Source organism: Marinobacter santoriniensis NKSG1, from assembly GCF_000347775.1.
GTDB lineage: Bacteria > Pseudomonadota > Gammaproteobacteria > Pseudomonadales > Oleiphilaceae > Marinobacter > Marinobacter santoriniensis.
This window is the reverse complement of record NZ_APAT01000013.1, coordinates 344,767-402,124: the sequence shown is the minus strand read 5'-3', so window position 1 is coordinate 402,124 and position 57,358 is coordinate 344,767. Positions and strand designations below refer to the sequence as shown.

Genomic DNA, 57,358 nt, shown 5'->3' with positions numbered 1-57,358 from the left:
CTGCCTTGATTGTCGCTGCATCACACCTCTGAATAGTACCCATGTGGTGCGACAGCAAATTTTTGACATTAGAGACCTTGCTGTGCTCTCTGAAGTACTTGGCCAGAAAAAAGACAGCGGGGCCGCATCCGCCTTGGTTTCGATGAACGACGTCCGGTTAGACCGTAATCTAACCAGTTTTGGTCGCCTACTAGCCGCAGTATGGTCGCGAGAAATCAAGGGACATTTGTTCTGGTCAGCCGACGCGCTAAGTATTGAAATTGACGAGAGTACTTTAGATAACTGGCTCGGAGCGGAGTTACGGGGGCAGTGCTCTGGGAATCTGGAATGTTATCGCGTGATGGCCGCTCTGCACTGTGGCAAAAGCAAGCTCATGTCACTCGTTTCTGCCGGAAGGCTGGAATGTGTGGACTGGGTGAGAGGTGGGAGAGACCAAATCGTTGGCGCATCCTATTTGGCATATGTTGAGAGCCTAGCCGGTCACTGATTGAGTGAAGTGTCAGGCAAGGTTCTCTGGCAATGCAATAAGATCACTCCGCGAATTCTCCAATATCCTCGTCGGCAAGATTTTCCATACGCCGAAATCCTTCATTTCCAATCTCCTTGAGTCGGGCAGCGCTGACCCGGAACTCGCCTCTGAATGTTCCCTGTGCTTCAGCCTGACCGACTTGCTTTGCACGATCCTTTTTTCTGCTTCGCTTTTCAGCCTTATCGTTCATCACGATCACCATCAGATCCAGATACCGCTATTGTAGCTCAAAACTTTGCCTCTTTTTGGGCAGATGCCTCGTTCCTGAATAGGCACCCCGTCCTTTACAGCAGACGTTGGTACTGCTATAAAATACTAGAATTTAAATAGCTAAATCAGACCATTACAGCATGCTTTTCAAGTTAGTCTCACCTAATTTTGAAAAACAGGCACAAAATCTCATGAAGAATTTGAAGCTCAAATTCCCGCTATTCAAAACCCTCTTCTAAGCCTTTGATTTCTCGAAGTCGCAAGTCTTACATTCGTTTGAAATTAACAGTGGGACGCTCCCCCAACGCCGAACAGCTCCAGCGGCTTCAGCCTGTAGTATTTCTTCTCGACGCTTTCCGATTGCTCGGCGTATGGCTGAGTCATAACTTGCTGCAGCTCTCGGAGCATGGCGTAGTTTCCTGAAGCGGCCTGCTGGTAGGCAGGCACAAGGAACCATTCCTTCAAACTGTACTTCGGATTGGCGTGCTTCATCTGGCTGGATAGCTCCTCACGAGAGCGATGTTCAGTGAGTGATTGCCATTTAGTGAGCCACGCTGACCAGCGCTGGTCCAGTCCTTCCGGGTCTGCCAAATAAGTCCGCCCGCCGTAGAAGCTTTTCTTGAGCGGCTCAATGTTGTCGGGCAACGATGAGAGTTCCCGGAAGAAGATGGTGTAATCAACGGGCGTTTGCATCATCAGCGTTGCGAGTTCTCTGAACAGATCTGGATGAAAAGCGTCGAGTCCGAGTTTGGCCGCCCACATCGTCTCCATCTGCTCCTGCATCACTCTGGGAAAATCACGTTGAATTTCGTCGAGCTGGCGCAGGCAGTCCGTGTGCTTGGTCAACAGTGGCTGCAGCGCTGAACAAAACGAGTAGAAGTTGCGCTCCGCCGCCATGGGCTGGTTCAAGAACGAAAAGTGCTGGCCGCCACCCGTCCAGGGCTGGTAATGCGGATCGAACGCGTCGCAGAATCCAAAGGGCCCATAGTCCAGCGTGAAGCCGCCGGCGGCACAGTTGTCACTGTTGAAATTACCCTGGCAGTAGCCAACGCGGATCCAGTTCGCCACAAGCGAGGTCAGTCGGCTGCGGAACTCTCGTGCCAGCCACACGGCTTTTTCAGAAGTGGGCAATGTCTGGTCGATAACGCCGTTATACTCCCGATCGATCAGGTGCAGGACGATCTTCTCGAGCTCCTCCATTGCCCCTGGGTGTTCGTTCCTGCGGGCACGACGACTGAAGAGCTCGATCTGCCCTACCCGAATGAACGACGGCGCAACCCGCGTGGAGATGGCAACGGGCTCGGAAATCAGCACATCCGGATCCATTGAGCGTGAGCCCTCCGAATACCATGGACGCCTGACTTTCTCGGTTTCCGACACGTACAGACTCAAAGACCGTGACGTTGGCACACCAAGCGCGTGCATGTGCTCCTGTGCCAGGAACTCCCGCACACTGGAACGCAGAACAGCCCGGCCGTCCGCGCCGCGGCAGTAGGGTGTACGCCCTGCCCCTTTCAGCTGCATTTCCCAGCGCTGACCGTTGATGACGGCCTCAAGCACGGAAATAGCCCGACCATCGCCGTATCCATTCCCGGTCTGAAACGGGCACTGCTGAGTGAATTCGTTGCCATAAATAGACAGTGCGTAGCCGCACGCCCAACCCACTTTGCGCATCGGCTCCGGAACATGCGACAGGTCGCCGGAGAACATACGTACGAAATCGTCTGACTGCGCCAGGCTGTCGGCGAAGCCCAGTTCGCGAAACAGGCTTTGGCTGTGCGAGACGTATTCCGGATTTTCTATTGGTGTGGGTTTGACCGGAACATAGTGGCCCGAGAAAACCTGCCTGGGCGAATGGTCGGCCCCGGTTGTTTTCGCCTCAGGGTCGCAATTAAGGGTATCCATGAATGAGTACTCTGCGAGACTCGCAAGATCCTCGAGGGCGGCGACATTGGAATGCGTTTCCCGCGGCGATCGCTTGAGCATAGGGACTCCTTCATGCATGGAGGTGTGGTTATGGACTATATCTTCTTTTTCACCCTCCGTGCGATAACGAACAGACAAGATGATTCAGGGGAGTAAGGACATTTGCATATGCCCGATATTGGTTTCTGCCTACACCCTCGTGGCCATTCCCCTCGTACACTAATACTTAGCTTGCACATAACCGGTTATTGAACCGAAGCACACTCCAGCACCAGCAACATTTGAGGTCTTATAGCCATGAACGTTCTCCCTGTGATTACTCTTTTTGGCGGCCTGGCTGCCTTCGTCACATTGGCCGTTGCACTCAGCGTCGCCGTTGGCAAAACCCAGTTGATTGAGAAGCAGAACGACGAACAGCTTACCGGCTGATTAGTTCACCACGGCTCTGCCTAACATCCGTGGAATATAGTATTTCCCCGAAGGCTCCGGACAACTAGGGTTAAAGTCAGGTCTACATTGTTGTAGCAACTGGCTATTCAGGCAGCGAGGTTTCTATCATGTCCTCGACCGAGCAACACCCCGTTCACTTTGCCCGGCGTGTGGAAGATCTGTCGGAGTCGTCGATATTTCACATCGGCCGGCGCGCCAAGGCGCTTTCCGATCAGGGACACGACATCGTCCGGATGGATGCCGGTGAACCGGATTTCGACACGCCCAGGTGGATCATCGACGCAGCCAAACAGGCGCTCGACGATGGTTACACGCGGTACACCCCCATCGCCGGTCTCTCGATACTGAAGGACGCTATCCGTAACAAGTTTGAACGGGAGAATGGCCTTCACTTCCGCGACAGCGAGGTAATGCATAGCTGCGGCGCCAAACAGGCACTCTTCAACGCCTGCCTGTCACTGCTGGGTCCTGCAGATGAAGTCGTGATCCCCTCACCTCATTGGGGAAGTTATCCGGCCATTGCAAAAATTGCAGGCGCTCGAATTGTCGAGGCGCCAACCCGACTTGAGGATGGCTTTGTCCTGACGCCCGAAACGCTTGAGCGCTGCATGAGCGAGCGTACCCGGGTGGTACTTCTGAACACGCCGAACAATCCCACCGGCCAGATATACAGCCGGGACGCCCTGGCGGCGCTGGGCGACGTGTTGCTGAATTATCCCAATGCGTTTGTTATTACCGATGACATCTACGAGCACCTGCGTTTCGGCTCTGAGCCGTTCACCAATATCCTGAACGCCTGTCCGTCCCTGAAAGATCGGACGGTGGTGATCAACGGTGTGTCGAAAGCCTATGCGATGACTGGCTGGCGCGTGGGCATTGTCGCCGGCCCGGAGCTGCTGATTGCAGAAATGCTTAAGTTACAGGGCCAGACAAACTCGCACACAGCCGCGGTTTCTCAGGTTGCAGCGGCCGCAGCCCTCAATGGCGGGCTGGATGATGTCCACAGGATGACGAACCGGTTTGCGCAGCGCGCACGCCTCGTTCAGGAAGGCATTGATCGTATTGGCAAAATCGATTGCCAGCCAGCCCAGGGCAGCTTCTACTGTTTGCCGGACTTCTCACGGGTGATTGAGAGTCTTGATGAGGTTGAAGACGACCAGGAGCTCGGCGAATGGCTGCTGGACGAACTTGGGATCGCGATGGTCCCGGGATCGGCTTTCAATGCACCGGGACACATGCGGCTGTCTTTTGCGGCTAACGAGGAATCGCTCCAGAAAGGCATGGAGCGCCTCCAGAAGGCATTTGCGTAATCAATGCCTCAGGATGTCGCCGCTGACGGATGTATTCCCAGCTGATCGTTGACCGCATCCCGGATTTCCCGGTACCGGTCGGGATTCTGGATCAGCGTTTCCAGGTCATCCTCCGGGAAAATTTCCTTTCTCTTTTTCCCGGCATCCTCTTTCGAGAAGATCGCCGGAAGCATCTGCTCCAGACAGCGCAACATCACTTCGGGCGACACCGATGCACCCGGTGAGGCGCCAAGCAAGGTGCCGTAGGTTTTATCGCTGGAAACGACGATTTCCGTGCCCATCTGTAGATTTCCATCCTTGATGATCTGCACCCGTTGGCCCGCATTCACGGGCTTCCAGTCGAATCGGCTGCTCAGGCCCGGCGCAAATGTCTCAAGCTCCTCGAGCATGCTTTTCTCGCCTTTGAAGGTTTCGGAAATCAGGTAACTCACCAGTGGAAAATGCTCCCGGGCAACGTTCAGCAGGCCCGGGATATCGTGAAGCCGCATGGACCGGAGGTAATCGAAAAAGCCGCGGCCCTTCTCTAGCACCGGTTTGAAAGACGCGAACGGACCGAACAGTAAATAGTGCTGGCCATCCGCTACCCGCAGGTCGAGGTGCGGCACGGACATGGGAGGTGCGCCAACTTTTGCCTTGCCATAGGTTTTGGCGCGGTATTGATCGGCTTGCTCTTCGCTGATGGGGGCCTGAAGGAAGCGCCCGCCCACGGGAAAACCGGTATAGCGCCGGCGGAAGGGTTGGTGGCTCCTTTTCAGTAGCGGGAACGCGCCGCCACCGGCACCCACAAAGAGAACGTCGGCCTTGTGTTGAACCCTGGCGCCTCTCTGTTCAGCCTCGATAAGCCAGGTGCCGGACGGGCTTCGGTGCACCCGTTTCACATGAGTGCCATACTCGATTTTGACACCCAGAGTCTGAACCGCGTACTCCGCCATCTTTTCCGTCAAGGCGCCAAAGTTTACATCGGTGCCGGTTTCGATCACCGTCGCAGCCATTTTCTCATGGCGAGGCCGACCTTCCATGGTGTACGGAATCCAGCTCTTGATCTCATCGAAGTCGTCCGAATAACGCATGTTTTCGAAAAAGTGATGTGCGGACATTTCCTTGAATCGAAGTTTCAGCTCGTTGATCGAGGCTTCCGATACGATGGTGCAGTGCCTGGTTTGATTGATAAAGGACGTCGGGTCCTGGATGGCGCCCTTCCCGACCAGATAGGCCCAGAACTGCTTGGCAACATTGAATTGGGCATGGATCTTCAGTGCCTTTTCAACGGAAATGACCTCTTCATCCACCGGGGTGTAATTCAGTTCGCAATTCGCTTCGTGACCGGTGCCGGCGTTGTTGAATACCCATGAGTTGCCTTCTCCCGGTCCATCAAGTCTTTCCAGGATCGTGACATCCAGGTCGGGCGCAAACTCCTTTGCCAGGGTCGCAAAGGTGGTGCCCATAATTCCCGCGCCAATGATGAATACGTTCATTTGGTCTCCTCGCCAGCTTCCGTGTCGCTGCTATCAATTAACCGGTGATGGATCGAAGGTACCACGCTTGAGCCAGACACCGGAAAACAAACCGGTATGTCCCCGGATTCACTGTACCGCCCCCACAGCAATGTCCTTTTCTGCCAGATGTTCACGCAAGCGCTCTACCCTGGCCCGGTTCACCCCGAGATCGTAGAAGCCAAGCATCGACTGAGATCGCACATTCAGGTGCCGGCCATCGTCAGCCACCAGGATCTCCAGGAAATCCGGAAAACCGAAAAAATCACTGTAGCAAGTGATATTGGCGTAGCCATACCGTGCTTCCTCCAGGGAGGCGCCGGGAAGCTCAAGCGCGGTGGACTTGATGCGGTCCCAGGATGACGGATCCAGTGGCTGAAGCAGCTCTATCGACTGGACTTGATAGAGGCCGACACTGGATTCACTGGAGACACAATTGAGAAAAGGGCTGCAGCCATCAAGCTTGAAAGCGGTACCTGAGGCGGGGACATTGCCGGTGGATGCACAGCCTGACATTGCCAACAGGCAACTTAAAACAACGAAGCGGATCGCGGTCATAAACCCTCGGAATTGTTGATAACAAAAAAATCCAATGCTCACTCACGCAATATACGCAGAACAGCCTCGATTGTGTCAGTCCAAGGCGAGCACCGTTGATTTTGAATGACAATCCCGCATCAAGGTCTACCCTAGTCATGCAGTTTACGTTAAGGTAAAGATCTCTGATGGTTATCACACCAGATGCCATCAGTTTGTCTACAATGACACTAACGACATGCCCAAAAGGCGTGTTTTGTTCCTCAGGCCAATACCCCAGGAAGAGGATTATGACAACAACAAAACCCAGAGTTGTACATAGCCCGAAGTTTACCGACGGTGCGGAATTCCGTATCCCGACCTTCAAGCTTCTGAAAGAAGACGGTTCTCTCTATAAGAGTGCCAAGGCGCCCGACCTCGACAAGGAAAAGGCCCTACGAATCTATCGGACCATGGTCACCACCCGGATCCTGGATGAGCGCATGCTCGCCGCCCAGCGCCAGGGCCGTCTGAGTTTTTACATGCAGTGTACCGGTGAAGAAGCCGCCGTTATCGGCAGCGCCGCCGCACTGGATGACAACGACATGATCATGGCCCAGTATCGCGAACAAGGCGCCCTCGCCTACCGTGGTTTCACCATCGACGAATTCATGAATCAGCTGTTCGGAAACGAACTGGACTATGGCAAAGGGCGCCAGATGCCCGTCCACTACGGCTCCAGCAAGCTCAACTACATGACGATCTCGTCGCCGCTGGCTACCCAGATTCCCCAGGCCACCGGCTATGCCTATGGCCAGAAACTCGCAGGCGAAGGCCACTGTACCATTACCTATTTCGGTGAAGGCGCCGCCTCTGAGGGGGATTTCCACGCCGCATTGAACATGGCCGCTGTTCAGCGTGTCCCCGTCATTTTCCTGTGCCGCAACAACGGCTATGCCATTTCCACGCCTGCGACCGAACAGTTCGCTGCCGATGGCGTGGCGCCTCGGGCCTATGGCTACAAGATGGATGTCATCCGTGTGGATGGTAACGACATCCTGGCGGTTCACGAAGCCACCAAAGCCGCTCGACAACTTGCGGTCGAACACAACCGGCCGGTACTGATCGAGGCCATGACCTATCGTCTGGCAGCGCACTCCTCCTCGGACGACCCATCCGGTTATCGAAGCAAGGATGAAGAAGCCGCCTGGCGCGAGAAGGACCCCATCCTGCGGATGCGCCTGTGGCTCGAAAGCAAGAAATGGTGGAGTGAAGCCGATGACAAGGAGCTGCAGGAAACCATGCGTCGTGAAGTGCTCGAAACCATGAAGCGGGCACAGAAGCGGCCCCCACCCCCATTGGAGAGCCTGGTGACTGACGTCTACGACGAGGTTCCTCCGGCCCTGGCAGAACAGTTCCAGAAACTGAAGGTGCACATCCGGAAATATCCGGAGGCCTATCCGAAGAGTGCTGAACACGCCAAGGGAGGGGCCTGATATGACGCAGATGAATATGCTCCAAGCGATCAACAGTGCCCTGGACACCGCCATGGCAGCAGACGAGCGGGTGCTGTGTTTCGGTGAGGACGTGGGTGTTTTTGGTGGGGTTTTCCGCGCCACCAGCAACCTCCAGCAAAAGTACGGTAAAGCTCGCTGCTTCAATACGCCCCTTGTCGAACAGGGCATCATTGGTTTTGCCAACGGTCTCGCCGCACAGGGCTCGGTGCCGGTCGCCGAAATTCAGTTCGCCGATTACATCTTCCCGGCCTTTGACCAGATCGTTAACGAATCGGCCAAATTCCGCTATCGGTCCGGCAACCTGTTCAACGTGGGCGGGCTGACCATTCGCGCGCCATACGGCGGCGGCATTGCCGGTGGCCTTTATCATTCCCAGTCACCGGAAGCCTACTTCGCCCATACACCGGGCCTGAAGATTGTGGTTCCGCGCAACCCGCACCAGGCGAAAGGCCTGCTGCTGGGCGCCATTCATGATCCCAACCCGACCCTGTTCTTCGAGCCCAAGCGGCTCTATCGCGCTTCTGTCGGGGAGGTGCCGGATGAGGACTACCGTCTGCCTCTCGGTGAGGCCGAAATTACGAAGGAAGGCACGGACATTACGGTTCTGGGCTGGGGCGCGCAGATGGAAGTCATAGACCAGGCCGTCGAGATGGCCGAAAAAGATGGGATTTCCTGCGAAGTGATCGATCTGAGAACGATCCTGCCCTGGGATTATGAAACCGTCGCCAATTCGGTCTTCAAGACCGGGCGCCTGGTCGTCACCCACGAAGCGCCGCTGACCGGCGGTTTTGCGGGTGAGATCGCCGCGACCATACAGGAGCGGTGTTTCCTGTATCTGGAGTCTCCGATTGCTCGGGTTACCGGGATGGACACGCCCTTCCCGCTGGTGCTGGAAAAAGAGCATCTGCCCAATCACCTGAAGGTCTACGAGGCCATCAGGTCGAGCGTCGAATTCTAGACTGGTATCAGGACAGGAGAGCAATCGTGAGTAATTTTATTCTGCCCGATATCGGCGAAGGTATCGTGGAATGCGAACTGGTCAAGTGGCTGGTCAGTGAAGGCGATGTGATCGAAGAGGATCAGCCGGTTGCCGAGGTGATGACCGACAAGGCCCTGGTCGAAATTCCGGCGCCCTACAAGGGCCGCGTGACCCGTCTTTTCTACAAGGAAGGCGATATCGCCAAGGTTCATTCCCCCTTGTTTGAGCTCGTAGAGGAAGGCCAGGACGACACTGGGGCCTCCGCGCCCCATGAGAAGGGGTCGCCTGCGACTGAGGACGCTTCTTCCGAGCGGGCTCCGGCAAAAAACGCACAGCCCGCCACGACTCCGGCAACCGCCGAACAGTCCACCGAAGACTTTATCCTTCCGGATATCGGAGAAGGCATTGTCGAGTGTGAGGTTGTGGAATGGCGCGTCGCCGAAGGCGACGAGATTGAGGAAGACCAGCCGGTGGTCGACGTCATGACCGACAAGGCAATGGTCGAAATCACCGCCCCCAAAGCGGGCCGCGTCACCAGGCTTTATCACAAGCAACAGGCCATGGCCCGGGTGCATGAGCCCCTGTTTGCGTTCATTCCGAGAGACCGCGAGGAGCACGCTGAAGCCGGGAGCGACGTTGACCAGGCTCCAGCGCGAGAGGCCGCTCCGGCGGCTGCCCAAGCGGTTGCGCCAAAACGCAGCCAGCGGGTGCCTGCCAGCCCGGCGGTCCGCCGCCTGGTCCGGGAGCATGACCTGAACCTCGGTGATATCGCCGGCTCCGGGAAAGATGGACGAGTGCTGAAAGCCGATGTTCTCGCCCATCTGGAACAGCCATCGACATCGACCCGGGTGTCGGAATCGGCGCCAGAACCGGCGGCAGGCACTCCATCAAAACCCGCTCCTGAACCAGAGGTTCGGGTGGAGCCGATCCGCGGGATGAAAGCTGCGATGGCGCGCAGGATGGTCACATCGGCGACCACGATTCCTCACTTTATCTATAGTGAGGACATCGATGTCACCGAGCTGCTGGCTCTTCGTGAGCAACTCAAGAAAGATGCTGAAGCCAGCGGTTCGCGGCTCACGCTTATGCCCTTCTTCATGAAGGCCATGGCGCTGGCCATTCAGGACTATCCCGTCCTGAACAGCCGTCTGAACGACGACGTCACCGAGATTCATTACCTGCCGCAGTGCAACATCGGGATGGCCGTCGACGGCGAAGCCGGTTTGATGGTGCCTAACGTCAAAGGCGTTGAAAAACTGACCCTGCTCGGCATTGCCAACGAAGTCTCCCGCCTGACCGAAGCGGCCCGATCCGGCCGTGTCAGCCAGGAAGACCTCAAGGGCGGCACCATCACCATCTCCAACATCGGCGCACTGGGCGGGACCTATGCATCGCCCATTATCAACGCACCTGAGGTGGCCATCGTAGCGCTGGGACGAACCCAGAAGCTGCCGCGGTTCGATGCCAATGGCCAGGTGGTTGAACGGGCGATCCTGCCGGTGAGCTGGGCGGGCGACCATCGGATCATCGATGGGGGAACGATCGCGCGCTTCTGCAATCGCTGGAAGGCCTATCTGGAATCGCCGCAGTCGATGCTGCTGCAGATGGGTTAATGGCTGTTATGGCGCAGGAAAATCATCTTCAGCAGTTTTACATACCTGAAGAGCAGTCGGTTTACCTGCTCAGCCACGACGATGCCAAAAAACTCAAGGACTGGGTGGCGCTCTGCGCCACCCAGCTCCGGCAGCTCGGGTACCGGGATATCGAGTTGATCGGTAAAGGGGCCTACGGCTTTGTGTTCGCTGGCCGCCTACGCGGCCATGGCGACAGCGGACCGGAACACGTCTTCAAATTCACCCGCATCAACCTGCCCCAGCATCTTCAGGATCGCCTTGAGGATGAGGCGTTCATCCTCGAACGTGTGCGGCATCCCAGGGTGCCAAGACTGGTTTCCTATCAGCGGGTACACAATCAGCCCATTCTGGTCATGGAACGGGCGGCCGGCCTGAACCTGGAAGAAGTCTCTCTGCAGGAAGGGCGTCTAAAGCCCCGCCTCATCATCCGGATTGCCGACCAGTTGGCGGATATCTTACGCAACCTCCGGGACGAAAACGGTCCGGTTGAGCGCCCCATCGTGCACGGGGACATCAAGCCTTCCAATCTGGTGTTTGATGCCCGCACCGAAAACATCGCGCTGATCGACTGGGGCTCCTCGGTCTTTGCCCAGTTGGACGCCAACCAGCAGTTCATCACGGCGAACGTGATGGAACTGATGTCGGACAACCTGCAGCAGACCAATGCCAGGCTCGGTGATGTCTATTTCATCGGAGACGAACAACTGAATGGTGGCCTGTCGTCGCCCCGTTTCGACGAACAGGGTGCTGCCGGGACGCTGTACGCCCTCGCCTCGGCCCAATCGTGCCGCTTCGGGCACCAGGCCATTCCGGCTACGTCGCTTGGCCTGCCGATGGAGTTCGCACGGATGCTCGATGGCATGCTGTCACCGGACCCGGAAACCCGTCTCAGAGCCGGTGATTATTACCTGCGTGAGATGCCCAGGATGGCCCGAACCGTCATGATTGACTTACCTGAAAAGCCGGCCACACCCATGGTGCCGGTGTGGGTGCGGGACACCGACCAGGAAATCGATACCGTGGTCTACAGCTCCCGTAAATCGTTTCTGCGCGAAGAAGGTGCTCCGGAGACCCTCAATGACGTCAATGACGTGCAGCTGGACCGTTACTACAAGAACTTCATGCAGGGTATGGGGGAAACCGAAAAGGCATTCCTCGCCGCTGTCAGTCGGCTGGGACGATACCCGGTTGAGGGTGGCCTGGCGGTCCGCTGGGAGACGGACGGCATCTATATTGATACCTCCCTGAATCTGCACGATCCGGCCCTGAAACCGGCGTTCGTACAAGCGGTCAACAACATGGTGTACCTGGCCCAGGCCATCTACCGTAAAGGGATTTTCAAGAGTTGCCTGTTCAACGCACGGAATACCCTGCACATCGAGCGTGACGAACCCGACCAGCCGTTTCGGGTAACCCCTGCCATGAGGCTGCATTACGAGGTCAGTGCGGTCCCGGAAGTGGAAGACGAAACGCGTGTGCATTCCTATTTTGAGGATGGACCGGACCCGGAAGAGTTTCTGGTGCTGCCCCAGTCCATCATCAACGCGCTTGAAGCCCTGAACACCATTCACCATACCGGCATGATCATCTTCGAGGCCCTGCCCCGCCACCTCAAGATCCACAGCCATTACCGGCTGCTGGATCCGGATAAGGAAGACCAATTTCGCCGTCTGCTCAACGAGATTCTCGCCTCGGTGGAACAGATCACCGGGCTCGGGGTCTCCGGCTACATGAAGATGCCCTACAAGGACACCCGGTTTTTCCCCCACATCGAGCGCTTGCCGGAGCGATACTACCCTCGCAACCCTCGGGCGGAAACCATAAGTTAATGAGACATGGGCGGTGCCTCAGCTCTCCCGAAAGCGTCGAACCACGTTATTGAGGTCTTCCGCCATGTTCGCCAGCGACCGGCTGGAGTGATTGACCTGGGTGATATCCTCCGCCAGTTTGTCGATGGCGCCGCTGCTCGCCTCAACGTTCTGCGTCATCTCCGCAGCCGTGGCGCGCTGTTGTTCCGTGGCGCTTGCAATCTGGGTTGTCATTTCAACAATCCGGTTCACCGCTGAAAGGATGTCTGTCAGCGCGGTCCCGGATTTACTGGCTTGCTCGCTGGCTTCGCCCGCCATCTGCTTGGCCTTGCTCATGTCCACGACGGCCCCGGCTGCGCCGCTCTGAAGATTGGTCACAATCCGCTCAATGTCCACGGTCGAGTCCTGAACACGCTTCGCCAGTCCACGGACCTCGTCCGCCACTACAGCAAATCCCCGACCGGCCTCACCCGCACGCGCCGCTTCGATGGCGGCATTCAATGCCAGAAGGTTGGTCTGTTCGGCGATGCCCTGAATCACTTCCAGAACACTGCCGATTTCGCCGGACTCCTGTTCAAGCTGATGAATGCGACCGGACGCTTCCTCCACCTGGTTGGCCAGTCCAGACACGGATTTTATGGCGGTTGCCACCGTCTGCTGTCCGGACTCTGCCAACGATGCCGCCTCCCGTGCCGATTCATCGGTATCGCTGGTGTTCGAGGCAATTTCCTCAGACGTGGAGACCATCTCCTGCATAGCGGCCGACACCTGGGTGATCTGGTCACGCTGCTGTTCGGAGTTGGCGGTGGTACTGTCGGTAATTCCCGACAAAGACTCGGACTCAGTCGTGAGCTGGCGGGATGCGTTCACGATTTTGGAGATCGTTTCTTCAAGGGTTTCCAGGAAGGCATTCACGGCCCCGATGAAATCGCCGATTTCATCGGGGCGGCCGGGACTCAGGCGGGTGGAAAGATCACCCTCGTTTTTGCTGATACCGTCGAGATAACCCAGAATCTCCGTTCTTGCACGCTTTACGCCGGAGGCCATCAAGCGGCTCATAAAGATAGCAACAATCAGCCCGAGCACAACAGAAGCCGTGAATGCCATAAGGGAGAGACTCAGCGCAGTGTCTATCTCGGCGTCCGCTTCGTCCGCTCCGACGCCAAGCGCTTTGAAAATGCTGTTTTCAAGATCACGGGCCATACCTGCGATTTGGGGCCCGAGCACATCCAGGGTATCTTTTTTCACCCGGGCCAGCAGCGCCTGTTGCTTCAGCATTTCACCAACCGACGCCTTGTATTTGTTCAGCTCTTCAATGGCCTTGTCCACATTGGACTTGATGTACTCCGGCACGTCCCGGCCCTCGAGCATCATCAAGCCATCAGTGATGTCCTCCAACGCCCATTCCAGTGCCTGCCTGGAGTCTTCGTCGTTGTTGGCAAGGTAACGCTGGGTTTTCATTCTCATGGTGAGCGAGTCTCGGGTGAGCTGCTCCAGCGCTCCCCGTAATTTGCTGTCCGGCTCCCGATTGGCCAGCCCATCCAGCGCATATTCAAGGGCCTCTGAAGCATTGGGCCCGTATTCGTCCAGTTCATTGGCAACAATCGACTGAACACGCTGCTTCGCAGGAACGAGTTGGGTCTTGAAAGCTTCAACGTACTGCTGTGCAGTTTTCTCTATGTTATCAACCAGCTTTTCCCGCTCAGGAGACTGAATCTCCTTCTGTGCCCTATCCATGACCTTTCCGAACTCCTTGTTGAGCTCATCAAAGCTGGCTAGAAAGGATTCGTTGCCCGAGGAATAGTAGTCAAAGGCCCTGAGTCTCATGCGGTACAGTGTGATCACTGCGTCCGTCGCTACGCCCGTATCCGGTGCCAGATCACGGGCAACCGTATCGATGCTGCCTTCGAGGACATGGAATTCGCGAATACTGAAGAAGGTAACGAATGCAAACAGCAGAAGAATGAAAACAGGTGCGATCAACAGCTTTCCTGAAACGCCCAGTTTCCGCTCCAGAGAACCAAACATTGAAACCACGGCTTTGACCTTTTTATAAGCTGGATTTTTTACCGTAACGGCAGATAGCCGCGAAACTGAAATTCGCGGTCTGCCAGGAGACTGTTCGGAAAATCAGAAGCCTTCGGATTTGAAGTAAACGATCTGGTGAGTGCTGGCGAGGAGCTCACCGTGCTCCCCCCAGAGCTCACCAACCTGGTCAAAATACCCCCGGAAATAGCGCTGTGCCCTGGCCACGCCCAGTAAGGGGCGGCTGCCCTGCTGTCTGAGCGATTCCGCGTCGCCATGGAAGTAGGTGGTCATGGAAACCGTGCCGACCAGGGCCCGCTGTTGTTGCCGTATGAATATGCGTGGGAAGAAGCAGTCACTCAGGGCCATCAGCGAGAGAAAGTCGAGCGGGCGTGGAGGTTCGTCCCGCATCCAGAGGGTGGAATGGGAATCTCGCTGGGCCGGCGCGGACCCATCGGGATGGAAGTGTCCGTCAACCACCCGGAATTCGTAATTGTTCATCCAGGGCCGGTACCCGGTAGTGTCCAGCACCTCCACCTTTGCAGGCTCCGGCACCTCTGGCATTTGGATATCCGAGCCCTCCCAGGAGTCCCGGCGGATGGCGAGAAACACAGTTCCGGTTATGGCCGGCTGGCCATGCTGGATCAGTTCAACCGTCCAGTGTTGGGTAGATCGATTGGTGCGGGCGGGCCGGGCGAGGATCTCGTAGTCGGTGTCATCAACCGGTCCGGCAAAGTTGATGGTCATACTGACCGGATCACCATGGCGTTTCGGATGGGACAGCACAGCGTTCAGCAGGGTTGAGGCGATAACACCGCCGAACGGACCGACCATATTAAAGTAGGACGGCGGGAACCGGCCCCGATATCGATCGTCGCCAAGAGACTCAAGGCTCGTCGCCTGATCCAGCGGATGGAGTGCACAATACTGCGTCATTTGAGGCTCCTGAGGAGGTTAATTCAGTCCGGATCGAGAATATCCAAAAGCCACTCCGGTGGCGAATCGATAAGGAACGTTGTTTCGCCTTCCACCAGCGTAGCGAGGGGCACAAAGGGGTCTTGTGCACTGGAATTGTCGAGGAAACGAACCTGATCGCACAAAGGTAACGCTTTTCGGACATTATCCAGAGTTCGTGGAATCCGGGTTGCCACCTTGTCGTCCGGTACCGAATGACCGCCCTCTTTAACCCTCTGGCCAATGCGAGCCCGGTTGAGCGAGACGGACGATACGTGTACGACCACCAGAATGATCTGATAGCCAAGGGCCCGGGCCTTTGCCAGAAAGTCCACTTTGGACACGTGGGAAAAAACCGTCTCGAAACAGAAACTACCGCCCTGGACGATGATGTCTTCCCGGATCGCATCGGCGTGGCGTGCGGCCTCGTAACTGTGGCCCTCCGGATCGTCGGGAAACATCTCCCGTGCGATGACATCGGCGTTGACGAACGGCATTCCCAGGGGCTCAAGGAAAAGGCGGTAAAACGTGCTCTTTCCGGCACCATTACCACCGACCACAACCCATAATTGCTTTTTGGTCAAAGAGTTGCCTCAGACTCTTCAGGAACAAACTGACCATCCAGGAAGTGTCCGATGCGAACGTTGCCCTGCCCGTCAATTTCCTCAAGCAAACCGGGGGACGAGGCAGACGCCTGGTAACGTACTCCGGAACCGGTCACCTGGCGCGCCAGTTCCCCGCTCTGCCGGCGCTGGTCCAGCGCCGCGAAGACTGCGTCCGGATTAACCGGCTCGCCTTTGATGGCTTCGATCTGAATCCTGGCAAGCCCCGAACAGATACGGGTAAGCATCTCGGGGCTGAGAACACGCGACACACGCTGCCCGATTTCCGCCCAGTACTCGATCTGTTCGGCGGTTGACCGATGCATCTGTCGGCCGGTCAGCGTGGCTTTTTCAACCAGGCCTGCTTCCAGGCGGAGCGGAGATTGTGCTTTGGCCATGGTCACCTTACCTCTCTCATCCAACACACAATACAATTGTAGCAGATCGCTACACCGCTTTCATACTGATCGACAGTGCGGGCAACGGCAACCCTATCGCTCTTGCGACTGGCGCGCCTCCACTTCCTTACGCGCATCTTCAAGGAAGGATTCAACGGTCTCGCCCGGCAGTAAAAGCTGCTTTTCGATCATGCGATCCCGCCAGGCGGAGTCCTCGAAGATACAACGGTAATGGTTGGGAAATTCCACATAGAGTCGCTTGAAATATTCCCGTGCAATCACCCGGTCTGCCCCCTCATCCCGGCGTGAATGCAGGATAGCCATGTTGTAGAGCGCTGCCGCCCTCACGGCATCGGGTTGGCCCTGATCCGAATAGATCGTTTCGAGACGACCCAGAACCTCATCAAAGCCAGTGAGACGGTACTTCTTGATGATTTCGACCGCTGAATCAATAACCCGGTCTTCCCCGTTCTCACAGGGCGAATCCGCGTGGTCCTTGATATAAGTATCTACCGCCTTTTCAACATCGTGTTGATGGGCGTAGTTCTGCTTCTGCTCGTAAACAAAACCCGTCCCGACAGCAGTTTCAATGGTTCCAGGCATGCAGCCGGAAATAAATACTGATATTACAGACACTAACAGTGCAAACCTTATATACAAGGTAAGGTTTTTAAAGCCCTTCATGGCCGATCTCCCTGAGTCATTCGTGTCAGATACGTATTATTTTTTGCGCGGTATTAGATCACGAACGACGACCGGGGAACGTGAGCCCTGTAGGAAATTCGGTGCGCGGATGTAAAAAAAGGGAAATGAAATGGTAGAGAGATCACTTTAAAGTGACGCCCGTGGTAATGCCGGGCGCCACAACCGGAATGCCCTATTGTCCGTTCGACAGTCTCGTGTAGAGTTCGTCCTTCAACTGAGCCCTCCATTGCTTCAGTCGATGCATTTTGTCATCACCAATGGGTCCTTCCCTCTTTTCCAGCCCTTCTATTTCCTGATCCAGCTCGGTGTAACGAGTCAGCTTTTCACTGAACCCGGTGTCGCTGGCCTTCAGTTCTTCAATCCTGTCCTTGAACTGGGGAAATTCCTTGTGGAGTTCATGGCTGGTAATACCCATCGTTATTAGCCTCCGTATATTGGTCAATAAGGAGCGTTCTGCTCCACCTTCATCATAGTAGAGATGGTCAAGTTCATGGGGGTCTTTGACAAATCGCTAATGCCCCCGTCGGGCCAAAGCTTATAGGATGTTGGTATTGGCTCGCCGTAGCCCGACAGAAATACCGTTCATCTGAGGAATCCAACGCATGACCTACGCCCGAATCATCGGCACTGGCTCCTATCTTCCGGAAAAAGTCCTGACCAATAAGGACATGGAGTCGATGGTCGATACCACGGACGAATGGATTCGGGAACGTACCGGTATCGAGCAGAGACACATTGCAGCGGATGGCGAAACCACCGTTGACCTTGCGGAGCAGGCGTCCCGGCGAGCGATAGAAGCGGCGGGCCTCAAACCCGACGACATCGATCTGATCGTGTTTGCAACCTCCACCCCTGACAAGATCTTCCCGAGTTCCGCCTGTATCCTGCAGGCCCGCCTGGACATTCATGGCTGCCCGGCCTTCGATATCCAGGCCGTATGCAGTGGTTTCGTCTATGCCCTCTCCGTGGCCGACAAGTTCATCAAGACCGGCAGCAGCAAACGGGCTCTGGTGATTGGCGCGGAAGTGTTTTCCCGCATCGTCAACTGGGAAGACCGTGGGACCTGCGTGCTGTTCGGCGATGGCGCCGGCGCCGTGGTGCTCGAGGCCAATGAAGAAACCGGCATTCTGTCCACACACATCCACGCAGACGGCCAGTACGAAGACCTGTTGCACGTTCCCTGCGGCATCGCAGACGGCTTTGACAGGGTAAAGGCCGGCCAGGCCTTTGTTGAAATGAAGGGTAACGAGGTGTTCAAGGTAGCGGTGAACACCCTCGGCAAAATTGTTGACGAAACCCTCGCTGCCAACAATATGGAAAAATCGGACGTTGACTGGCTGGTGCCTCATCAGGCTAACCTGCGCATCATCTCTGCCACCGCAAAAAAATTGAAGCTCGGCATGGACCGGGTGGTGGTCACCGTAAACAAGCACGGTAACACCTCCGCCGCCTCCATCCCTCTCGCGCTGGACGCTGCCGTCAGGGACGGCAGAATCCAGCGAGGAGAGACGCTCCTTCTCGAAGCGTTTGGTGGCGGTTTTTCCTGGGGCTCTGCCCTGCTTCGGTATTGATCCCCGGTTCCGCGACCGCCACCAGTTCGCCATCGTCACCCAGGCGGTACAACCACAGCCACTGATTGCGAACCAGGGCGGCAACATCGTCATGATCGTTCAGTATCTGATGAATCCGGGCTTCGGGCGCATCGATCACTACCGTCAGGCGCACCGGTTCGTGACGCCAATGGCGTCCATCGTGCACCGACTGAATGGGCAGACCGATTCGCAAATCGGCGCCATTGCCCTCAATGACACCGATATTCCCGCCAACCACGGAATGCAGGAGCTTATTGCCGGCACCGTAGACCTCCGGTGACACGACCGACGCGAAGTACTGCAAATTAATCCAGTTGGCAACAACCATCGGCGCGGTCATCAATCCCGCCAGGATCTTGCCGTCCTGATCCTTGTCCGGATCGTAGTCGTGCAGGAAGCAGCGCCCGCCAAGGTCTGTACCCCGACTGCGGGAACGCTTGGCAAAGATGATCGCCGCATTGTTCGCCAACCCCCATTCGGGACGGACTTCGGCCCAGTTCACCGTGCGCTTCTCCACGGCTTTCAAGAGATCATCGTCGGAAAGGCCATTCAGGCCAAGCGCACAGGCCCGCTCACGCCGAGCCGCGTTGCCCGCATCGGCGAAGGCCTCCTCCAGTTCCTGCAAACGGATGAGGTGCGAATCCGGCACCGTGTGTCGATCGAGGATCCTGACCCGATCTGTCACCGTGCAGTGTTCAGCGGCCACCGCGTGGCAGAAATCCGGAATCTGTATCCCCCGGGCGACAAGTCCGGCTCTCACGGCACGATCATTGATGAGCTCAGCCGCAATGCGGGCATTGACGCCCCCGCTTTTTCCTCCGCAGGCTCCACAAGCGAGACCGGCTTCGTTGGGATTATTGTCTGTATGGCTACCATGACCGACAAACAGGAGCAGACTCGCGAAATGGTCCGTCAGAGACATGCCTCTGAGCAGATTCTCTGCCAGATCCACCCGCTCCAGATCCCCGACCGGATCGCCACCATGGACGTGGTGCAGTCGCCCGTGAGCCTCGCCCTGATCCGGTTTCGAACGGGATCCATTACGATTCAGGCTGTCGCGCACCAGTTTCCAGGCCCAGGCCAGCCCCGTGGTTTCCACGAGCGTGAAGGTCGACAGGCTGCTGTATTTGGCACGACGAACCGTCTCACGATTCATTTCACGCTGATCCAGACGACGGTTGAGTTGCAGGTTCTCTTCATTCGTGCCGATCGTCTCGTTGAACCGGTAACGGGGCGCCAACAGGCCCGGGAGCCTGGGTTCCTCGTCTCCGGGTCCGGGCTTTTTATGCGTTACCGGAATACCGAAAAAGCCCGCGAATCCCAGCGTCTGAATGCCTGGCCGACCGTTTTCCAGATGACGACGGATTACCTCGGAACGAACGTCGATGCAGAATACGGCCTGGACCGCGGGGGTCATTCTTCCGGTATTCAGGTTGGCAGCGGCTTTGAGCTTCTGTTCCAGGCTCCTTGTCCAGGCCAGTTCATAGGCCCTTTGCCAGATCCAGCGATACGGGTCCGGGCCAGCAGCCTGGTCGCGGTGCCGTTTACGAGCCCTTTGCAATTCGGCTTTTCCTTCCACCGGCAGAGCTTCGGTCGCCCAGCGCTCCCAGACCAGGAAAATCGTCAGCAGCTCACAGCAGGTGGAGGAGTCTCGGCCTTCGAGCATCTCGCGCCAGTCCACACCACGACACCAGGAAGCCCAGCCAATCAGACCATAAAGGTGCCGTTGGGCGAGCGCGCGGAATTCGGACTCCGAAAAATCGAGCCCTTCCGCTGCCCACACTGCACTCTCTTCCCAGGACTGTGGCAGGTGCCCTTCAAGCTGTTCAGGACGCGGGATCCCGGTATTTCTCCAGATCATCGGATCGCGCGCAACGAGGTCCCGCCAATGGGCGTATAGCCCGTGATCCTGGCTTTGGCGGTTCCAGCGGGCCTGCCTCTGGTCAAAGTAACTCGCACAAGCCCGACCGATCTGCTCCTGGATCAACTCGATGGCCGGTGATCGACCCTTGGTAGAGGGAAGGTGTTCCGTAGCCGAAATGGCCTGGGAGGTGATCGGATCAACCTGATCCAGAGACGCGATCAGGCTACCCACCGTCGTACTGTGGTCCTGCTCGGCCAGAGCCGCCCTGAGATCACCCTCACGGATGCGTCCGCCCTCCCAGGCAGTCCGGTAGAAGTGAAACGGCATGAGAACATCAACACCGGCGTCGCGCGCCACTTTTTCGGCCGCATCCACGGCCCTCAGGTGGCGCAAACCCCACCAGGGATTTACGGCAATCCAGCGGTCCAGAGGCCAGGTGGGCGCAATGGTTTCGCAGACCTCGGACATCAACGAAATACTGTTCAACGATAGCGTCATGGGCACCTTGGCGTTCATGAATGTTCTCCTGCGGTAACCGGATAACCGGTCAGATGATGACGGCCGGATGTCGGGGCATTCAGCGCCCTGCTGGCCACTCGACGGGTCAGGTGTTCGAACGGTTGCTCAAGGAAGAGTCCCTGGCTGAAAGAAGCGTGCAGCGTACGCCCGATTCCTGAGTGACCGAAGTACACCACCAGAATGGACAGTGCGGTCAGCGATGCCAGAATGATCCAGCCACCGATCGTCGCCGCAGCGGGCAATACCATGTCCGTCCCGGACGAAAGTGCGGGGCTGACGATCATGTGCAGGGCCGCGTAGAGCGGGAGCAGTCCAAGCGCAATACCCGCCAGCAGCATACGACTCTTCATGCTGGCAACGTCCGGAATACCCAGGATGAGATTGACCACCGCCAGCACAAGCAGTCCGGCCAGTACTGATTTACCTTCCACCAGCCCCGGCCAGAGCCACAGGGCCCCGCCAGCCAGGACGCCACAGGTCATTGCCAGGGCGAAGACCGGGATGTGGAGACCACCCGGCTCGGTCACTCTGGCGGCGACCTTGACCGTACGCCCGGAAGCCAGGAAGGAATGCGCCTTGTAAAGCGAATGAGCCAGCAGGTGGAGTGCGGCCAGTGCATAGGCGCCCAGCGCGATCTCGAACAGCATGAACCCCATTTGCGAGATGGTCGACCAGGCCAGCGCGTGCTTGACCGATACCTGGGTCATCATTGTCACAACCGCGACCAGTGCCGTACCGCCGCCGATGACCAACAGGACTGCGTGGCCAGCGGTGAACCCGTCGAACACCGGAAAAAGTCGCAGCCAGAGAAAGCCACCCAGATTGATGATACCGGCATGGAGCAGTGCCGAAACCGGCGTAGGCGCTTCCATGACCCGGAGCAACCAGCCATGGAATGGCACCTGGGCGCATTTGATGGCCGCGGCCAGCGCCAGAAGCACTGAAGCTGTTTCGAGGCCGCCCGCCCCATCCGAATTCTGCACGCGGGAGGGATCAAGATCCTGAAGATGGAAACTGCCGTAGTGATTGGCGATCAGCAGAACACCGGCGATGACACAGATATCCCCCAGACGGCTGGCAATGAATTTTTGAGCCGCCGCCAACCGCGCCTGCGGACGATCCGGATACAGTGTGAGCAATTGGTGAAGGGAGAGGCTGACGCCAATCCAGGCACCTGCCAAAATCAGCAAATGGTCCGTGATGACCAGCACCTGGACACACGCCAGCGTCGCCAGGAACCAGGGCAGGAAAACATCCCGTGCCGGATCGCCCCGGAGATAATCCCGGGCATAGCGCAGAATGATCCAGCCGATGAACGCCACCATCAGGGACATCCACACCGCCAGACCGGCCGGGTATACCCCCAGATTGCGCCCGGTTTCGACCAGGGCTGCATCAAACAGCCAGCCATCGAGAACCCGCGCTCCGCCAACCACGGCTGCTCCAGCCATTGCGAAAAGGATCACGCCTTCGGCGACGCGCCAGCAGTGCTCGGTTTTCAGGGGGCTGCGAAACCACTGACACAGCAGGGCCAGCACAAAAACACCCAAGGGCGCGGCCAGCCACACGATGAGAGTGGCTAAGGACAGGTAGTTGATAGGTTGAGCCATGATTCACTCCCGGTTTGTCGTCAACGGTACTTTGCCGGGAATGACACGTTCTTAAAAATGGTTTATAAGTATCAAACCATTCACTTAAACCGAACAATGTGCCGTCGACGGGTCGGAGGCCGCCAGCCATGCGTCTGAATTACCACCACTTGTACTACTTCTGGACCGTCGCCCGGGTCGGCCACCTGACTCGTGCCGCCGAGTCCCTGCACATTTCACAATCCGCGTTGTCCGGGCAGATCCGGAAACTGGAGGAAAGCCTCGGTCACGATCTGTTCATCCGGGAGGGCCGCCGCCTCAAACTCTCCGAGGCCGGTCGCCTCGCCTTCAGCTATGCCGAAGCTATTTTCCAGCAGGGCGAAGAACTGGGCGAACTGTTTCGCTCCGGCATGCTCGCCAAACGGGATGTGTTGAAAGTCGGCGCAGTGGCGACCCTGTCCCGAAATTTCCAGGAAGGGTTTCTTCGCCCCCTGCTCGGCCGCAAGGATCTCGACCTGAAGCTTCAGAGTGGCAGCCTCGACGACCTCCTCCGTCGACTGTCTGCCCATCGACTGGACCTGATTCTGTCGAACCAGCCGGTCCAGGGCGACGAGCAGAACCCGCTGCGTTCCCGTCGACTCGCCAGGCAGCCTGTGAGCGTGATCGGGCCGCCGGGGGATTCGGAAATGTCGGAGGTTCCACGGTCACTCAATGGCAGAACACTGATTGTGCCGGGCCCCGACAGCCATATCCGACAGGCATTCGACCAGCTCTGCGAATACCATGGCATCTATCCGACGATCATCGCCGAGGTGGATGATATGGCCATGATGCGCCTTCTGACGCGGGACACCGGGCATTTTGCCGTGTTACCACGAGTGGTTGTCCGCGACGAGCTCAAGACGGGCGTACTCCAGGACTATGGCGCCCTGCCCGGTGTTTTCGAAGAGTTTTACGCCATCAGCATCCGGCGGCAGTTCCAGCAGGCACTGGTCACACAGCTGCTGACCCAACCCGCCGAAGAACTCCTGACCTTCGCGCCAGAGCCCGCGTAAACTGGGCTTTCTGACCATCGTTTCTGGCGGTTATGGTCATAGTCCGGGTGGCTGGACGGACCCTATACTGAGGACACAATCAGAAAAATACGCGAGCGTCCCCGAGTATGCCGAGTTCAGCCCCTTCCTCCCCGTCCATCGTTATCATCGGAACCGGCTTTGGTGGCCTGGGGATGGCCATCAAGCTCAAGGAGGCGGGGTATCACAATCTGACGCTGCTGGAAAAATCCGACCGGATCGGCGGGACCTGGCGGGACAATACCTACCCGGGTGCCGCCTGTGATGTTCAGTCCCACTTCTACTCCTATTCGTTCGAACCCAAGCACGACTGGTCCAGAAAATTCGGCCTGCAGCGTGAAATTCTCGGCTACATGGAACACTGCGTCGAAAAATACGGGTTACAGGGCCACATTCGCTTTGATAGTGAAGTGACGCGGGCGGAATTTGATTCATCGGCCAATGTCTGGCACATCACCCTGTCTAACGACACCAGGCTTCGGGCCGACATTCTGATCACCGCCACCGGCCAGCTAAACCAGCCAGCAATTCCCGACCTGGAGGGGCTGGACAGGTTTGAAGGCACCCTGTTCCATTCCGCGCGCTGGAACCACGATTACAACCTGGAAGGCAAACGTGTGGCGGTCATCGGAACCGGCGCCAGTGCCATACAGTTTGTGCCGGAGATCGCCAGGCAGGTCGACCGCCTGTATCTTTTCCAGCGCAGCGCCGCCTGGGTCCTCCCCAAACCGGACCGTCCGTTTTCATCACTGGAACACTGGCTATTCCGACGCGTGCCCGCCTGGGACAGGCTCTACCGGTATCTGATCTACTGGAAAAACGAGAGTCGCGCACTGGCGTTTACCCGCTTCAACAGGCTGCTCGATGTCTTTGCCTGGCAAGCGCGTCGGGAAGCTCGCAGGCATGTCTCCGACCCGGTCAAGCTCAAGAAAATCGTTCCGGACTACCAGATCGGCTGCAAACGGATCCTGATTTCCAACGACTGGTATCCGGCCATTAACCGCCCGAACGTTGATCTGATCACTGACGGTATCGAGAGGCTTGTGCCGGATGGCATTACTACCCGTTCCGGCCATCATTACCCGGTGGACGCCATTATCCTTGCCACCGGCTTCCGCGCGTCCGAATTCCTTTCACCGATGGAGATTACCGGCCGAGGAGGAAAAACCATCAATGAGGCCTGGCGCGACGGTGCCAAAGCCTACAAAGGGATCGCAGTGAGTGGATTTCCCAATTTTTTCATGCTGTATGGGCCCAATACCAACCTCGCGCACAATTCCATCGTGTACATGCTGGAATCCCAGTTCCGGTATGTTCTCGATTGCCTGAAAAAGCTGCAGGAGCACCCGGGTTCGGCAATGGATGTCAGGGCCGAAGCCCAGGATGCATTTGCAGAGCAGGTCCAGCAGGACCTCAAAACCTCTGTCTGGAACGCAGGATGCCGTTCCTGGTACCTCGATAAAAATGGCAAAAACTCCGTGAACTGGCCGGGCTTCACCTTCTCTTATCGCCTGGCCACACGTCACGCCCGGGAAGAGGATTATCAATTCTTGTCGCCCGGGCATTGAATCGGCCTGTTAGCGGAGTGGTCATTGAATTATGCGCATATTCATAGGATGATTGGATCATCGGCTTTACGGATGATCCTTTATGCTGGAAAAAATTCGAAAGGGATCGCTGGTTGAAACCGCGATCCAGAGCCTGCGGCAGGCCATCGAAGGTGGTGACTGGCGAGTTGGCGACAAACTCCCTGTGGAGTCCGATTTGTCTGATTCACTGGGCGTCGGACGGAATACAGTGCGGGAAGCCGTTCGGGTATTGGTACACGTCGGCATGCTGGAAACCCGTCAGGGTGACGGAACCTACGTTCGCGCGACCCGGGATGCCGGTGAAACCCTGAGACGTATTGCCCGCACCCAGCTGGCGGATCAGCTGGAAGTCCGGATCATGCTGGAATCAGAGGCCGCAAAACTGGCTGCGGACAGGCGAACAGAGGCAGATCTGAAGTTAATGTCCGACGCCCTGGATGCGAGGGCCCGGTCTGCAGATCAGCTGGAGGAGCGGATCCTTCATGACCAGCGGTTTCACCATGCCGTTGTTAAGGCGTCCCACAACCCTGCCCTGGTCGAATTGTACGATTACTTTTCCCACGGGATCGGGGAAACCATCGAACGCACTGAAAAAGACGCCGATCTGCCGGAACCCTCCCAGGAAGAACACGAGCTGTTGCTCGCGGCCATCCGTCGGGGTGACGCTGCCCGGGCAGCCAGTCTCGCGCGGGCGCTGCTAGACCCGAGCCTCAGCGTTTTAAAATCCGGAGCCAGGTCCCGATGAACAGACTCCGAATCGATCTCTTTACCCTGCTTCTTCTGGGCGCCATTGTCCTCGCTTCATTTTTGCCGGTTACAGGCAACGCTGCCGACGGGCTGGCCCTGGCAGGCTCCGTGGCGGTCGCCCTGCTCTTCTTCTTCCACGGGGCCGCCCTCTCCCGGGAACAGATCGTGGCAGGTGCCACACACTGGCGACTGCACATTCTCATCACCAGCCTGACGTTTGTCTTTTTCCCGCTCGCGGTGCTGCCCATCAACGGCCTGTCCGGCATCATTCCCCAATGGATGCCCGCCGACCTGGGGCTGGGCTTTCTCTACCTGGGTGTCCTGCCGTCTGCTGTTTCGTCTTCCATTGCCTATACCGCCATGGCCAGGGGCAACGTTCCGGCCGCCATTTGCAGCGCCGCTGCCTCCAACGTGTTTGGAATGATGCTGACGCCCTTCCTGCTGTTGTTGGTGGTGAGCACGTCCGGGACCGGGGATTTTTCCGTTGGTCAGGCGCTGAAGGACATCGTCATCCAGCTCCTGTTGCCCTTTGCGGTAGGCCATGCACTCAGGCCGTGGCTCGGGGGATATCTCGCTCGTAACGAGAAACTCATGGCGAAATACGATCAGGCCGTTATCTGGTTGATCGTATATTCGGCATTCTCCCATTCTGTGGAAAGCGGCCTCTGGCAAAACCTGCCGATTCAGGCCATCGTCTTTGCGATACTGTTGTGCCTGGGGCTTCTGGCGCTGTTCATGCTGATGGCGCGTTTTCTGGTGCGCCGGTTTGGATTCAGCCTTGAAGACGAGACGGCCGTGGTCTTTTGCGGGTCCAAAAAGAGTCTGGCATCGGGATTGCCAATGGCAAAGGTGCTGTTTTCCGGACATCCCGGGTTCGGCATGATCGTATTACCGATCATGTGCTACAACCAGATCCAGGTTATCGTCGGGGCAATCCTTGCCCGGAAATACCGCGAGAAGATCGAGGCAGCCCACCGGTCAGTGGCCGCCCATGCCCCCGAAAATGGCGGCGAGGATCGCTAGACCAATGATCCAGCCAACCACCGCCGGCCAGAAATTGACCATCTGCGGCGGCTGCTCTTCGTCATCATCTGGCCGATCGGGTTCTGCCATTACGCCGGGTTCGTCCGGTTCCGGAACAGCCTTTAGGGAATGCCACTCAAACCAGTCCCCGAGAAAGCGCGCAACCGGCGCCGGCAAACCGCCATTTTCCGCAGTCGGTTTCAGCTGGGCTTCGAGACGCTCTGCAATGGCCGACCTGACAGCGGGTTTGTCAGCCGGCGGTTCACAGAGAATCGCCTTCCAGATACCGACATCCTCACTGCGTTTACTATCATTCAGGAGCGCGTTGACCTGGATGACCACCTCACGGACAACCTGACCATCCTGAGCATCCAGCGGCTGGGGCTCGGCGTGGGAAGATTCAGACTGAACCGAGGGTGAAGCGACGGGCATTTCTGGTTCGGAAAGCGGCTCCCCCAGGGCTTCACGAAGGGCATCCGCGAGTCGCCGGGATTCCTCTTGCGATGCAAACTTGAGCTGCTGCTCGTAGGCTGCACGGATTCGCTCCCGATCCTGTGTCGGCTCTATTCCCAGTATGTCCCAGCAACTCATTCGGCAATCACTCCCGTGCGGTCTTGGTATGACTAAAGAGATTACATTATTTCAAAGACAAATATGGACGGGTCCCTTACGATAGGGACATAAAAAATCTGTAACCAAAAATCAGGCTTTCACTGTGCTCGGCAAGACAAATTATAAAACGATATCCACGACCGTTACGAACTCCGGTTTCACAGAAAACCCGCTCCATCGCGCGATTTCAACCTCCATTCGACCGCTCTGGATTCTTGGTGGCTCACTGCTACTTCTATCCTCCAATGCCTGGTCCCAGGAGGCAGGCAGCACCACGTTATCGCCGGACACCGGATTTTACGGATTCGACCAAAACGTACCGGAAGTATTAACGACGACACGACTGCGACAGCCCAAAGTTCGGGTTCCCGGATCTACCACGGTCATCGACGGGGATATGATCCGTGACCTGGGCGTCATGAGTCTCGCAGAGATCTTCCGCCTTGTGCCCGGCATGGTAGTGACCGCTGTCGGTAGTGATCAACCCGTGGTCACCTACCATGGCACCGTTCACTACGAACAGCGGCGCATGCAGGTTCTGGTGGATGGGCGAACTGCCTATCGCACTACCCTGGCGGACATGGACTGGCAGAGCATGCCGGTCCCCCTGGAAATGATCGAGCGGGTGGAAGTGGCACGGGGACCCAACTCGGCGGCGTACGGCATCAATGCCTTTCTGGGAACGATCAACTTTATTACCCGGGATCCTGCGGACACTGCCGGTGTTGAACTGCGCACCGTTCGTGGCTCCCGGCAGTATATGCGCAGCTTCGCGTCGGTCGGCGACGCCAGCAGCGATTACGACTGGCGGGTGGCGTTTGAAAAGCGTCAGTCGGATGGGTTTGACTACGCCATAAAACACAATTCCGATACCGGCCGATACGACCAGAATCCGTACCATAACGGCCACGACATGAACGTGCTCAACTACGATTCCCGGTTAAACCTCAACTCCGGATTCAACGCCGAGTTCCGCGCGGGCGTGGTCGACGGGATCAATGAGGAAGACCGTCTGGAAGATGGCGAACTGAACGCCCAGGAAAACCCCGACATCGATGTTCGGGACCTGCACATGCAAACCAAGCTCAATTTCACGCCCTCTTCCGATCATTTTTACCATCTGCAGATCAGCTACGAGAGTTTTAAACGGCATCAGCGCTGGCACATACTGCAGCCTTCGAGCGTGCTCACCTGTCTGGACAATGGCACGCCATTGGTCGCGAACCCCGGCACCTGCTTCGATCCCTCGACGGACCCTTTCACAGCGTTGGTTAACGCCGATATCGAGGACTCCCGACTTGAATTTGAACTGCAGGATACCCGGGTTTTCAACCCGGACCTGAAACTGGTTTCCGGTATTGGCTACCGCGAAGATACCTACACTTCCGAGACCTATTTCAGTGGCACCGGGCATGATTACCAGAGCCGTGTCTTTGGAAACCTGGAATACACCCCCGTCCACTGGCTGACACTCAATGCTGGGGGCAACTGGGAGCGGACCACGACCACGCACGACGATTATTTTTCACCGAGGTTGGCGGCCAACTTCGTGCTGAACTCTCATCATGCGCTACGCTTTGTGTATTCAGAGGCGGTCAGGACACCGGATTCCTATGAGCAATCCCCGGACTACGGCTATACGTTGCGCGATATCGCACCCTCTCAATTCTCCGTGTATGACGGAATTCGCGCTGACACCACAGACCTCCTGGAAGACCCTGCCACGTCGACACTTGGCCAGAAGCTGGATGCGGAGCGGATTGTCTCCCGAGAAATCAGCTATTTTGGCCAGTTTCCGCTCGACGAAGGCATGTTCCAGCTCGAGGTCCGCGCGTTCGATGATCATATGAGGGATATGATCAGTGGGTTCATTTCCTTCGATACCTGGAACATCGACAACAATGTCGCCATCGACCAGCAAGGATTCGAGGTTGAAGCACAGCTCCAGTTTCCCGGCACGACGCTGCGGACGACCTATGGCTACCTGGACCAGGATGGATGGTATACCGGTCCGTCAGACGTGTCGCAAAAGGTTCAGAACAAAGCCGTCAGTCTCATGAGCCGCTTGTCCGCAAGGCACTCCGGCAGTGTCGCGGCCATTCAGGAATTGCCCTATAACCTGAAATTCTCCAGTGCCATGTACTGGGCGAATAACATAAACGACACGCTGTCTCAGCGAATTGACTTCCGTCTGGCCAAGACCTTTTACATGCCTCGGGTTACCGGTCAGCTGGCGATGACGATGCAGCATTACGTGAACGATGAACCGGTGCTGCGCACCGATAACAACATCAAGGATCCAAATCAGTTTTACGTTGAAGCCGGTTTGAGATTCTGACGTATAACAGGGAAAGGACACGTTGACCCGGGATGGTATGAGGCGAACATTCGGCATTTTCTGCAACAAAGGGAACCTTTGGCCCGCTGGGCCAGCCTGGCTGGCGCTGATGTTGGCTTTGGTGATGGTTACCCTCGGTGAACCCGCCGTTGCGCAGGAACCCCCGTCGCGGACGGTTTATGTTGCCGGTTCCGGCAACACTGCTCTGGATCAGCATGTGTTTGACCTGTTCCAGACGGCGTTCGGGCCGAACACGGAACTGCGAAGCATCAGTGATGAGCAGTCGGCGCTGATTGACAATGAGCCGATTATCGCGATTGGCCCCAAGGCCTTCTCGCATATTCGTCAGACCAACCGTGACGCGTCGGTCCTCGCATTCCTGGTTCAGAAGTCCTTCATTCAGAAATACACGGAGGAATATCCCGGTCAGATCTCGGCCGTATTCTATGACGTTCCCCTTCTGCGCCAGGCACTGGCAGGAAAAGCCATACTTCCCCATGCAAGCCGGATTGCGATACTGGCCTCGCCCGAATCGGTGGGCGTTTACGAGCCGCTCCTTGATCAATTGCCGGCGTTTGATCTGCAAGCCCGTGTCTTCGTGGTTGACTCGATGGACCGGCTGATCCCGACCCTGGTAAGAGCTCTCAATTATGGCGATTTTCTGCTGGCATCCCACGACGAGAGTATTTACAACCCCCGCACAATCAAACACATCCTTTTAACGGCGTACAGGCGCAACCGTATTGTTATTGGTCCCAGCCAGGCCTATGTCAAAGCCGGATCGCTCGCCTCCGGGTATGCTCCCTTCCAGGAGATGGCCGACGTTGCCGCGCAGCTTATTGGACGGTTTTTCGAAACTGGCCGTTTGCCGCCTCCAACATACCCTCAGGACTATCGAATATCGTTGAACCGTCAGGTGGCCCGCTCTCTTAATATTCCGCTGCCAGACGCCAACGAGATTACCCGGCTTATTAACGATGCCCTGGCGCAACACGGGAGGGACGAGGATGAGTAAGGCCTCCACACAATCTGCTCCCCTGTCCCGCAAGCTATTGGTTCTGGGCGCCCTCCCTGCCGTCGTGATGTTCATCGTGCTCATGGGCTTCTTCACCTCGGCACGGCTGGAGGATGCCCGCCAGAATCTGACCAACACCGGTCAGATGTTGGCGGACAGTCTCGCTCCGGCCCTCGAATACCCTGTCGTCTCCGGAAACCGGTCGGCCCTTGAAAAGTTGCTTACTCAGTCGCTGAAACACAGTGATGCGGATTGGGTAAGAGTGACGGACGTACTGGGAGAGGAAGTCGGCCTGGTCACGGCCCCCGGTGCTTCCGGCCCCGGTGCGGGTCGACACTTTCTCACGTTCAAATCCGAAATCCTGCAACAACCGCTTCAGATCGGTTCCAATGAGGCCAACGAGTGGTTCGAACTCGAGTATGGATTTGATACCGGAGCGCTTCGCGTGGGAACCGTGGAGGTTGCGGTCAGCACGCGTTCTCTCGAAGCCAAGCGGCAGGATATTCTCTGGACCTCCATTGCGGTCGGTGTGGCACTGCTGCTGTTCACCATTCTGTTGATCCGGCACTTTCTCGGATCCATTCTCGCACCTATCCATGGGCTCTCTGCCAGAATTGGACGGCTGATCGACCGAGATTACCGGCAATCACCCATATCGGATCACAAAAACTCCCGGGAAATCATCAACCTGGAAGAACAACTCAATACGCTTTCTCAACATCTTGATTCCCTTGAAACTGGCCGGGATCAGGTACTCGCGGCGTCCGAGGCGGCCCGTGAAAAGGCGGAGATGGCCAGCCACGCCAAGTCCGAGTTTCTGGCGACCATGAGCCACGAACTCCGGACACCACTCAACGGCGTATTGGGTATGGTTGATCTGGTCCAGGAAGAACCGTTGACGCCACGGCAACGGGACTATCTGCAAACCGCCCGGCAATCCACCGAAGACCTGCTCACAGTGATCAGCGATATTCTGGACTACGCCAGGATGGACAGCGGATCCCTTGAGCTGGATAACCGCGAATTCGACCTCCGGGAACTGATCACCAATTGCTCCGCATCGTATCGCCATACGGCGGAACAACAGGCGTTGGTTCTGAATCTGACCTTCTTCGGCGAGTGGCCCGATCGCCCGGTCGTTATCGGAGATGCCGCCCGCCTGCGACAGATCCTCGCCGGCCTGCTCGACAACGCCATCAAATTTACCGGCGAAGGCTTCATTAATATCCAGGCTGGCTGCTTTCCTCTTGAGGACAACTGTATCCTGCTGAACTGCTCGGTCAGTGATTCCGGCACGGGGATCCCCAACGACCGGCTACACGATATTTTCAACTCGTTCGAACAGTTGGAGACTGGCAGTACCCGGGGCTATGGCGGGACCGGAATGGGGCTCGCACTGGTTCAAAGGCTGGTGGAACTGATGGGCGGGCACATTCAGGTGGAAACGGACTTTGGAAAGGGATCCTCATTCCGTTTCGAGCTCCCCTTCGAGTTGGCCTCGCCGGGAGAAACCGCTCCGGCATCGCCTCCGGTCAGATCCCGTGAGCCTGTGGAAGGGAGCAATCATGCCCTGGTCGTCGAGGACAACGCCGTCAACCAGCGGGTCGCCTCGGCGATGCTGTCCCGTCTCGGATTCCAGACGGACACGGCCGAAAACGGCAAGCAGGCCGTGGCCATGGTCAAAGGCAATCACAGAGGCTATGACGTGATCCTGATGGATTGCCAAATGCCGGTCATGGACGGCTACGAAGCAACGAGGCATATCCGTGAATGGGAGCAGAGCAATGGCCAGCTGGGGACTCCAATCATCGCTCTGACGGCCGATGTCCTGCCAGGTACCGAGGCAACCTGTCTGGAAAACGGTATGAACGGCTATCTGGCCAAGCCAGTGAGGAAAGAAAAGCTACGGGAAGTGCTGAGTCGGTGGTTGCCGGTTTGAATGCGCTCGTCCTTGAGCGACAGTTTCTCGATAAAGATCAGGCGACCGGCTCTCTCATCGTGACAAATTCCTCGGCCGAGGTCGGATGAATGCCCAGGGTTGAGTCAAACTGGGCCTTGGTCGCACCCGCCTTGATGGCGACCGCCAGTCCCTGAGTGATCTCTCCGGCATCGGGGCCCACCATATGGGCGCCCAGAACCCGATCGGAATGCTTGTCGACGACCAGCTTCATCAGGCACCGTTCGTCCCGCCCACTGAGGGTGTGTTTCATGGGGCGGAATTCAGACTTGTAGATGGCCAGGTCGTAGCCTTCGGCTCTCGCCTCGCTCTCCGTGAGGCCAACAGTACCGATATTGGGCTGGCAGAAAACCGCGGTCGGAATGGCCGAGTAGTCCATCTCGCCCTGCCCGTCGCCAAACAGGCGGCGGGAAAGAACCATTGCCTGGGCCAGGGCCACCGGTGTGAGCTGTGGGGTGCCGATCACATCGCCCAGCGCGCTGATGGAGGGAACTGCTGTCTGGAAATGCTCATCCACCACAATCTGGCCAGACTCATTGAGTTCCACGCCCAGTTCCGTGAGCCCAAGACCATCTACCAGGGCCCGGCGACCGGTCGCGGCCATGACCAGTCCGGTCTCCAGTACCTCTCCGTTGGTGAGTTGAACCTTGTATTGTGTGCCCGACGATTCGACGGATTCGATGTTCGTATTGAACTGGAGCTGAATGCCCTTCTTCCGCATTTCCTGTTCGGTGAAGCGACGGATATCGTCATCAAATCCCCGGAGGAACAGCTCTCCCCGATAGATCAGCGTTGTTTCTACTCCGAGCCCGGCCAGAATGCCGGCAAACTCGACCGCGATGTAGCCACCACCCCAGACCACGGCGTGCTTGGGAAGTTGAGGCAAATAGAACATCTCATTGGAGGTCAGGATGTATTCCTTGCCCGGCACCTCCGGAATGATGGGCCAACTTCCGGTTGCCACCGTGATATGGCGGGCGCTGTAGACGGAATCGCCAACCACGACGGTATTGGCATCCTGGAGTGACGCGGTACCCTGGATGACGGTGACACCCGCATTCTCCAGCAGGCGGCCGTAGATGCCGTTGAGGCGTTCGATTTCAGCATTTTTGTTGGCCACCAACGTCGACCAGTCGAATGTGACATCGTCGACCGGGACGTTCCAGCCGTAACCTGCAGCGTCTTCCAGGTCTTCATGGACGTGGGCGCCATACACGAACAGCTTTTTGGGGACGCAGCCCACGTTGACGCAGGTTCCACCGAGATACCGCGATTCAACCACCGCCACACGGGCACCCCGCTGGGCAGACATTCTGGCCAGGCGGACACCACCGGATCCGGCTCCAATAACAATCAGGTCATATTCCTGGTCAGACACAGCGTCTCCTATTGAAATGATGGACTTTAGCCGGGCTCGCTGGCCTTGGCCTCGTTAACCGCAGCCGTTTCCCGAAACAGGACATGATCCTCGAAATCGCCCAAACGGACTTGTCCGAGGCTGCGGAATCCCTCGGATTCGTAGAAAGGCAGGTACCGGCTGTTACCGGTATCCAGAACAATCCCGCTCCCCCTTGGGTTATCCGCACAGACCCGCTCTATGGCCTTGAGTAGCATGCGGCCATAGCCACGATTCTGGTACTTCGGATTCACCCCCATCAGAGGCAACTGGTGAGCCTGCGGCTGGGGCAGAAGATTTCTGATCTGCTCGTGATAATCCATGTAACGGCGCGTCGACGCAAATCCCGTCGTCAGGACCATGCGAATGCGCCAGCTGAGCTGTTCGGTCAGGTTCATACGAACCTCTGGCTCGCCGATAAATGCCACCGCCACGAGCGAATTGTCGACCATGACGCCCACGGCATCATGATTGTGTTCGAAATACAGATCTATCAACTCCCGGACCGTCGCCCGAACCCGTTGATCGTAACCCGGCTTCCTGTGGTCGAAAAGATACTGAAAGGTGGGTTCGCCACGATAGGCGTGGTAGAGGATCGACTGGGCTTCGTTACGAGCGGTTTCGTCCAGACGAACGATCACTGGTTCCGGGCTGTTGTTGTCATTATCGGTGCCGTCACTCATGGCTCTCTCCTTTAAATCGCCAGGGTCAAACGAACGGATACCAGGCCGGGATTGTTACCACGATCCATCGCGGCCTGATCGATCACTACACCATGTTGGGTATTGAGCTGTTCCAGCCAGGCCGCGACGCTCGAATAGGGTACGCCGTCCAGCCAGACCCGGATCGCGTCATCACCGCTTGGCTCGAATCGCTGCAGGGCAAGCCCGGATTCCCGGGCGGACCTGGTTACCAGCGCCATCAGGGCGCGCCCGTCCGCTGGCTTGTCCGAGCCGGTTGCCTGTTGACTTGCCGACGCCCCTGCCAGGCTCCGGATTGCCGACTGATTGGCCTGCATCCAGGACAGGCGCTCCGCGGCATTTTCCCGGGCACTTGCCGCTCGCTCTTCAAACCCCGAAACCGGTCGCCAGACCGCGAAGTAAAGCAACCCCAGCATCACCGCTACGGCCAGGACCAGCAACGCCTGCTGATCCCTCCTGGACAGCTGATCATACTGGGTAATCAGTTTGCTGATTACAGGTTGTTCCTTGAGTCGCTCCAGCATGCCTAGCCTCCCGATACCGTAAGCCGGCCGCGGGTACCGCCGGATTCATTGACGACCGAACCAATCTCGGCCTCCAGACCTTGCGAAGACAGCCCATTCCGAAGCGCGCTCAGGCGGTCATAGCTGTCCGCGCGCAGGTCGACCACCAACTCGCCACGGGTACGGCTGAAATTCACGGAATTGAACGTCACCGAGCCGGAAGACGGCAATCGGGAATACTGTTCTCCAGTGTATTTCATCAGCGCAATGAACCCCAGCTCCTGTCCCTGGGAACCGGCGACCCGGAGCCGCCCTTCGATCACTCGCCGCAGATTGCCGGCGTGGGTCTTGGTATCGTTGGGGAATACCTTGTGGTATTCAGCCATCGCCTGCTCATCGAGTTTTTCAGCCTGCTTCTGATAATAAAAGCCCATTCCCGCTTCCAGCGCTACCTGAACAACAAACCAGATGGCTGCTACCGCCACCAGGGGCTTCCAGGGACCGAGGGTACTGGTTCGACCTGCCTTGTTGGAAAAGGCCCCCTGGCAAAGATTAATGGGGCGGCAAAGGTGGTGATAGTAGGCGTGGGCAAGCAGTTCCAGGGGACGGATTTCGAGCGTTTCGGTTTTCACCGCCAACCGTCCCTGTGACCGGAGATCCGAAACCAGAGCCTGCTGGAATGCCAGCTCCTCCTCGGTGCCATACAGGGTAACCGGAACCTCCGCGACCACGTCTTCGCTGGAGGGCACCGCCAGCGTTCCCGCAAACATGCCAAGGTTGGTGGCCTGCATCGCCAGCCATTCGCCCCGCTCACTGATCAGCATGACGCCATCGCCATCCAGACAGATTGACCATCCCCCTTCGGTAGACGGCAAGAGAGAGGCATCGGGATACACGGCTTCAAGCCGCGCGTTGTGCCAGTGACTGAACAGGGCCACCCAGTTTGCCATCGCCTGACGATCGATTGCAGCGACCCGGTACCCCTGGTCACCATGATCACCAAGAGCGAGGTGCACCGTGTCGATATCCTGCGCAATCTGTTCTTCGACGGCATAGGGTAACGCCTGTGCGATAAAACGGTTTTGCCGGGCAGGAATATCGGCGACGCAGAACAGAGCCTCTTCACCGGGAATCAGGCCGATCAACAGGACGTTATCAAGCGCATTCTGGGAAAGCGTCTGCTCGATGGCATCCCGAGTGTCGGCGGTTCCACGGGCCTGGATATCGCCACTGGCATCCTGCAGGGCCCACTGGAACAACTGCGCTTCGGCGTTTTCAGCGACGTCCGCAAACGGTGGAACCGGCCGGACAAAAAGGCGATAAGACATGGTTATCCTTCTGAAATAGTGTAAGGCTCTTTGGTAATCCGGTTTTTCTGCCCGGTATCCCGGCTGATCGTGCGGACTTTGCCTTCGCCATTACGAAACACGGTACTGACCATGGTCACAACCCGATTATCGTAGGTAATCCTTGAAACAACTTCAAAAAAACGGGTCTGAACCGTCAACTCTGCAGCCGTGAGCCCAAGCCCCGCGAATTCCGGCAACGCCAGAAAGTCCTGCACATTCTCGAAAGGCTGCTCTTCGCGTTTCTTCAGCACCGATTCGATATCCGACTCCGAGAGTTTCTCATGCAGGGACTGCAACACCGGACCACTGGCCGTGTTCACATTGATGCCCACACCACTGACCGGTACGGCTGCTACGTAGGGCTTGAGTGCCTGGTAAATCTCTTCGGTCATTCCTTCCACAAGCCGCAATTCCGTCACGCTGGTGAAAGGCTGGTTCGCCGCGCGATAGCCCGGGTCGGCCATCAGGTACTGACCGTCCTCGGCGCCATAGGCGCTGATGGTCTGATCGTTGGCGTCGATCCAGTCGATCAAGGTGTCCGCGGAAATCCCGTTAATGCCCAGCGCTTGCAGCAACCGGGCAAAACGGTCTTTTGCCAGCGTATCGACCTGGCCGCTGGCAGTGACCAGATCGTTGAGGTTGAAACGGCCACCGAGATCATCGATCTGGACTTCCACGACGCCATTCTCGTCCAGCGGAAGGATGGCGGAATTACTGGCCCAGACTTCATCGAGGCTGTCCACCATGGCGTTATCGTCCTTGTCGTCCTCGAAATCACGGGTGAGGATGCGCCGGGCAAACGACTCAGCCCCAAGAGCGATACTGTAGCCCTGCTGCTGCGCCAGGTAATGGCCCGCTTTGAACACCCGGATGTTCAATTGTCGGGTCATGCCAGCCGCGAGCATCACCACCAGCGCGAGGGCCAGCAGCACCATGATCAGGGCCACGCCTCTCTCTTCGCGGATTCCACCGGCGTTTCTGCTCAAGCAACGACTCACGACTGCCCTGCTCCCTGCTGCGCGCCGTTGTTCTCCGCAGGAGGTTGTTGGTTTTCCCCCGCGCCGGTGGCCGCTTCATTGGAACGATTGACCTCGCCCTGTGCCTCGGCAGCGTCAAAATCCGGAAGCGCAAACGTTCTCACCAGTCGGCCGAATCGCTTGTGTTCGAGTGTGATCTCAATGCCTTTTGGTAATGGAAAGTCCGGTCGCGCGCCCGGATCTGCGCTTGCGAGATCTTCGTTCAGTGGCCAGTCGTCGTGCCAGTTACCCTGATCGTCAAGGAATCGCAACTTGAAGCTGGTCACCTGGTCCAGCAGGAGCACATCTTCACTGTTGTCCTCCTGACCCTGATCGACGTTCGGCCAGTATCGACGGCGCAACTCGTCACCGGTGTATTCCCAACCCACGCGTTGCAGGGTGCTGCGCCGAAGCCCGAGGGGGTTCCGCCAGCCCTGCCGGGTCAGCATCAGGGAGAACCCGTCATCCCGGGTGGTCAAGGCAGGCTGGAAATCGCCATAAAGATCCCTCGCCGGACGGTTTACCACCTGGGTAATGTCCCGCTCGAGGAAAAGCATGGTTTTCTCCAGGCCATCGAATTGCTCGGCCAGTTCGTTGACACGATCCCGGGACGTGACCACGCCGTGGATCACCTGCCAGACACCCAAGCCAATGATCGCCGTAATCGCAACGGCGATCAGGACTTCCATGAGCGTAAAACCGGCCGCGCGTTTCATTGCTCACCCACGAACGCCGTCAGCGTATGAACCGGCACCGGATCGGCCCGGTCACCCACGTACTTTTCGACGGAAACCTCCACCCGACGCATGGTGGGTTCCGCCGTACCCTTGACCGTCGTGGTCACCCGCCACCGGTAGCGGCCGTAATCGAGGTCACTGGAATTTTCGGAGATACCGGGCAATGCGTCCTGCAAACGGATCTCATTGATGCGATTATCGGCAATCCAGCCAGCGAGCGTCTTGTCCCGGACCCGTTCATAACTGGAAATATACTGGCTCCCGACCTCGGCGGACGCCGCCGCTATCAGGCCGAAAACCAGTAGCGCCACGAGTACTTCGATCAGCGTGAATCCCCTGGCCCGCCCCATCAGCGATCTGCCTCTTCGCCGGGTTTTCGCCACTGGACACCGGAGACGCCGTCCGACTCCAGAATCTGTTTCTGATCGGGATTTCCTGCCACGGTGAATTCAACCTGGAAAGGGGTGGTTTCGCCGCTGGAGAAAAAGACGATATCCGGCAGGGTTCGATCCTCCCCGGACGCCAGTTTCGGCGCATCGTTCTCGATAAATTTGGTGACGACCAGCCAGTCGGGAAAAGTACGCGCACTGAACAGGCGCTGATCCTCGGGTTTCCAGTCACCTTTCTGGTCCTGGAACGCGAGAAATTGGTAGCCGTCCTCATTGACCGTAACGCCGAGTTCCTGATTGTTCAGTACGGCCTGATCGCCTGCGGTCTGCATCAGCAGATACAACTCCTGAACCTGATTTTCCAGCTGGCGCTGCTGGGAACTGCCGCCGAGGGTAAACACGGCAAGGGAGGCCAGCAGACCGACCACGATCAGTACAACCAGAATCTCAATCAGCGTAAAGCCGGCCGCACCAGTCCCCTGCTTTGACACCAATCAGTCCCGGGCCTGCCACACGCTGAGGTCCGCGGCATCACCCTCACCGCCTTCCTGACCATCGGAACCGTAGGAATAGAGATCGTAAGGGCCCTCGGTGCCCGGACTCACGTACTGGAATTCATTCCCCCAGGGATCCTCGGGTACGTTCTTCATGTAGCCCTCAGGGTTCCAGTTCTTCGGCTCGGGGCTTCCGCTGGGTTTCGAAACCAGGGCTTCCAGCCCCTGTTGCGTAGAGGGATACTGACTGTTATCCAGCCGATACAGGTCCAGAGCACTCTGGATGTTCTTCAACTGAGTCTTGGCAATGGTTACTTTTGCCTCATCACTCCGCCCCATGATGTTGGGTGCGACGATGGCCACCAGCAACCCCAGGATGACCATGACTACCATGATCTCGATAAGGGTGAAGCCCTGGCTTCTGGACAGTTTGTTCATAGTCTTGCTCTTCATCGTTTCACTCGTCATTGGATTGGCATCCGTTCCTGCTTATCGGTTCTGACACGTATCGGTGGATTCACCCCACCAGATTACTCATATTGAGGATGGGCAGCATGATTGCCATGACAATTATGAGAACCACCCCTCCCATGACCAGCAGCATCATGGGCTCAAACAGGGCCACCAGGGCTGCAATTTTCGACTGCAGGGTGTTTTCCTGCATCCGTGCGGTCCGCCCCAGCATGTCGTCCAGTTCGCCACTGGCCTCACCACTGGCAATCATGTGTAGCATCATCGGCGGAAAGTAACCGGTCTGCTCAAGGGACCGGTGCAAAGATCCGCCTTCACTCACCTTGCGGGACGCGTCCCTCAGGCGTTCCCGCAGGTAATCGTTGGAAAGCACTTCGCCGGCAATTCGCATCGCCTCGACCAGGGGCACACCACTCGTGGTCAGTATGCTCAGCGTACTGGCGTACCGGGCGGTATTGATGCCACGGACCATGCCCGAGAGCAGAGGCAGGTGCAGAAGGCGCCGGTGAAACCGCTTCCGGAAGCCGGGTTTTGCCAGCGCGTACCGGAATCCGGCCACGGCAGCAATCAACAGGATCAGGAGATAGACTCCGTACTGGCTCAGAAATTCCGATACCGCCAGCAGGCCACGGGTCAGCACCGGCAGTTCCTGTCCCTGTTTGACGAACACCTCGATAATATCCGGGACAACGTAAGTCAGAAGGAACACGACGATGGCCACCGCAACGACGCTGAGCAGGATCGGATAGATTGCCGCGAGCTGGATCTTCTGGCGGGCCTCCTGGCGTCCTTCGGTGTAATCCGCCAGCCGGTTGAGTACCAGATCCAGGTGGCCGGCATGCTCCCCCGCAGCGACCGTGGAGCGGTAAAGCCGGGGGAACGCCCGGGGGAATTCACCGAGACCATCGGCCAGGCTGTAACCTTCCATCACCTTGGCGCGAATGGCAATCAACATACTGCGGATGCGGGGCTTTTCCGATTGCTGTGCAGTAGCGCTCAACGCCTGCTCAATCGGAATACCGGACTGGATCAGCGTGGCCAGTTGCCGGGTGATCAATGCGAGATCCGAGGCAGCCAATCCACCACGCCGACTCAATGACGTTGACCGACGTTGACGATCCGCCGCTGGCTCAACCGACAGTGGCGTCAGTCCCTTTTCCCGGAGCTGCTGGCGAACCGCACGGGGGGCGTCTGCCTCAACGACACCGTGCTTTTGCTTGCCCCGGGGATCGAGGGCCTTGTACTCGTATGCGGGCATGGTTTACTGGCTCCGGTGGGTGACACGGAGCACTTCTTCCACCGTGGTTATGCCATCAAGGATCTTGTTAACGCCATCACTGTGGATGCTCGGACCGCGGAGCCGGGCTTCTTTCTCCAGGTCCATCTCTCCGGCGCGTTTGTGAATCAGGGTGCTGATCGCCTCGTTGATCTCCACCACCTCATAGATACCAATACGGCCCCGATACCCGAGTTGGTTGCAGTGTTCGCAGCCACGAGCCCGGTAGATGGTCGGAGGATTCTGCGGGTCCTGCTGCAGGAATTCGCAATGTTCCTCACCCGGCGTGTAAGGTTCGCGACACTCCCGACACAACACCCGTACGAGGCGCTGGGCCACGATGCCGACCAGGCTGGAGGAAATCAGGAACGGTTCGATTCCCATATCCATCAAGCGCGTAATCGCCCCTACGGCAGTGTTGGTATGCAGGGTGGATAGCACGAGGTGGCCGGTGAGACTGGCCTGAACCGAAATCTCGGCGGTTTCCAGATCCCGGACCTCGCCGATCATTACAACATCCGGGTCCTGCCGGAGAATGGCCCGCAAACCCCGGGCAAAGGTCATATCCACTTTCGGATTTACCTGGGTCTGCCCGATACCCGGCAGGTTGTACTCGATCGGGTCCTCGACGGTCAGGATGTTCCGGCTCCGGTCGTTGATTTCCTGCAAGGCCGCATAGAGAGAGGTGGATTTACCCGAGCCGGTGGGACCGGTGACCAACAGGATTCCATAGGGCCGGTTGATCAGCTTTCGCATCAACTTGAGGTCGCGGCCAGCCATGCCGAGGGATTCGAGCCGGATGGTGCCTGCCTGTTTGTCCAGCAGACGCAGAACCACACGCTCACCGCTGGACGATGGCATGGTGGAGACCCGGATATCCACTTCCCGGCCGGCAACACGCAGCGCGATCCGACCGTCCTGTGGCACCCGCTTCTCGGCAATGTCCAGCTTGGCCATCACCTTGATCCGGGATACCAGCAACGGAGCCAACGCGCGCTTGGGCTGCACGACTTCCCGAAGTACCCCGTCGATCCGGAATCGCACAACCAGCTGCTTTTCGTAGGTTTCAATGTGCACGTCCGACGCACTGGTCTTGACCGCTTCGGTGAGAATGGCGTTGATCAGCCGGATAATCGGCGCATCATCTTCCTGTTCGAGAAGATCTTCCGTCTCCGGAACCGAATCCGCCAGGGAGGCCAGATCCATGTCATCGCCAATGCCTTCGACCATCTGCATCGCTTCTGCAGAGTCGCTCTGATAGGCCGCATTCAGGGCCTGGTCAAACTGGCCGGCATCGATGGTCGAGAAGCGGGCGCGTCCGCCGCTGAGGCGATTGGCCTCGGCGAGTGCGGTATGGGGGGCGCCAGGACGCACAAGGATGACCGGCTCGCCTTCCTCCGAGCGGGTCAGGATCACACCGTTGCGTTTGGCAAACGTGAACGGAAGCCTGCCCAACGGTGCTTCCTGTTGTGGTGTCTCATTCGCGGTGGTCAAAGTCACACCCGTTTCGATCGTTTCAGCCATGGGGGATTCCCGTTTCCGGGCCCCGACTCCGGGAAACCCTTTTTATTCAATTAATTCAGGAAGGCTATCACAGGAGAGAGACCCGCTGAATAACTCCATACACTATACTGCGACTTAAACATTTCCGTCTGATAACCTGTGGACTTTTTTCGGTCCACCAGAACGTTCAGGAACGTCCATGTTTGCACTTGACCAGCGGCTTCCCGCGTTACTCGCCATTATCGCAGCTGTTGCCATGGTTGGCGCGACGGCACTGCAGGGATACCGCTTCTGGCAGGAAACGCAACAGGTTTCCCAATCCGGTCAGACCCAGGCTGCCCGGCCGGCGTCTGTCAAACGTAATGAGCCAAAGGTGGATCTGGCCTCTTTATCCCTGTTCGGGACCGCCACAGCCCAAGGCGAGGCCCAGGCGGTCAGCACCGAAAACCTTCCCGAAACCAACCTCCGACTCTTCCTGCGCGGTGTCATGGCCGCCAGTGGCGACTTTCCGGGCAGCGCCCTGATTGAGGATGAGAAAAACCAGACGGATGTGTACCTGGTGGGTGACGAGTTGCCCGGAAACGCAACCCTGCGTTCGGTCTTTCCGAATCGGGTGATCATCGAGCGGTCCGGAAAACTCGAAAATCTGTTCTTCCCCGAGTCCGAGCAACAGGCCGGACTGTCCATTGCGCCAGACGAGCCTCCCGAGACATCGACGGCGGTGAGTCCGCCGTCCAATCAATCATCCCCACCCGTTCAGGCCGGTACCAGCGACCAGGAAAGGCGTGAGGAAATCCGCCGGCGTCTCGAACAACTTCGGGAACGCCTCCGGAATAACAACTGAGGCGATCATGATTACGGCAGCGCAACGGAAGTGCCGCCATCCAAGTCGTTCGTTCTGGTTATCACTATTGCTGGTTGTGTCCCTGGCCGGTGCCCTGGAACTCAGCTCCCGCCTCCTGGACTACGTTCAGAAGGAGTTCGGCCAGGCCGCCTACCAGCGCCTGGAGGACTGGAAACGCCTCACCGATCTCGCCCAGAACGCACCGACCAACCGGCAACTCCGGTTGGTCAACTCGTTTTTTAACCGGGTCAGGTTCGTCAGCGATATACAGCACTGGGGTGAAGAGGATTACTGGGCAACCCCGGTTGAATTGCTGACCACCAATGGCGGCGATTGCGAAGACTTTTCCATTGCAAAGTATCTGACACTCAAATCCATGGGAGTTCCGGACGACCAGATGCGCATCGTCTATGTCAAAGCACTGGAACTGAACCAGGCGCACATGGTCCTGGCCTGGTATGCCCGGCCTGATGCCGATCCGCTGATACTGGACAACCTGATAAACGACATTAAGCCTGCGTCCCAACGAACTGATCTTGAACCGGTTTACAGCTTTAATGGTGAAGGCCTCTGGCTCAATCAGTCGGGCGGGGAACGAACCCGGATTGGCGAGGCGAAGAAACTCTCCCGCTGGAAAGAACTGAACAACCGTCTCTCCGAAGCCCTTCGCCCCTGAGCTCCCACTGGCGGTAAATGACACTTACCCTGTCGTCACCTGACAATGCGACCAGGCTGTATCAGGAACTAGAATACGCGCTTGTCTGAAACCTGCTTGGAGAATCTGCATGAGGCGCTGGAATGGATGGGGCGACGATCAATTCACGCTGGACCTGCCCGACGGAGGGATCGCTTTTCTGGAAGCACGGATTGGTTCAGCCACGCCCCTTCCCGATGCAACCCTTGAAGCCGTGTGCCAGCGAGTGCCGGAATCCAGGCTGGAACTGACAGACCCGGTCCGCGAGATCGTCTTTACCGATGCAGAAATCCGGGTGCGTCACGCTCGTGGTCAAAGCCTGCCCGATTGGCTGGCCATGAGAAGTGGCGAAATGGGGCCCTTCCCCGACGGCGTTGCCCTGCCGGAGGATGCCGGGCAGATCCGGGCTCTTCTGGATTACGCTCGCGAGCATCGGGTAACGCTCATTCCCTATGGCGGTGGCACGAGCGTGGCCGGTCACATCAACCCCCTGGAAAACTCAGGGCCGGTACTCACCCTCAGCCTTGCCCGAATGAACCGTCTGGTCGACCTGGACCAGGAAAGCCAGGTGGCCACGTTCGGTGCCGGAACGCCCGGTCCATTGGTGGAGGCCCAGCTTCGGGCCCGTGGCTACACGCTGGGCCACTTTCCCCAGTCCTTCGAGTTATCGACGATTGGCGGCTGGGTCGCATCCCGATCCAGTGGTCAGCAGTCGCTCCGGTATGGGCGTATCGAGCAGTTATTTGCCGGTGGAGCCATTGAGACGCTGCAAGGCACCCTGACCATTCCAACGGTGCCGGCGTCGAGCGCAGGGCCAGATGTCCGGGAAATGATCCTGGGTTCCGAAGGCCGACTCGGGATACTCTCCGAGGTCAAAGTCCGGGTAAGTCCGCTGCCAGAGCAGGAACAATTCCATGTGGCCTTCTTCCCGGACTGGCAGAGTGCCCGCGAAGCCTGCCGGATGCTGGTACAGAACCGGATCCAGTTGTCCATGTTGAGGCTGAGCAACGCCGTTGAAACCCAAACCCAGCTGGCGCTCGCCGGGCATCCTGCGCTGATTGGCATGCTTGAGCGGTATCTACGCCTTCGGGGAACGGCTGACGGCAAATGCATGATGACCTTTGGGGTGACCGGCTCCGTTGCCCAGTGCAAGGCGGCACTGCGGCAGGCCCGACGCCTGTGCAAGCAATTCGGTGGCATTCAGCTTGGTACCCGCATGGGCGACAAGTGGGCGGAAAAACGATTCACCATGCCCTACCTTCGAGAAGCGCTCTGGCAGGAAGGATACGCGGTGGACACCCTGGAAACGGCAACGGACTGGTCGAATGTGGATTCACTGATGGGGAAGATTGAAACCAATCTTCGCGAAGGGTTGGGCGATCCGAATCAACCCACTCATGTGTTCACCCATCTGTCTCACGTCTACGGTGAAGGCTGCAGCATATACACCACGTATGTTTTTCCGGTAGCGGACAGCTACGCCGGCACACTCAAGCGGTGGCAGACCCTCAAGCACTCGACCTCCGAGCTCATTGTGGCCAACGGTGGCACCATCAGCCATCAGCACGGTGTCGGCAAAGACCACGCACCGTACCTGCCCCGGGAGAAAGGCCCCCTGGGCATGGCAGCCATTGAGGCATTGCAGCAGCGGTTCGATCCCGACGGGCTGCTGAACCCCGGCACGCTGGTGGAGTAAGTCATGCCTCATCGTCCCCCTCTCAACCAGGTGCTGGCCGACAACCCGGAATTCGATGTCGTCGTTATTGGCGGCGGCATAACTGGCGCCGGAATTGCCCGCGAAGCCGCCGGCAGCGGCCTTCGAACACTGTTAGTGGAGCAACAGGATTTTGCCTGGGGCACGTCCAGCCGGTCATCGAAAATGGTGCATGGTGGCCTGAGATACCTTGGTAGCGGCCAGCCAGGGCTTGCCCGCGAAGCGCTGAGGGAGCGCGAGCGCCTGCTGCAGGAAGCGCCCGGACTGATTGATCCAATGCCCTTTGTCATGCCCCATTACCGAGGCCGATTTCCGGGGCCACGACTGTTCCAGCTTTTGCTTCGGGTTTACGACTATCTGGGGAAGCGCCAGACCCGCCGATTCCTGCATCCGGCCGAAAGCCTGAATTGGGTGCCGGCCCTGAACACACGCAGCCTTCTCGGGGCCAGCGTCTTTGCCGACGGTGTCACCGACGATGCGCGGTTGGTGCTTCGGGTTCTTTCGGAAGCCCGGGAAGACGGAGCCGTATGCCGGAATTACACCCGTGCCGTAGATATCCGCCGTAGGGATGGCCGCGTGACGGGGGTCAGCCTGCAAGACGTTCTGGACAACCAGCAGTTCGACGTCAAAAGCCCTCTTGTGATCAATGCGACCGGTGCCTGGGGTGGGTTGCCAAAGGAAAACGGTGAATGCCCAGACGGTTTGACGATCCGCCCGTTGCGCGGCAGTCATCTGGTCCTGCCATGGCAGCGTTTACCGGTCACCTGCGCGGTCTCGTTACTGCATCCGGAGGATGGTCGACCGGTTTTCGCCTTCCCCTGGCAGGGAACCACCGTTCTTGGAACTACCGACCTGGATCACAACGAGAACCTGGCGAGAGAGCCGGCCATCTCCGCAACCGAGGTGGACTACCTGCTGCAGATTGCCGCCCGGTTATTCCCATCCCGGGGAATCAGCCAACAGGATATCGTCTCCACCTGGTCCGGAGTGCGCCCGGTGGTCACCGACGGAACGGGCAAATCCCCGAGCAAGGAAAACCGCGAACATACCATCACTGCCGACCAGGGGTTGGTGACCATTGCCGGCGGTAAGCTGACCACCTTCCGCCAGATCGCCCGGGAGGCACTCTCGCTGGGGATCGGTTCCGACAATCCCAGGGAATTACGTTCGGCCAGCGCGGCGGTCTTTCGACCGGTGCCCGAACTGCCGCGCCCGACCACCCTGACCCATCTGGCCTGGCATCGGCTACGCGGATGTTACGGCCCGGATCTCCCAGCACTGCTTGACGAACCGGACCTGACGCCGGTGCCTGGCACAGACCTTCGATGGGCAGAACTCACCTTCGCCTGCAAAACCGAACAGGTAGTCCACCTCGACGATCTCCTGCTGCGGCGCACCCGTTTCGGCCTGATCCTGCCGGACGGCGGCGAAAGACTACTGCCGCAGCTCCGCGAGCAATGTCAGCCTGTTCTTGGCTGGTCGGATCAGCAATGGATCGATGAGGTGAATCGTTACCGCCATCTGTACCGGGAGGCGTATAGCGCAACACCCTGGCAGGAGGCACGCCATGACCGGTAAACCCCTGATCCTGGCGATCGACAATGGCACCCAGAGTGTCCGGGCCCTGTTATTCGATGCTGAAGGCCATCTGATTGGAAAAGGCAAACAGGATATCGAACCCTATTTCTCGGCGCAGCCCGGCTGGGCGGAACAGCATCCGGGATACTTCTGGGACAACCTCGGTGTGGCCTGCCAGAAACTCTGGCAATCCACCGAGGCTGACCCTGGACAGGTTGTCGGTGTTACGGTGACCACCCAGCGTGGAACGGTGATCAATCTGGACGAACACGGGGAGCCGCTTCGCCCTGCCATTATCTGGCTCGATCAGCGTCATGCACCGGTAGACGGCCCGCTTCGCGGACCCTGGGGATGGTTGTTCAAAGTAACGCGTCTGGAAGACACCATTCGACGGTTCCGGGAAAAGACCCAGGCCAACTGGATCGCCGCCCACCAACCGGACCTCTGGGCCCGCACGGATCGGTTCCTGTTGCTTTCCGGATACCTGAACTACCGCCTGACCGGCCAGTTTCGCGATTCCGTGGCCAGCCAGGTGGGCTACCTGCCCTTCGACTACAAAAAACAGGCCTGGGCGGGACCGAGGGATTTCAAATGGCAGGCGATGCCGGTCAAGCACCACATGCTCCCCGAACTGGTCCCGCCCGGCGACGAAATCGGCACGCTGACCAGCGAGGCCATCCACCACCTTGGGCTTGTAAAGCCGCTGCCCGTGATTGCCGCCGCATCGGATAAGGCCTGTGAAATCCTGGGCTCGGGTGGCCTGAGCCCGGACATCGCCTGTATGAGCTACGGCACGACCGCCACAATCAACACGACCAGTGCGCGGTACATCGAGCCCATTCGCCTCATGCCACCCTATCCGTCAGCTCTGCCGGGCCGGTATTCCACGGAAGTTATGATTTACCGGGGGTTCTGGATGGTGAGCTGGTTCAAACGGGAATTCGGGCTGAGAGAGCGTAAGATCGCCGAGCAACGCAACATCGAACCCGAAGTCCTCTTTGATGAGCTGGTCAAATCGGTCCCACCGGGTTCCATGGGCCTGACGCTTCAGCCCTATTGGTCACCGGGCGTTCGCGAGCCAGGCCCGGAGGCCAAGGGAGCCATTATCGGTTTCGGCGACGTGCACACCCGGGCCCATATCTACCGGGCCATGCTGGAGGGCCTCGCCTATGCCCTGCGAGAGGGCAAGGAACGCATCGAAAAGCGCAGTGGCGTCCCCATCAGGACGCTGAGAGTCGCCGGCGGTGGTTCCCAGAGCGATGCCGCCATGCAGCTGACGGCTGACATCTTCGGGTTACCGGCGGAACGCCCCCATACCTATGAAACCTCGGGGCTGGGCGCCGCGATTGATGCCGCCGTCGGACTGGGCCTGCATCCCGATTTCGAAACGGCGATCTCGGCCATGACACGGGTCGGTGATCGTTTCGAACCTGATCCCGCCGCCCAGTCACTTTATGAGCGGCTTTACTCCGAGGTGTATCTGGAAATGTATCACCGGCTACGCCCGCTGTACCGGAGTATCCGGGATATTACGGGATACCCTGACTAAACAGTGCATCTCCCCTCCATACCGATGATCATCCCGTCTCTGTTATAACCAGATTAAGATGGAGCACAGATCAATCTTTCGAAAATAAAGGGATTGGCCTAGGCTTGGGAATACGTCAAAAACTCTCGGGGAGCACCATGAAACAGATCGCCAGCGCTGATGTCGGCAATCTGAACGAATTGCCCTGCCACAACTGTTTTCACCAGAAAACATGTATCGTCCCGTCCGCCCTGCGGTCGACCGAGACCATGCCACGGCTCCCGCCCTTGGCAATCCACCAGTCGGTGTACGTCAAAAAGCAGAGGATTATCGGACAGTCCTCCGATATGACAGCGTTCTACATCATCAAATCCGGTTCCGCCAAGACGGTTCAGGTGGACCCGAATGGCGAGGAACGCATCACGGCTTTTCATCTGGCCGGCGAAACAGCGGGATGGGAGGGAATTGAGCACCACCAGATGCCCTCCAGCATTGTTGCCCTGGAAAAAACCACGGTGTGCCGTATATCGATCTCTGCGATGGAACAGATCGCCCAATCAAACAGCGATATCTGCCAGAGAGTGGTTCAACAGATCAGCGAGCAACTGAATTCCCAGAACACATTATCGCGGTGGCTTGCCCAGTACACGGCGGAGCAACGTATCCTGGCACTCATTGAGAACCTCTCCGAACGGTTCACCAGAAGCCACTTGCAGGGAGACAGTTTCAGACTGCCTATGAACAGAGCGGACATCGCCAACCATTTGGGGCTAGCGGTAGAAACCGTCTCCAGAATACTCTCCCGCCTTCAACAGCAGGGTGACATTACCATCCGGGGTAAGGATATCCGGATTTTCAATCTGCACACCGCGCCAACCGCTGACCAGGATTTTGGGCTTTGTCGGGCAGAACGCGAACATCTGGATCAGGGCTTTGGGCAGTGATGGATATAGAGCAAACAGCCATCATGAACCTGTGGTTTGGCCGTTGTAGGACGCGGCCCAGGTCAACGCCTGGTCACAAGGGACAGGCTTCGAATAATAGAAGCCCTGCCCTGCGGAACACCCCATTGCCACGAGCCGGTGGACAGTAGGCAAGTCTTCAATACCTTCTGCAATCACCCGCCGCCCAAAGCTCCGGCACAAACCAATAATGGCATTCACCACACTTTCGCCGTCAGGATCTTCCAGCATGTCCGTCACAAAGGACCGGTCGATCTTGATCTCATCCACCGGAATTCGGCGGAAATAATCCAGGGACGAATAGCCTGTCCCGAAGTCATCCAGCGCAACCTGGACGCCAAGCGCCTGGCAGGCTTGCACGGTTGCGATTGCCCTTTCGGTGTCGTCCAGGGCGGTGGTTTCCAGAACTTCGAGTATTAATTTGTCGCGCAGGTTGACCGGTAGCGGCGCCAACGCCGCTTCAAGATCCGAAGCAAACGAGGGGCCCAGGAAATGCGAGGGACTCAGGTTGATACTCAGATGGTAGTCCAACCCGTTCGACTGAAACTCCAGCAATCGTTTGACCGCCTCAGAAATCACGAACAGCCCGACCTGACGGGCATATTCGGTGTATTCGATATGCCCCAGAAAATGGCCGGGGCCGATCAGCCCTTCGTCAGGATGATTCCACCGAAGCAGCGCTTCGAAGCCTTTAACCTGATCCGCCTCCAGATCCATTTTCGGCTGGTAGAACAGCTCAAGCTGGTGACGGCTGAGCGCCTGCCCGATTTGCTCCAGCACACGCACCCGCTCCTTCCGTTCCTGATGCGAGTTGAGGTCGAATAGCTTGTAGCTGTTCTTGCCGGCCTCCTTGGCCGCGTACATGGCCTGGTCTGCATGCCTGATCAAAAGATCCGACCCCGCATCATCTTGCGGATAGATCGTCACACCCATGCTTCCCGAAAGCTGCAGGACAAAGTGTCGATAACTGATCGGCTGTCGCAATACCTCAAGTAGCCTGGCATAAACCCGCTCATCGCCGACATCCCGAAGAATGGCCACAAATTCGTCGCCGCCAAGTCGCCCGACCACATCGTGGGCTCGAACTGTCGATGTCAATCGATCGGCAATCGACTTGAGCACAGCGTCTCCAACCGCATGGCCATGACTGTCGTTTACCTCCTTGAACCCATCCAGATCGATAAAGCAGACCGAGACCGTGCCTTCACGCTGCCGCGCCTCCACCAGCTCTTCCTCAAAAAGTTCGGTCAACCGACGCCGGTTCGGCAGTCCAGTGAGCGGATCGTAGTTAGCGGCCTGTTCGAGATCCTTCTGGTGTTCCAGCTTTTCCCGATAGAGCCGCCTCTGCTCGATCAGCGTGCCAACGGTTTGCAAAAACGGCGCAAGTTCTTCTGCCAACGCCGGATCGTACCCCTCTGTCCGATTGGCCAGCCCGACCAGGCCGATCATTTCACCGCCGGAATAGACCGGTATACCGATGTAGGCCGTAATCGGGGGATGGCCTGCCGGCAAACCACCACGACGCGGGTCTTCCTGCAGATTATTCGAAACCACAACCTCCCCGGACAGCATGGGCGCTCCGAGAAGGTTGTCGACTCTCTCAAACACCATGCCCCGCCGTTCGACCTGTTGATAGAGGGCCTGGGTCTCGGGGTTCCAGGCAATATTGGTAATCGCCCGAATCTTCAGAAAGGGGGTATCGTCGGAACGCTGGTGCACTTCGCCGATAAATCCGAACTGGCTCCCGGTAATGGTCAAAAGATCGTTGAGCATCAGTTCAAAGGCAGCGCGCTCGTTGTCGTTGGTCAGGAAAACATTCTGAGCCCGCTGAATGGCGCGATTCAGGTGGGATACCTCAACAAAACGGGATTCTGCCGACAGGAAGGAACGCTCGAGTTCATCTTCGATGATACTGGCCAAACTCCTGAGGACATCCAGATCCACCTCCCGGAGAACACGAGGGTGTTCATCAATGATGCACAGGCTGCCAATTTTGAAGCCGCTGGGTTCTCTGATGGGTATTCCCGCGTAAAAGCGAATATGCGGCGAACCCGTGACCAGTGGATTTTTCATGAAACGGGGATCGAGGGTTGCGTCTTCCACTATCAGGGGGCGGTCCTGCCGAATCGCAAAATCACAAAACGCAACCGATCTGGGGGTTTCTTCCAGATCGATGCCCTCACGGGCCTTGAACCATTGGCGGTCCTGGTCGACAACCGTAAACAGAGCCGTTTTTACCCCGTAATGCGCCCGAGCAATTCGAGTCAATCGATCAAAACGCTCCTCTGGCGGCGTATCAAGGATACCCAGCCGCTTTAATGCAGCCAGCCGACGTTTTTCGATATGGCTTTGTACCATGGTAAAAAGCACTCTCCCGAGGCCACCCCACGATCTCCAGGGGGTGGTGTTGGTTTTTACGGAACACCGGCGTAGTTATGGTTATACGCGTCATTTCCGGAAAACGTAAAGGAGAATCGTTTAATTAATGTAACGCCATCAGCCGCCTACTGTATCGAGACACTTTGCGTCAGAATGTTAGTCTCGGCCTCTGGATAGTACGAACGGTAAATTAATGAACGAAACTCACAGTACCAGCGATGGCACGCCTGGCCGCACCTTGGTCGCTTTCGACGGTCAGCGGAACGAGCTCTACTGGCAGCCACTTGGTGACCAGGTGATGGGCGGACAGTCAGAGGGCAACCTCGTCAGCTCGGCGGATGGAGTCGGCCTCTTTCAAGGCATAGTGAGACTGGATAACGGCGGCGGTTTTGCCTCTGTCAAAGCTGACTTTCCGGAACCCGTCGACGCCACCCGATGGACAGGCATTGAATTGCTAGCAAAGGGCGATGGCAAAACCTACAAGATCGGCCTTCGCAACAGCACCGACCGAGGCAGCATTGTTTACCAACATTCGTTCACACCGGATACGGAAGACTGGAGCCGCATCCGGCTACCGTTTAGTGAATTCATACCAACCTGGAGAGGCAAGACATTGACCGATGTGGAACCACTGGATCTTGCGCACCTGGCTTCAGTCAGCCTTTTCGTATCCGGGCGACAGATTGGTGAGTTTCGGCTGAGAATGCAGGATTGGAGATTGATGCAATGACCAGGCTGGCCCTGATAACTGGTGCCAGTGCCGGAATTGGCCTTGAGACGTGCGCCCTCTTTGCCGAAAAAGGCTACAGGGTGATCGCCCTGTCACGACAGCCGAGTGGCGTTGAATCGGCAGATCTCGAGCTGGCCCTGGACCTTGAGTCCTTTGATGAGATCGAAGGCCTTGCCGGTAAGATGGAAACAGAAATTGCAGCAGCCGAGCGAGTTATTCTGGTCAACAATTCCGGGTACGGGCAATTCGGCGCGCTTCGCGATCTGTCCGAATCCATGTGGCAAAAGCAATTCAGCACCCACGTATTCGGCCCCATCAAGCTGGCTGCCGTCTGCCTCAGACTCTGCGAACAACAAGGCGTACCCTTGCGGGTCATCGCCGTAAGCTCCGTGCTCTCCATCGCGCCCCAGCAAATGAAAGGCGCCTACTGTGCCGCCAAATCCGCGATGAACGCGGCTCACGAGAGCTTCTGGTTTGATGAACAGGGCAGTAAAAGCCTGGAAAGTGTCTCGCTGGTGCTTCCGGGGCCCGTGAAGACCCGGTTCAGAGAGCATGCCCTGGCCGCTTTACAGCCTGTGATCGGCCGCGCGGGGACAGCGCACCAGGAAAAGTACGAAGCACTGGCATCAGCACTCGCGCCTGGCGCCAGAATAAAGCCGTTTACGGCGAGTGCGTCGGACGTTGCCAAAAAGATTGTCAGGGCTGCAGAAGCGGCACGTCCCAAGCCGCGATATCTGGTTACGCCACAGACCTACGCTGCCGAATTCATCACCCGGTTTCTTCCCCGGTCGATCCAGAGGATCATCTTGCGCTAGAGCGGGCCTTTTTCACCCGCCGGGCCCGGCTCAGTTCATCCTTCACGTATGCCCCGACGGCCTTGAGGATACCCAGGTCCGGATCGGCCTCTTCCCCATCTGCCAGCCGGAAAATCTGCTGGTAGTACCACGCCTGGCCGCCCAGCACGTTAATGACTTTAATCGGCATCAGAGGACTCGCCGGCGAGAAAAACCCTCGTTGGGCAAGCTTGATGTGGTCTTCATGGCAAACCGTCTTATCAATGCGCCCTTCAAGCAGATCCCTGGGCGTATCGGGATCGGTGCAGAGCGGCCGGCCAAGGCCAACCACGTCGGTTTCGCCATTGGCGACGGCCTCTTCCATGAACGCGCGCGTCCGGAATCCACCGGTGACCATCAGCGGGCAATCGCACACTTCACGAATCGTCTGGGCGTAATCCAGAAAATAAGCCTCCCGCTTGCGAGTGCTTTCCCGCATGGCCGGCCCGTCGGTTGCCGTGTCGGCATCACCACTGTACCCAAGCAGCCGCGGCTGTTCGTAGGTGCCGCCGGACACCTCCAGCAGATCAATTCCCTCCTCATTGAGCCAGCGCACCACGCTCACAGACTCATCGAGCGTAAAGCCTCCCTTGCGGAAGTCATCAGAATTCAGCTTTACCGCCACCGGAAACTCCGGCCCCACAGCGGCGCGAGTCGCCCGCACCACCTCAAGCAAGAAACGGGCGCGATTTTCCAGCGACCCACCCCAGCGATCGGTGCGCTGGTTGGTGACCGGCGACAGAAAAGAAGACAACAGATACCCATGGGCCCCGTGCACCTGAACGCCGGTAAAGCCCGCCTCCTTGGCGATCCGGGCCACGTTGGCAAAGCGCTGGATAAAGTCGAGGATCTCCGGCTCCGTGAGTGCCCGTGGGCGGGCATAGTTGCCCATCAGCGATAGCTGGACTTCCGAAGGCCCCATTGGGCGCGTGGTCACGTAACGCGGCGACTGGCGACCGGCATGGGAAATCTGCATCCACAAATGGTTGCCATTGCGGGTTCCCGCCTTGGCCCAGGCGCGCAACTGCGCCATACCCTCCGGCTCGCCTTCAGCCGGCGCCGGATCAATCGCCACGTTACCCGGCCGCTCCAGCACCCGGTGATCAATCATCACGTTGCCGGTAATCAACAGTCCCGCTCCGCCATCGGACCAGCGACCATAAAGGGTTTCATGGCGGTGGGTGGCGTGTAGCCGGTCGTCTGCCAGCCCTTCGGTCATGGCAGCCTTGGCAAGTCGGTTCGGCAGGACGGCTCCGCAGGGGAGCGTCAGGGGTTGGGCAAGCGGTGATTCTGGCATGGAGAATTCCTGGGGTTTAATCCAAAGGTTTCAGTTCAGTTTTAACTTCACGCCCAATATCTCCCATCTAATCTACACACCCAACCATTCTGCCAGCTGAAGATTAGTTTTAAGCCTCAATCGCTGCTGAAGCATCCCCTCAAACACACCTTCAAGGGTTCGCTCCTGCCCCAGCAATGGCAGCGAGGCCTCAGCCTCTGAGAAGAACTGTTCCTCACGAGACGAGCCCACGATGGCCTGCTCCCACCAGTTCACTACTCGAGGGTGCGCCTCTTTGAGCAGCAAGTCCCCGGGCAGCTTTTCAGACTTGGAAGCATTCGCCGTGTGAGTCGATGGCATCAGATTCCAGAGATCGTTGTTGTTCCATCGCGACCACGGAAAACAGTGGTCAACGTCAAACCGCGTGGCTTTGAGATTTTTGGCTGTCCACACACACTCCACCCTGCCAGTCTCAAGCTGCTGGTTGATCATTTGACGCACAGCTGACGTGTCGCGCCGACCTTCAACCCACTGCAATCCACGATGATATTCATCCATGGAATAACGGAGATCCCAGCTACCCATCAACTCAATCCATTCACTAACAATCGCAGGCTCAATCCAGCACGCATAGCGACTGAATGCATCCCAGAGAAATGAAGGAACACGGAAGGTACCGAACCGGGAAAGCGTTGCTTTGTCCAAACGCACGGGTGCTTTCTTGATGGTCATCCTGGCCGAACCGCCCTCAAAAACGGTACGGTTAGAGCCTGGCCAAGTCGTATAGTTCGCGGGATTATCGAGAATGTTACGGCAAGCCGCCTTGATCGCGCGAAGAACCACCGGAGCAACATCAGCTGACAGCGACATACCCACTCTGAAATCCAGAGGCGTGAAACTCTGCAGCTTGAAAAAATCCGCCGTTGCGAAGCTATAGCCACGGCTACCTGGCGCTTGCCTCAATTGATGCCGCAGAACCAGAGGGTGATAAAGCATAATCCAGAACAGCCCGACCGCCCCAAGCGGAATATCCACCCAGTCATCGGTACGTTTAAGCGCCAGGCCAGGCGCACCGTCAGCAATCCGGACAAGGGTTCGCAGCAAACCCAACTTGTAAGTCGAGGACTTATTATCATTAACTATGATGTGGCGGACTGTCGGAAGTGCGCCTGTGCCATCGTCCGCCAAGCGAAAAGCCAGAGTCTCCCAGGATACTTCGTCCCTCTGGAGCTCATCCTTCTTGCGCCCGACCGGCAACGGCAGCGGTATCAGTGCCCGGCGCTTGGCGAAACTCTCCAGCTCTTCCCTGCTGACATCGTAGAAAACGCGCTCGCCGTCACCAGGCCCATGCCGAAGCGTAATCACCAGCATTCCACCGGGTGCCAAAAGCTCAGTCAGGATTCGAAAAGCACGTTCACGATCGGATGGCGGGATATGCATCCAGACAGCGGATACAAGAATAAGATCGAAGCGATAGCTCAGCTTCCGGATCTTACTGAGATCAGGTAATTGATCGTCTACCCAGTGAATGCTCTGACTGCGAGTAGCGCCCTGCCCCAACTCCCGCAAGCGAGCTGCCGGTTCTACTGCGACAACGTCCCAGCCCCTTGCTGCAAGGGCGCCGGCATCGCGACCGCTACCTGCGCCGACATCCAGAGCCAAGCCTGCCTTTTGGTCAAACTGAGACAACCAGTCGCTATGGACCTGTTCAAAGCTCAAGGATTGGTATTGAGCGAAGAAGGTTTTTGCATTGCGGCTGTATGGGGCGACTGTCATATGCGGCCCCTCACTCCCTGCTTCATTAGATACTCTTTAGCTAATCACTAATCGGTTGAGTTCTGTCATCAGGAATGAAGAGAGAACTTTCCCCACCTTCCAACCATTTCGATATGGTCTCTATCACTCTATTTAAGTGCTCTTCGTTTGCACCTTTGAGTTCACACTCCCAAAGCAGACATACACGCCACCCCATCCTCTTCAGTTCAGACAATTTTTGCTGATCCCGGCGAAT

At 57.7% G+C, this 57,358-nt stretch carries 51 protein-coding genes (1 of these 51 cut by a window edge); 23 read left to right on the top strand and 28 right to left on the bottom strand.

Annotated features, from left to right (window positions below; genetic code table 11):
• Positions 1–487 (top strand): hypothetical protein (locus tag MSNKSG1_RS19400; protein ID WP_008938292.1); only part of this gene is annotated, 487 nt, incomplete at its 5' end.
• Between the two features lie 43 nt (positions 488–530).
• On the opposite strand, the gene MSNKSG1_RS05675 is transcribed toward MSNKSG1_RS19400, so the two are convergent.
• Together MSNKSG1_RS05675 and MSNKSG1_RS05670 are read right to left on the bottom strand one after the other, a co-directional pair.
• A complete protein-coding gene (locus MSNKSG1_RS05675; RefSeq protein ID WP_152638727.1) occupies positions 531–719 on the bottom strand; it encodes a type II toxin-antitoxin system Phd/YefM family antitoxin in 189 nt (62 codons plus the stop codon).
• Positions 720–1,021: 302 nt separating this feature from the next.
• Entirely contained in the window at positions 1,022–2,725 is a 1,704-nt protein-coding gene (locus MSNKSG1_RS05670; RefSeq protein WP_008938290.1) for a protein adenylyltransferase SelO, read from the bottom strand.
• A gap of 237 nt (positions 2,726–2,962) precedes the next feature.
• Here MSNKSG1_RS05670 and MSNKSG1_RS19595 point away from each other — a divergent pair, with 237 nt between their 5' ends.
• Positions 2,963–3,094, top strand: coding sequence for a hypothetical protein (locus tag MSNKSG1_RS19595; protein ID WP_008938289.1), 132 nt, complete (start codon positions 2,963–2,965; stop codon positions 3,092–3,094).
• Positions 3,095–3,222: 128 nt separating this feature from the next.
• The gene (locus MSNKSG1_RS05665; RefSeq protein WP_008938288.1) at positions 3,223–4,425 is read left to right on the top strand and encodes a pyridoxal phosphate-dependent aminotransferase; all 1,203 of its coding nucleotides are present in this window, start codon (positions 3,223–3,225) and stop codon (positions 4,423–4,425) included.
• Between the two features lie 8 nt (positions 4,426–4,433).
• On the opposite strand, the gene MSNKSG1_RS05660 is transcribed toward MSNKSG1_RS05665, so the two are convergent.
• Positions 4,434–5,900, bottom strand: a complete 1,467-nt coding sequence (locus MSNKSG1_RS05660; protein WP_008938287.1) for a malate:quinone oxidoreductase — start codon at positions 5,898–5,900, stop codon at positions 4,434–4,436.
• 108 nt (positions 5,901–6,008) lie between these two features.
• Entirely contained in the window at positions 6,009–6,476 is a 468-nt protein-coding gene (locus tag MSNKSG1_RS05655; protein WP_201764940.1) for a DUF1499 domain-containing protein, read from the bottom strand.
• Positions 6,477–6,745: 269 nt separating this feature from the next.
• Between MSNKSG1_RS05655 and MSNKSG1_RS05650 the strand changes: the two genes are divergently transcribed.
• Genes MSNKSG1_RS05650 through MSNKSG1_RS05635 form a run of 4 tightly spaced genes read left to right on the top strand, consistent with a single transcriptional unit; the run spans position 6,746 to position 12,393 of the window.
• The gene (locus tag MSNKSG1_RS05650; RefSeq protein WP_008938285.1) at positions 6,746–7,930 is read left to right on the top strand and encodes a thiamine pyrophosphate-dependent dehydrogenase E1 component subunit alpha; all 1,185 of its coding nucleotides are present in this window, start codon (positions 6,746–6,748) and stop codon (positions 7,928–7,930) included.
• Between the two features lies 1 nt (position 7,931).
• Positions 7,932–8,909, top strand: a complete 978-nt coding sequence (locus MSNKSG1_RS05645; RefSeq protein ID WP_008938284.1) for an alpha-ketoacid dehydrogenase subunit beta — start codon at positions 7,932–7,934, stop codon at positions 8,907–8,909.
• A 26-nt stretch (positions 8,910–8,935) separates the two neighbouring features.
• Entirely contained in the window at positions 8,936–10,543 is a 1,608-nt protein-coding gene (locus MSNKSG1_RS05640) for a dihydrolipoyllysine-residue acetyltransferase (protein WP_008938283.1), read from the top strand.
• 8 nt (positions 10,544–10,551) lie between these two features.
• Positions 10,552–12,393 carry a protein kinase domain-containing protein gene (locus MSNKSG1_RS05635; RefSeq protein WP_040886689.1) on the top strand — a complete coding sequence of 614 codons (1,842 nt, stop codon included), beginning with the start codon at positions 10,552–10,554 and terminating at the stop codon, positions 12,391–12,393.
• 18 nt (positions 12,394–12,411) lie between these two features.
• On the opposite strand, the gene MSNKSG1_RS05630 is transcribed toward MSNKSG1_RS05635, so the two are convergent.
• The 6 genes from MSNKSG1_RS05630 to MSNKSG1_RS05605 form a co-directional block, all read right to left on the bottom strand.
• Positions 12,412–14,355 (bottom strand): methyl-accepting chemotaxis protein, encoded by a 1,944-nt coding sequence (locus MSNKSG1_RS05630; protein ID WP_040886688.1) that lies wholly within the window; start codon positions 14,353–14,355, stop codon positions 12,412–12,414.
• A gap of 147 nt (positions 14,356–14,502) precedes the next feature.
• Positions 14,503–15,333 carry an acyl-CoA thioesterase gene (locus MSNKSG1_RS05625; RefSeq protein WP_008938280.1) on the bottom strand — a complete coding sequence of 277 codons (831 nt, stop codon included), beginning with the start codon at positions 15,331–15,333 and terminating at the stop codon, positions 14,503–14,505.
• Positions 15,334–15,356: 23 nt separating this feature from the next.
• On the bottom strand, positions 15,357–15,935 hold the full coding sequence (locus MSNKSG1_RS05620; protein ID WP_083870974.1) for an AAA family ATPase: 579 nt from the start codon (positions 15,933–15,935) through the stop codon (positions 15,357–15,359).
• Positions 15,932–16,351, bottom strand: coding sequence for a TA system antitoxin ParD family protein (locus MSNKSG1_RS05615; RefSeq protein WP_008938278.1), 420 nt, complete (start codon positions 16,349–16,351; stop codon positions 15,932–15,934). Before MSNKSG1_RS05615 ends, MSNKSG1_RS05620 begins: the two co-directional genes overlap by 4 nt.
• Before the next feature lie 93 nt (positions 16,352–16,444).
• The gene (locus MSNKSG1_RS05610; RefSeq protein WP_008938277.1) at positions 16,445–16,954 is read right to left on the bottom strand and encodes a hypothetical protein; all 510 of its coding nucleotides are present in this window, start codon (positions 16,952–16,954) and stop codon (positions 16,445–16,447) included.
• Between the two features lie 274 nt (positions 16,955–17,228).
• A complete protein-coding gene (locus MSNKSG1_RS05605) occupies positions 17,229–17,471 on the bottom strand; it encodes a YdcH family protein (RefSeq protein ID WP_008938276.1) in 243 nt (80 codons plus the stop codon).
• 187 nt (positions 17,472–17,658) lie between these two features.
• Here MSNKSG1_RS05605 and MSNKSG1_RS05600 point away from each other — a divergent pair, with 187 nt between their 5' ends.
• Positions 17,659–18,627, top strand: coding sequence for a beta-ketoacyl-ACP synthase III (locus MSNKSG1_RS05600; RefSeq protein WP_008938275.1), 969 nt, complete (start codon positions 17,659–17,661; stop codon positions 18,625–18,627).
• Here MSNKSG1_RS05600 and MSNKSG1_RS05595 read toward each other — a convergent pair.
• The gene (locus MSNKSG1_RS05595; RefSeq protein WP_008938274.1) at positions 18,536–21,028 is read right to left on the bottom strand and encodes a YbcC family protein; all 2,493 of its coding nucleotides are present in this window, start codon (positions 21,026–21,028) and stop codon (positions 18,536–18,538) included. The two genes, MSNKSG1_RS05600 and MSNKSG1_RS05595, sit on opposite strands and share 92 nt — an antisense overlap.
• Positions 21,025–22,641: an NADH-quinone oxidoreductase subunit L gene (locus MSNKSG1_RS05590; protein ID WP_008938273.1), complete on the bottom strand. Its 1,617-nt coding sequence runs from the start codon at positions 22,639–22,641 to the stop codon at positions 21,025–21,027. Before MSNKSG1_RS05590 ends, MSNKSG1_RS05595 begins: the two co-directional genes overlap by 4 nt.
• 128 nt (positions 22,642–22,769) lie before the next feature.
• Here MSNKSG1_RS05590 and MSNKSG1_RS05585 point away from each other — a divergent pair, with 128 nt between their 5' ends.
• The 4 genes from MSNKSG1_RS05585 to MSNKSG1_RS05570 all read left to right on the top strand — a co-directional run bounded on the left by MSNKSG1_RS05585 (position 22,770) and on the right by MSNKSG1_RS05570 (position 27,052).
• Positions 22,770–23,675 (top strand): LysR family transcriptional regulator, encoded by a 906-nt coding sequence (locus tag MSNKSG1_RS05585; RefSeq protein WP_008938272.1) that lies wholly within the window; start codon positions 22,770–22,772, stop codon positions 23,673–23,675.
• Positions 23,676–23,782: 107 nt separating this feature from the next.
• On the top strand, positions 23,783–25,261 hold the full coding sequence (locus MSNKSG1_RS05580; protein ID WP_008938271.1) for a flavin-containing monooxygenase: 1,479 nt from the start codon (positions 23,783–23,785) through the stop codon (positions 25,259–25,261).
• Between the two features lie 82 nt (positions 25,262–25,343).
• Positions 25,344–26,027: a FadR/GntR family transcriptional regulator gene (locus MSNKSG1_RS05575; RefSeq protein ID WP_008938270.1), complete on the top strand. Its 684-nt coding sequence runs from the start codon at positions 25,344–25,346 to the stop codon at positions 26,025–26,027.
• The gene (locus tag MSNKSG1_RS05570) at positions 26,024–27,052 is read left to right on the top strand and encodes a bile acid:sodium symporter family protein (protein ID WP_008938269.1); all 1,029 of its coding nucleotides are present in this window, start codon (positions 26,024–26,026) and stop codon (positions 27,050–27,052) included. Before MSNKSG1_RS05575 ends, MSNKSG1_RS05570 begins: the two co-directional genes overlap by 4 nt.
• On the opposite strand, the gene MSNKSG1_RS05565 is transcribed toward MSNKSG1_RS05570, so the two are convergent.
• The gene (locus tag MSNKSG1_RS05565) at positions 27,008–27,643 is read right to left on the bottom strand and encodes a hypothetical protein (protein ID WP_040886659.1); all 636 of its coding nucleotides are present in this window, start codon (positions 27,641–27,643) and stop codon (positions 27,008–27,010) included. The genes MSNKSG1_RS05570 and MSNKSG1_RS05565 overlap by 45 nt on opposite strands.
• A 124-nt stretch (positions 27,644–27,767) precedes the next feature.
• Between MSNKSG1_RS05565 and MSNKSG1_RS05560 the strand changes: the two genes are divergently transcribed.
• The 3 genes from MSNKSG1_RS05560 to MSNKSG1_RS05550 are packed head-to-tail and all read left to right on the top strand — an operon-like array spanning position 27,768 to position 32,956.
• Complete coding sequence (locus MSNKSG1_RS05560; protein WP_227497959.1) at positions 27,768–30,002, top strand: TonB-dependent receptor plug domain-containing protein; 2,235 nt, start codon at positions 27,768–27,770, stop codon at positions 30,000–30,002.
• A gap of 37 nt (positions 30,003–30,039) precedes the next feature.
• Positions 30,040–31,017, top strand: coding sequence for an ABC transporter substrate-binding protein (locus tag MSNKSG1_RS05555; protein ID WP_008938265.1), 978 nt, complete (start codon positions 30,040–30,042; stop codon positions 31,015–31,017).
• Positions 31,010–32,956 (top strand): ATP-binding protein, encoded by a 1,947-nt coding sequence (locus tag MSNKSG1_RS05550; RefSeq protein WP_008938264.1) that lies wholly within the window; start codon positions 31,010–31,012, stop codon positions 32,954–32,956. The genes MSNKSG1_RS05555 and MSNKSG1_RS05550 overlap by 8 nt, the downstream gene beginning before the upstream one ends.
• 37 nt (positions 32,957–32,993) lie before the next feature.
• Here the strand turns inward: MSNKSG1_RS05550 and gorA are convergent, their stop codons facing one another.
• From gorA to gspE, 11 genes are all read right to left on the bottom strand, one after another.
• Positions 32,994–34,352 carry a glutathione-disulfide reductase gene (gene gorA / locus MSNKSG1_RS05545; protein WP_008938263.1) on the bottom strand — a complete coding sequence of 453 codons (1,359 nt, stop codon included), beginning with the start codon at positions 34,350–34,352 and terminating at the stop codon, positions 32,994–32,996.
• 26 nt (positions 34,353–34,378) lie between these two features.
• Complete coding sequence (locus MSNKSG1_RS05540) at positions 34,379–35,053, bottom strand: GNAT family N-acetyltransferase (RefSeq protein WP_008938262.1); 675 nt, start codon at positions 35,051–35,053, stop codon at positions 34,379–34,381.
• A gap of 11 nt (positions 35,054–35,064) precedes the next feature.
• Positions 35,065–35,595 (bottom strand): type II secretion system protein GspM, encoded by a 531-nt coding sequence (gene gspM, locus MSNKSG1_RS05535; RefSeq protein ID WP_008938261.1) that lies wholly within the window; start codon positions 35,593–35,595, stop codon positions 35,065–35,067.
• 2 nt (positions 35,596–35,597) lie between these two features.
• On the bottom strand, positions 35,598–36,902 hold the full coding sequence (gene gspL, locus MSNKSG1_RS05530; protein ID WP_008938260.1) for a type II secretion system protein GspL: 1,305 nt from the start codon (positions 36,900–36,902) through the stop codon (positions 35,598–35,600).
• A 2-nt stretch (positions 36,903–36,904) separates the two neighbouring features.
• On the bottom strand, positions 36,905–37,909 hold the full coding sequence (gspK, locus tag MSNKSG1_RS05525) for a type II secretion system minor pseudopilin GspK (RefSeq protein WP_040886658.1): 1,005 nt from the start codon (positions 37,907–37,909) through the stop codon (positions 36,905–36,907).
• 8 nt (positions 37,910–37,917) lie between these two features.
• Positions 37,918–38,655 carry a type II secretion system minor pseudopilin GspJ gene (gene gspJ, locus MSNKSG1_RS05520; protein WP_008938258.1) on the bottom strand — a complete coding sequence of 246 codons (738 nt, stop codon included), beginning with the start codon at positions 38,653–38,655 and terminating at the stop codon, positions 37,918–37,920.
• A complete protein-coding gene (gene gspI / locus MSNKSG1_RS05515) occupies positions 38,652–39,026 on the bottom strand; it encodes a type II secretion system minor pseudopilin GspI (RefSeq protein WP_008938257.1) in 375 nt (124 codons plus the stop codon). Before gspI ends, gspJ begins: the two co-directional genes overlap by 4 nt.
• Positions 39,026–39,559: a type II secretion system minor pseudopilin GspH gene (gene gspH / locus MSNKSG1_RS05510; RefSeq protein WP_008938256.1), complete on the bottom strand. Its 534-nt coding sequence runs from the start codon at positions 39,557–39,559 to the stop codon at positions 39,026–39,028. The genes gspI and gspH overlap by 1 nt, the downstream gene beginning before the upstream one ends.
• Positions 39,560–40,012: a type II secretion system major pseudopilin GspG gene (gene gspG, locus MSNKSG1_RS05505; RefSeq protein ID WP_040886683.1), complete on the bottom strand. Its 453-nt coding sequence runs from the start codon at positions 40,010–40,012 to the stop codon at positions 39,560–39,562.
• 64 nt (positions 40,013–40,076) lie between these two features.
• Complete coding sequence (gene gspF / locus MSNKSG1_RS05500; RefSeq protein WP_008938254.1) at positions 40,077–41,288, bottom strand: type II secretion system inner membrane protein GspF; 1,212 nt, start codon at positions 41,286–41,288, stop codon at positions 40,077–40,079.
• Positions 41,289–41,291: 3 nt separating this feature from the next.
• On the bottom strand, positions 41,292–42,830 hold the full coding sequence (gspE, locus tag MSNKSG1_RS05495; RefSeq protein ID WP_008938253.1) for a type II secretion system ATPase GspE: 1,539 nt from the start codon (positions 42,828–42,830) through the stop codon (positions 41,292–41,294).
• Between the two features lie 178 nt (positions 42,831–43,008).
• On the opposite strand from gspE, the gene MSNKSG1_RS05490 reads away from it, so the two are divergent.
• The 6 genes from MSNKSG1_RS05490 (at position 43,009) to MSNKSG1_RS05465 (ending at position 50,111) form a co-directional block, all read left to right on the top strand.
• Complete coding sequence (locus MSNKSG1_RS05490; protein WP_008938252.1) at positions 43,009–43,653, top strand: type II secretion system protein N; 645 nt, start codon at positions 43,009–43,011, stop codon at positions 43,651–43,653.
• Between the two features lie 7 nt (positions 43,654–43,660).
• On the top strand, positions 43,661–44,329 hold the full coding sequence (locus MSNKSG1_RS05485; RefSeq protein WP_040886657.1) for a transglutaminase-like cysteine peptidase: 669 nt from the start codon (positions 43,661–43,663) through the stop codon (positions 44,327–44,329).
• Positions 44,330–44,438: 109 nt separating this feature from the next.
• On the top strand, positions 44,439–46,043 hold the full coding sequence (locus tag MSNKSG1_RS05480) for an FAD-binding oxidoreductase (protein ID WP_008938250.1): 1,605 nt from the start codon (positions 44,439–44,441) through the stop codon (positions 46,041–46,043).
• A 3-nt stretch (positions 46,044–46,046) separates the two neighbouring features.
• The gene (locus MSNKSG1_RS05475) at positions 46,047–47,639 is read left to right on the top strand and encodes a glycerol-3-phosphate dehydrogenase/oxidase (RefSeq protein WP_008938249.1); all 1,593 of its coding nucleotides are present in this window, start codon (positions 46,047–46,049) and stop codon (positions 47,637–47,639) included.
• The gene (locus MSNKSG1_RS05470) at positions 47,629–49,188 is read left to right on the top strand and encodes an FGGY-family carbohydrate kinase (protein ID WP_008938248.1); all 1,560 of its coding nucleotides are present in this window, start codon (positions 47,629–47,631) and stop codon (positions 49,186–49,188) included. The genes MSNKSG1_RS05475 and MSNKSG1_RS05470 overlap by 11 nt, the downstream gene beginning before the upstream one ends.
• Before the next feature lie 137 nt (positions 49,189–49,325).
• Positions 49,326–50,111, top strand: coding sequence for a cyclic nucleotide-binding domain-containing protein (locus MSNKSG1_RS05465; RefSeq protein WP_008938247.1), 786 nt, complete (start codon positions 49,326–49,328; stop codon positions 50,109–50,111).
• Positions 50,112–50,132: 21 nt separating this feature from the next.
• On the opposite strand, the gene MSNKSG1_RS05460 is transcribed toward MSNKSG1_RS05465, so the two are convergent.
• Entirely contained in the window at positions 50,133–52,487 is a 2,355-nt protein-coding gene (locus MSNKSG1_RS05460; protein ID WP_008938246.1) for a sensor domain-containing phosphodiesterase, read from the bottom strand.
• Positions 52,488–52,701: 214 nt separating this feature from the next.
• Here MSNKSG1_RS05460 and MSNKSG1_RS05455 point away from each other — a divergent pair, with 214 nt between their 5' ends.
• A complete protein-coding gene (locus MSNKSG1_RS05455; RefSeq protein ID WP_008938245.1) occupies positions 52,702–53,238 on the top strand; it encodes a CIA30 family protein in 537 nt (178 codons plus the stop codon).
• The gene (locus MSNKSG1_RS05450) at positions 53,235–54,053 is read left to right on the top strand and encodes an SDR family NAD(P)-dependent oxidoreductase (RefSeq protein ID WP_008938244.1); all 819 of its coding nucleotides are present in this window, start codon (positions 53,235–53,237) and stop codon (positions 54,051–54,053) included. Before MSNKSG1_RS05455 ends, MSNKSG1_RS05450 begins: the two co-directional genes overlap by 4 nt.
• Here the strand turns inward: MSNKSG1_RS05450 and MSNKSG1_RS05445 are convergent.
• The 3 genes from MSNKSG1_RS05445 to MSNKSG1_RS18890 all read right to left on the bottom strand — a co-directional run.
• Positions 54,040–55,368, bottom strand: coding sequence for an NADH:flavin oxidoreductase/NADH oxidase family protein (locus MSNKSG1_RS05445; RefSeq protein WP_008938243.1), 1,329 nt, complete (start codon positions 55,366–55,368; stop codon positions 54,040–54,042). The two genes, MSNKSG1_RS05450 and MSNKSG1_RS05445, sit on opposite strands and share 14 nt — an antisense overlap.
• A 72-nt stretch (positions 55,369–55,440) precedes the next feature.
• A complete protein-coding gene (locus MSNKSG1_RS05440) occupies positions 55,441–57,123 on the bottom strand; it encodes a class I SAM-dependent methyltransferase (protein WP_008938242.1) in 1,683 nt (560 codons plus the stop codon).
• A 40-nt stretch (positions 57,124–57,163) separates the two neighbouring features.
• Positions 57,164–57,358: the final stretch of a very short patch repair endonuclease gene (locus tag MSNKSG1_RS18890; RefSeq protein ID WP_008938241.1), read on the bottom strand. It continues 240 nt past the right edge of the window; the window shows 195 of its 435 coding nt (coding positions 241–435); the start codon falls outside the window, past its right edge; its stop codon occupies positions 57,164–57,166.

Coding starts and splice junctions, on each gene's coding strand:
- MSNKSG1_RS05595 (WP_008938274.1), bottom strand. CDS start 21,028: ATGAACGCCAAGGTGCCCATGACGCTATCGTTGAACAGTATTTCGTTG.
- MSNKSG1_RS05650 (WP_008938285.1), top strand. CDS start 6,746: ATGACAACAACAAAACCCAGAGTTGTACATAGCCCGAAGTTTACCGAC.
- MSNKSG1_RS05610 (WP_008938277.1), bottom strand. CDS start 16,954: ATGCCTGGAACCATTGAAACTGCTGTCGGGACGGGTTTTGTTTACGAG.
- MSNKSG1_RS05540 (WP_008938262.1), bottom strand. CDS start 35,053: ATGAGTGACGGCACCGATAATGACAACAACAGCCCGGAACCAGTGATC.
- gspJ (WP_008938258.1), bottom strand. CDS start 38,655: ATGAAACGCGCGGCCGGTTTTACGCTCATGGAAGTCCTGATCGCCGTT.
- MSNKSG1_RS05440 (WP_008938242.1), bottom strand. CDS start 57,123: ATGACAGTCGCCCCATACAGCCGCAATGCAAAAACCTTCTTCGCTCAA.
- MSNKSG1_RS05675 (WP_152638727.1), bottom strand. CDS start 719: ATGAACGATAAGGCTGAAAAGCGAAGCAGAAAAAAGGATCGTGCAAAG.
- MSNKSG1_RS05635 (WP_040886689.1), top strand. CDS start 10,552: ATGGCGCAGGAAAATCATCTTCAGCAGTTTTACATACCTGAAGAGCAG.
- MSNKSG1_RS05575 (WP_008938270.1), top strand. CDS start 25,344: ATGCTGGAAAAAATTCGAAAGGGATCGCTGGTTGAAACCGCGATCCAG.
- MSNKSG1_RS05555 (WP_008938265.1), top strand. CDS start 30,040: ATGAGGCGAACATTCGGCATTTTCTGCAACAAAGGGAACCTTTGGCCC.
- MSNKSG1_RS05460 (WP_008938246.1), bottom strand. CDS start 52,487: ATGGTACAAAGCCATATCGAAAAACGTCGGCTGGCTGCATTAAAGCGG.
- MSNKSG1_RS05485 (WP_040886657.1), top strand. CDS start 43,661: ATGATTACGGCAGCGCAACGGAAGTGCCGCCATCCAAGTCGTTCGTTC.
- MSNKSG1_RS05625 (WP_008938280.1), bottom strand. CDS start 15,333: ATGACGCAGTATTGTGCACTCCATCCGCTGGATCAGGCGACGAGCCTT.
- gspM (WP_008938261.1), bottom strand. CDS start 35,595: ATGCTGGAGCGACTCAAGGAACAACCTGTAATCAGCAAACTGATTACC.
- MSNKSG1_RS05665 (WP_008938288.1), top strand. CDS start 3,223: ATGTCCTCGACCGAGCAACACCCCGTTCACTTTGCCCGGCGTGTGGAA.
- gspE (WP_008938253.1), bottom strand. CDS start 42,830: ATGGCTGAAACGATCGAAACGGGTGTGACTTTGACCACCGCGAATGAG.
- MSNKSG1_RS05480 (WP_008938250.1), top strand. CDS start 44,439: ATGAGGCGCTGGAATGGATGGGGCGACGATCAATTCACGCTGGACCTG.
- MSNKSG1_RS05490 (WP_008938252.1), top strand. CDS start 43,009: ATGTTTGCACTTGACCAGCGGCTTCCCGCGTTACTCGCCATTATCGCA.
- MSNKSG1_RS05565 (WP_040886659.1), bottom strand. CDS start 27,643: ATGAGTTGCTGGGACATACTGGGAATAGAGCCGACACAGGATCGGGAG.
- MSNKSG1_RS05580 (WP_008938271.1), top strand. CDS start 23,783: ATGCCGAGTTCAGCCCCTTCCTCCCCGTCCATCGTTATCATCGGAACC.
- MSNKSG1_RS05655 (WP_201764940.1), bottom strand. CDS start 6,476: ATGACCGCGATCCGCTTCGTTGTTTTAAGTTGCCTGTTGGCAATGTCA.
- MSNKSG1_RS05445 (WP_008938243.1), bottom strand. CDS start 55,368: ATGCCAGAATCACCGCTTGCCCAACCCCTGACGCTCCCCTGCGGAGCC.
- gspG (WP_040886683.1), bottom strand. CDS start 40,012: ATGAAGAGCAAGACTATGAACAAACTGTCCAGAAGCCAGGGCTTCACC.
- MSNKSG1_RS05470 (WP_008938248.1), top strand. CDS start 47,629: ATGACCGGTAAACCCCTGATCCTGGCGATCGACAATGGCACCCAGAGT.
- MSNKSG1_RS05590 (WP_008938273.1), bottom strand. CDS start 22,641: ATGGCTCAACCTATCAACTACCTGTCCTTAGCCACTCTCATCGTGTGG.
- MSNKSG1_RS05475 (WP_008938249.1), top strand. CDS start 46,047: ATGCCTCATCGTCCCCCTCTCAACCAGGTGCTGGCCGACAACCCGGAA.
- MSNKSG1_RS05570 (WP_008938269.1), top strand. CDS start 26,024: ATGAACAGACTCCGAATCGATCTCTTTACCCTGCTTCTTCTGGGCGCC.
- MSNKSG1_RS05600 (WP_008938275.1), top strand. CDS start 17,659: ATGACCTACGCCCGAATCATCGGCACTGGCTCCTATCTTCCGGAAAAA.
- gspL (WP_008938260.1), bottom strand. CDS start 36,902: ATGTCTTATCGCCTTTTTGTCCGGCCGGTTCCACCGTTTGCGGACGTC.
- MSNKSG1_RS05615 (WP_008938278.1), bottom strand. CDS start 16,351: ATGGCCAAAGCACAATCTCCGCTCCGCCTGGAAGCAGGCCTGGTTGAA.
- MSNKSG1_RS05670 (WP_008938290.1), bottom strand. CDS start 2,725: ATGCTCAAGCGATCGCCGCGGGAAACGCATTCCAATGTCGCCGCCCTC.
- MSNKSG1_RS05585 (WP_008938272.1), top strand. CDS start 22,770: ATGCGTCTGAATTACCACCACTTGTACTACTTCTGGACCGTCGCCCGG.
- MSNKSG1_RS05550 (WP_008938264.1), top strand. CDS start 31,010: ATGAGTAAGGCCTCCACACAATCTGCTCCCCTGTCCCGCAAGCTATTG.
- MSNKSG1_RS05455 (WP_008938245.1), top strand. CDS start 52,702: ATGAACGAAACTCACAGTACCAGCGATGGCACGCCTGGCCGCACCTTG.
- MSNKSG1_RS05660 (WP_008938287.1), bottom strand. CDS start 5,900: ATGAACGTATTCATCATTGGCGCGGGAATTATGGGCACCACCTTTGCG.
- MSNKSG1_RS05645 (WP_008938284.1), top strand. CDS start 7,932: ATGACGCAGATGAATATGCTCCAAGCGATCAACAGTGCCCTGGACACC.
- MSNKSG1_RS05465 (WP_008938247.1), top strand. CDS start 49,326: ATGAAACAGATCGCCAGCGCTGATGTCGGCAATCTGAACGAATTGCCC.
- gspF (WP_008938254.1), bottom strand. CDS start 41,288: ATGCCCGCATACGAGTACAAGGCCCTCGATCCCCGGGGCAAGCAAAAG.
- MSNKSG1_RS19595 (WP_008938289.1), top strand. CDS start 2,963: ATGAACGTTCTCCCTGTGATTACTCTTTTTGGCGGCCTGGCTGCCTTC.
- MSNKSG1_RS05450 (WP_008938244.1), top strand. CDS start 53,235: ATGACCAGGCTGGCCCTGATAACTGGTGCCAGTGCCGGAATTGGCCTT.
- gspI (WP_008938257.1), bottom strand. CDS start 39,026: ATGGGGCGGGCCAGGGGATTCACGCTGATCGAAGTACTCGTGGCGCTA.
- MSNKSG1_RS05605 (WP_008938276.1), bottom strand. CDS start 17,471: ATGGGTATTACCAGCCATGAACTCCACAAGGAATTTCCCCAGTTCAAG.